The sequence below is a fragment of the Rhodococcus sp. 11-3 genome, assembly GCF_023704055.1.
Classification (GTDB): domain Bacteria; phylum Actinomycetota; class Actinomycetes; order Mycobacteriales; family Mycobacteriaceae; genus Rhodococcus; species Rhodococcus aetherivorans.
Genome location: NZ_CP080406.1, coordinates 3,525,533 through 3,583,203 on the forward strand (window position 1 = coordinate 3,525,533; position 57,671 = coordinate 3,583,203).

General features: G+C 72.8%; 53 protein-coding genes and 1 riboswitch (2 of these 54 running past the window's edge). Of the genes, 12 read left to right on the plus strand and 41 right to left on the minus strand.

The window, feature by feature from the left end; translation table 11 throughout:
- The 3 genes in view from KZJ41_RS16465 to lspA are tightly spaced (at most 14 nt apart) and all read right to left on the minus strand, a layout consistent with a single transcriptional unit that may run on beyond the window.
- Positions 1 to 621, minus strand: partial view of a hypothetical protein gene (locus KZJ41_RS16465; protein WP_081705100.1) — the 5' portion only. 9 nt of this gene lie to the left of the window's left edge; 621 of the gene's 630 nt are visible here — the first part of the coding sequence; its start codon is at positions 619 to 621; the stop codon falls past the left edge of the window.
- Between the two features lie 11 nt (positions 622 to 632).
- Positions 633 to 1,541, minus strand: coding sequence for an RluA family pseudouridine synthase (locus tag KZJ41_RS16470; RefSeq protein WP_174824791.1), 909 nt, complete (start codon positions 1,539 to 1,541; stop codon positions 633 to 635).
- 14 nt (positions 1,542 to 1,555) lie between these two features.
- Positions 1,556 to 2,191, minus strand: coding sequence for a signal peptidase II (gene lspA, locus KZJ41_RS16475; protein WP_373566436.1), 636 nt, complete (start codon positions 2,189 to 2,191; stop codon positions 1,556 to 1,558).
- 48 nt (positions 2,192 to 2,239) lie between these two features.
- Here lspA and KZJ41_RS16480 point away from each other — a divergent pair, with 48 nt between their 5' ends.
- Complete coding sequence (locus tag KZJ41_RS16480; protein WP_373566437.1) at positions 2,240 to 3,184, plus strand: hypothetical protein; 945 nt, start codon at positions 2,240 to 2,242, stop codon at positions 3,182 to 3,184.
- A 64-nt stretch (positions 3,185 to 3,248) separates the two neighbouring features.
- Here KZJ41_RS16480 and KZJ41_RS16485 read toward each other — a convergent pair whose 3' ends face one another.
- From KZJ41_RS16485 to KZJ41_RS16600, 24 genes are all read right to left on the minus strand, one after another.
- Complete coding sequence (locus KZJ41_RS16485; RefSeq protein WP_029544171.1) at positions 3,249 to 3,746, minus strand: hypothetical protein; 498 nt, start codon at positions 3,744 to 3,746, stop codon at positions 3,249 to 3,251.
- A gap of 144 nt (positions 3,747 to 3,890) precedes the next feature.
- Entirely contained in the window at positions 3,891 to 5,234 is a 1,344-nt protein-coding gene (locus KZJ41_RS16490; protein ID WP_006933423.1) for a DNA polymerase IV, read from the minus strand.
- Between the two features lie 90 nt (positions 5,235 to 5,324).
- On the minus strand, positions 5,325 to 8,486 hold the full coding sequence (ileS, locus tag KZJ41_RS16495) for an isoleucine--tRNA ligase (RefSeq protein WP_006933421.1): 3,162 nt from the start codon (positions 8,484 to 8,486) through the stop codon (positions 5,325 to 5,327).
- Between the two features lie 288 nt (positions 8,487 to 8,774).
- Positions 8,775 to 8,996, minus strand: coding sequence for a hypothetical protein (locus KZJ41_RS16500; protein ID WP_006933419.1), 222 nt, complete (start codon positions 8,994 to 8,996; stop codon positions 8,775 to 8,777).
- A gap of 43 nt (positions 8,997 to 9,039) precedes the next feature.
- On the minus strand, positions 9,040 to 9,900 hold the full coding sequence (locus KZJ41_RS16505) for a DivIVA domain-containing protein (RefSeq protein ID WP_006933417.1): 861 nt from the start codon (positions 9,898 to 9,900) through the stop codon (positions 9,040 to 9,042).
- Positions 9,901 to 10,048: 148 nt separating this feature from the next.
- Positions 10,049 to 10,339 (minus strand): YggT family protein, encoded by a 291-nt coding sequence (locus KZJ41_RS16510; protein ID WP_003938221.1) that lies wholly within the window; start codon positions 10,337 to 10,339, stop codon positions 10,049 to 10,051.
- Positions 10,340 to 10,453: 114 nt separating this feature from the next.
- On the minus strand, positions 10,454 to 11,119 hold the full coding sequence (locus KZJ41_RS16515; RefSeq protein WP_251549305.1) for a cell division protein SepF: 666 nt from the start codon (positions 11,117 to 11,119) through the stop codon (positions 10,454 to 10,456).
- A 31-nt stretch (positions 11,120 to 11,150) separates the two neighbouring features.
- Positions 11,151 to 11,888, minus strand: coding sequence for a YggS family pyridoxal phosphate-dependent enzyme (locus KZJ41_RS16520; protein ID WP_043801958.1), 738 nt, complete (start codon positions 11,886 to 11,888; stop codon positions 11,151 to 11,153).
- The gene (gene pgeF, locus KZJ41_RS16525; RefSeq protein WP_251549307.1) at positions 11,885 to 12,640 is read right to left on the minus strand and encodes a peptidoglycan editing factor PgeF; all 756 of its coding nucleotides are present in this window, start codon (positions 12,638 to 12,640) and stop codon (positions 11,885 to 11,887) included. Before pgeF ends, KZJ41_RS16520 begins: the two co-directional genes overlap by 4 nt.
- Entirely contained in the window at positions 12,637 to 13,833 is a 1,197-nt protein-coding gene (gene ftsZ, locus KZJ41_RS16530; protein WP_006933411.1) for a cell division protein FtsZ, read from the minus strand. The genes pgeF and ftsZ overlap by 4 nt, the downstream gene beginning before the upstream one ends.
- Before the next feature lie 202 nt (positions 13,834 to 14,035).
- Positions 14,036 to 14,770, minus strand: coding sequence for a cell division protein FtsQ/DivIB (locus KZJ41_RS16535; RefSeq protein WP_251549308.1), 735 nt, complete (start codon positions 14,768 to 14,770; stop codon positions 14,036 to 14,038).
- Positions 14,767 to 16,299, minus strand: a complete 1,533-nt coding sequence (gene murC, locus KZJ41_RS16540; RefSeq protein ID WP_029544177.1) for a UDP-N-acetylmuramate--L-alanine ligase — start codon at positions 16,297 to 16,299, stop codon at positions 14,767 to 14,769. The genes KZJ41_RS16535 and murC overlap by 4 nt, the downstream gene beginning before the upstream one ends.
- Complete coding sequence (gene murG, locus KZJ41_RS16545; RefSeq protein ID WP_006933407.1) at positions 16,296 to 17,450, minus strand: undecaprenyldiphospho-muramoylpentapeptide beta-N-acetylglucosaminyltransferase; 1,155 nt, start codon at positions 17,448 to 17,450, stop codon at positions 16,296 to 16,298. Before murG ends, murC begins: the two co-directional genes overlap by 4 nt.
- Positions 17,447 to 18,955, minus strand: coding sequence for a putative lipid II flippase FtsW (ftsW, locus tag KZJ41_RS16550; RefSeq protein ID WP_006933403.1), 1,509 nt, complete (start codon positions 18,953 to 18,955; stop codon positions 17,447 to 17,449). Before ftsW ends, murG begins: the two co-directional genes overlap by 4 nt.
- Complete coding sequence (gene murD / locus KZJ41_RS16555; RefSeq protein ID WP_256997109.1) at positions 18,952 to 20,457, minus strand: UDP-N-acetylmuramoyl-L-alanine--D-glutamate ligase; 1,506 nt, start codon at positions 20,455 to 20,457, stop codon at positions 18,952 to 18,954. Before murD ends, ftsW begins: the two co-directional genes overlap by 4 nt.
- Positions 20,458 to 20,461: 4 nt before the next feature.
- Positions 20,462 to 21,544 (minus strand): phospho-N-acetylmuramoyl-pentapeptide-transferase, encoded by a 1,083-nt coding sequence (gene mraY, locus KZJ41_RS16560; protein WP_003934158.1) that lies wholly within the window; start codon positions 21,542 to 21,544, stop codon positions 20,462 to 20,464.
- Complete coding sequence (gene murF / locus KZJ41_RS16565; protein ID WP_050035361.1) at positions 21,541 to 23,067, minus strand: UDP-N-acetylmuramoyl-tripeptide--D-alanyl-D-alanine ligase; 1,527 nt, start codon at positions 23,065 to 23,067, stop codon at positions 21,541 to 21,543. The genes mraY and murF overlap by 4 nt, the downstream gene beginning before the upstream one ends.
- A complete protein-coding gene (locus KZJ41_RS16570) occupies positions 23,064 to 24,707 on the minus strand; it encodes a UDP-N-acetylmuramoyl-L-alanyl-D-glutamate--2,6-diaminopimelate ligase (RefSeq protein WP_373566484.1) in 1,644 nt (547 codons plus the stop codon). The genes murF and KZJ41_RS16570 overlap by 4 nt, the downstream gene beginning before the upstream one ends.
- Positions 24,708 to 24,883: 176 nt before the next feature.
- Positions 24,884 to 26,797: a penicillin-binding protein 2 gene (locus tag KZJ41_RS16575; protein ID WP_161996734.1), complete on the minus strand. Its 1,914-nt coding sequence runs from the start codon at positions 26,795 to 26,797 to the stop codon at positions 24,884 to 24,886.
- On the minus strand, positions 26,794 to 27,495 hold the full coding sequence (locus tag KZJ41_RS16580; RefSeq protein ID WP_251549312.1) for a hypothetical protein: 702 nt from the start codon (positions 27,493 to 27,495) through the stop codon (positions 26,794 to 26,796). Before KZJ41_RS16580 ends, KZJ41_RS16575 begins: the two co-directional genes overlap by 4 nt.
- A gap of 165 nt (positions 27,496 to 27,660) precedes the next feature.
- Positions 27,661 to 28,671: a 16S rRNA (cytosine(1402)-N(4))-methyltransferase RsmH gene (rsmH, locus tag KZJ41_RS16585; protein WP_006933391.1), complete on the minus strand. Its 1,011-nt coding sequence runs from the start codon at positions 28,669 to 28,671 to the stop codon at positions 27,661 to 27,663.
- A 256-nt stretch (positions 28,672 to 28,927) separates the two neighbouring features.
- The gene (gene mraZ, locus KZJ41_RS16590; RefSeq protein WP_010594381.1) at positions 28,928 to 29,359 is read right to left on the minus strand and encodes a division/cell wall cluster transcriptional repressor MraZ; all 432 of its coding nucleotides are present in this window, start codon (positions 29,357 to 29,359) and stop codon (positions 28,928 to 28,930) included.
- 437 nt (positions 29,360 to 29,796) lie between these two features.
- Positions 29,797 to 30,213 (minus strand): DUF3040 domain-containing protein, encoded by a 417-nt coding sequence (locus KZJ41_RS16595; RefSeq protein WP_006933389.1) that lies wholly within the window; start codon positions 30,211 to 30,213, stop codon positions 29,797 to 29,799.
- A gap of 219 nt (positions 30,214 to 30,432) precedes the next feature.
- Positions 30,433 to 30,942 carry an SAV_6107 family HEPN domain-containing protein gene (locus KZJ41_RS16600; RefSeq protein ID WP_029544189.1) on the minus strand — a complete coding sequence of 170 codons (510 nt, stop codon included), beginning with the start codon at positions 30,940 to 30,942 and terminating at the stop codon, positions 30,433 to 30,435.
- Positions 30,943 to 31,120: 178 nt separating this feature from the next.
- Between KZJ41_RS16600 and KZJ41_RS16605 the strand changes: the two genes are divergently transcribed.
- From KZJ41_RS16605 to KZJ41_RS16625, 5 genes are read left to right on the plus strand one after another with little or no spacing between them, the layout of a single operon-like run.
- Positions 31,121 to 31,720, plus strand: a complete 600-nt coding sequence (locus tag KZJ41_RS16605; RefSeq protein WP_029544191.1) for an N-acetyltransferase — start codon at positions 31,121 to 31,123, stop codon at positions 31,718 to 31,720.
- Positions 31,721 to 31,730: 10 nt separating this feature from the next.
- Positions 31,731 to 33,320: an NAD(P)/FAD-dependent oxidoreductase gene (locus KZJ41_RS16610; RefSeq protein WP_065923448.1), complete on the plus strand. Its 1,590-nt coding sequence runs from the start codon at positions 31,731 to 31,733 to the stop codon at positions 33,318 to 33,320.
- On the plus strand, positions 33,317 to 34,120 hold the full coding sequence (locus KZJ41_RS16615; protein WP_006933385.1) for a carotenoid biosynthesis protein: 804 nt from the start codon (positions 33,317 to 33,319) through the stop codon (positions 34,118 to 34,120). Before KZJ41_RS16610 ends, KZJ41_RS16615 begins: the two co-directional genes overlap by 4 nt.
- Positions 34,121 to 34,151: 31 nt before the next feature.
- The gene (locus KZJ41_RS16620) at positions 34,152 to 34,853 is read left to right on the plus strand and encodes a DUF3153 domain-containing protein (RefSeq protein WP_006933384.1); all 702 of its coding nucleotides are present in this window, start codon (positions 34,152 to 34,154) and stop codon (positions 34,851 to 34,853) included.
- 4 nt (positions 34,854 to 34,857) lie between these two features.
- On the plus strand, positions 34,858 to 35,994 hold the full coding sequence (locus tag KZJ41_RS16625) for a glycosyltransferase family A protein (protein ID WP_006933383.1): 1,137 nt from the start codon (positions 34,858 to 34,860) through the stop codon (positions 35,992 to 35,994).
- A gap of 8 nt (positions 35,995 to 36,002) precedes the next feature.
- Here KZJ41_RS16625 and metF read toward each other — a convergent pair whose 3' ends face one another.
- Positions 36,003 to 36,971, minus strand: coding sequence for a methylenetetrahydrofolate reductase [NAD(P)H] (gene metF / locus KZJ41_RS16630; protein WP_006933382.1), 969 nt, complete (start codon positions 36,969 to 36,971; stop codon positions 36,003 to 36,005).
- A 181-nt stretch (positions 36,972 to 37,152) separates the two neighbouring features.
- Here metF and KZJ41_RS16635 point away from each other — a divergent pair, with 181 nt between their 5' ends.
- The 4 genes from KZJ41_RS16635 (at position 37,153) to KZJ41_RS16650 (ending at position 42,378) form a co-directional block, all read left to right on the plus strand.
- Positions 37,153 to 38,226, plus strand: coding sequence for a polyprenyl synthetase family protein (locus tag KZJ41_RS16635; RefSeq protein ID WP_232334180.1), 1,074 nt, complete (start codon positions 37,153 to 37,155; stop codon positions 38,224 to 38,226).
- Positions 38,226 to 39,758, plus strand: a complete 1,533-nt coding sequence (gene crtI, locus KZJ41_RS16640) for a phytoene desaturase family protein (RefSeq protein WP_029544201.1) — start codon at positions 38,226 to 38,228, stop codon at positions 39,756 to 39,758. Before KZJ41_RS16635 ends, crtI begins: the two co-directional genes overlap by 1 nt.
- Before the next feature lie 116 nt (positions 39,759 to 39,874).
- Positions 39,875 to 41,473, plus strand: a complete 1,599-nt coding sequence (locus KZJ41_RS16645) for an alpha-(1->6)-mannopyranosyltransferase A (protein ID WP_050035366.1) — start codon at positions 39,875 to 39,877, stop codon at positions 41,471 to 41,473.
- On the plus strand, positions 41,470 to 42,378 hold the full coding sequence (locus KZJ41_RS16650) for a phytoene/squalene synthase family protein (RefSeq protein ID WP_006933373.1): 909 nt from the start codon (positions 41,470 to 41,472) through the stop codon (positions 42,376 to 42,378). Before KZJ41_RS16645 ends, KZJ41_RS16650 begins: the two co-directional genes overlap by 4 nt.
- Before the next feature lie 10 nt (positions 42,379 to 42,388).
- On the opposite strand, the gene KZJ41_RS16655 is transcribed toward KZJ41_RS16650, so the two are convergent.
- Positions 42,389 to 42,760 carry an Rv2175c family DNA-binding protein gene (locus KZJ41_RS16655; RefSeq protein ID WP_240004017.1) on the minus strand — a complete coding sequence of 124 codons (372 nt, stop codon included), beginning with the start codon at positions 42,758 to 42,760 and terminating at the stop codon, positions 42,389 to 42,391.
- A 212-nt stretch (positions 42,761 to 42,972) separates the two neighbouring features.
- Here KZJ41_RS16655 and pknB point away from each other — a divergent pair, with 212 nt between their 5' ends.
- Positions 42,973 to 44,991: a Stk1 family PASTA domain-containing Ser/Thr kinase gene (gene pknB / locus KZJ41_RS16660; protein ID WP_251550979.1), complete on the plus strand. Its 2,019-nt coding sequence runs from the start codon at positions 42,973 to 42,975 to the stop codon at positions 44,989 to 44,991.
- A 49-nt stretch (positions 44,992 to 45,040) separates the two neighbouring features.
- On the opposite strand, the gene KZJ41_RS16665 is transcribed toward pknB, so the two are convergent.
- The 12 genes from KZJ41_RS16665 to KZJ41_RS16720 all read right to left on the minus strand — a co-directional run bounded on the left by KZJ41_RS16665 (position 45,041) and on the right by KZJ41_RS16720 (position 56,022).
- Positions 45,041 to 46,426 carry a class II 3-deoxy-7-phosphoheptulonate synthase gene (locus KZJ41_RS16665; protein ID WP_006933364.1) on the minus strand — a complete coding sequence of 462 codons (1,386 nt, stop codon included), beginning with the start codon at positions 46,424 to 46,426 and terminating at the stop codon, positions 45,041 to 45,043.
- A 102-nt stretch (positions 46,427 to 46,528) separates the two neighbouring features.
- Positions 46,529 to 47,020, minus strand: coding sequence for a polyadenylate-specific 3'-exoribonuclease AS (locus tag KZJ41_RS16670; protein WP_006933363.1), 492 nt, complete (start codon positions 47,018 to 47,020; stop codon positions 46,529 to 46,531).
- A 52-nt stretch (positions 47,021 to 47,072) separates the two neighbouring features.
- Positions 47,073 to 47,810, minus strand: a complete 738-nt coding sequence (locus KZJ41_RS16675) for a 1-acyl-sn-glycerol-3-phosphate acyltransferase (RefSeq protein WP_006933354.1) — start codon at positions 47,808 to 47,810, stop codon at positions 47,073 to 47,075.
- A gap of 131 nt (positions 47,811 to 47,941) precedes the next feature.
- Positions 47,942 to 48,922: an ROK family protein gene (locus KZJ41_RS16680; protein WP_203329203.1), complete on the minus strand. Its 981-nt coding sequence runs from the start codon at positions 48,920 to 48,922 to the stop codon at positions 47,942 to 47,944.
- 13 nt (positions 48,923 to 48,935) lie between these two features.
- Positions 48,936 to 49,343, minus strand: coding sequence for a hypothetical protein (locus KZJ41_RS16685; protein WP_210432759.1), 408 nt, complete (start codon positions 49,341 to 49,343; stop codon positions 48,936 to 48,938).
- Positions 49,340 to 50,560, minus strand: a complete 1,221-nt coding sequence (locus tag KZJ41_RS16690; protein ID WP_050035369.1) for an ArsA family ATPase — start codon at positions 50,558 to 50,560, stop codon at positions 49,340 to 49,342. Before KZJ41_RS16690 ends, KZJ41_RS16685 begins: the two co-directional genes overlap by 4 nt.
- 32 nt (positions 50,561 to 50,592) lie before the next feature.
- Positions 50,593 to 51,030 carry an SRPBCC family protein gene (locus KZJ41_RS16695; protein WP_006933347.1) on the minus strand — a complete coding sequence of 146 codons (438 nt, stop codon included), beginning with the start codon at positions 51,028 to 51,030 and terminating at the stop codon, positions 50,593 to 50,595.
- Positions 51,031 to 51,159: 129 nt separating this feature from the next.
- Positions 51,160 to 51,558, minus strand: a complete 399-nt coding sequence (locus KZJ41_RS16700; RefSeq protein WP_029544218.1) for a hypothetical protein — start codon at positions 51,556 to 51,558, stop codon at positions 51,160 to 51,162.
- Positions 51,559 to 51,635: 77 nt separating this feature from the next.
- Positions 51,636 to 52,763 (minus strand): glycosyltransferase family 4 protein, encoded by a 1,128-nt coding sequence (locus KZJ41_RS16705; RefSeq protein WP_006933343.1) that lies wholly within the window; start codon positions 52,761 to 52,763, stop codon positions 51,636 to 51,638.
- Positions 52,764 to 52,805: 42 nt separating this feature from the next.
- Positions 52,806 to 54,134: a hypothetical protein gene (locus tag KZJ41_RS16710; protein ID WP_251549314.1), complete on the minus strand. Its 1,329-nt coding sequence runs from the start codon at positions 54,132 to 54,134 to the stop codon at positions 52,806 to 52,808.
- Positions 54,135 to 54,192: 58 nt separating this feature from the next.
- Positions 54,193 to 55,239 carry an NlpC/P60 family protein gene (locus KZJ41_RS16715; protein ID WP_006933341.1) on the minus strand — a complete coding sequence of 349 codons (1,047 nt, stop codon included), beginning with the start codon at positions 55,237 to 55,239 and terminating at the stop codon, positions 54,193 to 54,195.
- Positions 55,240 to 55,440: 201 nt separating this feature from the next.
- Positions 55,441 to 56,022, minus strand: coding sequence for a C40 family peptidase (locus tag KZJ41_RS16720; RefSeq protein ID WP_006932087.1), 582 nt, complete (start codon positions 56,020 to 56,022; stop codon positions 55,441 to 55,443).
- Between the two features lie 14 nt (positions 56,023 to 56,036).
- A riboswitch (cyclic di-AMP (ydaO/yuaA leader) is annotated at positions 56,037 to 56,204 on the minus strand.
- A 452-nt stretch (positions 56,205 to 56,656) separates the two neighbouring features.
- On the opposite strand from KZJ41_RS16720, the gene KZJ41_RS16725 reads away from it, so the two are divergent.
- Positions 56,657 to 57,671, plus strand: the 5' portion of a protein-coding gene (locus KZJ41_RS16725; protein WP_082120249.1) for a DEDD exonuclease domain-containing protein. 767 nt of this gene lie beyond the right edge of the window; the window shows 1,015 of its 1,782 coding nt (coding positions 1-1,015); the start codon lies at positions 56,657 to 56,659; its stop codon lies off the right edge, out of view.

A 57,671-nucleotide genomic window follows, 5' to 3' on the forward strand; every position in this document is an offset into this window, starting at 1 on the left:
GCCGTCGTCCGGTCCCGGAGCGACGACGTCGACGTGCTCGGGCAGCAGCGGGTTCACCGAGAACGCGCCGGCGACCGCGTCCGCGGGCAGCAGTTCGACGGCGCGGACGCCGGGGGCCGCGGCGAGCTCCGACGCCACCGCCGGCGCGACGCGCACCACGACGCCGACGACGCAGGCGCACCCGTCCGCGAGACGATCGGCCGAGACCGCGGCGACGCGCGCGGCCCGGTCGGCGCCGCCCGCCTGCCGCAGCCGGCCCGCCGCGACGGCGGGCGCACGCAGCAGCGCCTCCCGATGGGCGGGCACGGCGACCGGGACCAGTGGGGTCTGCACCCGCTCGATCGGGACGCGGAACAGCACCTGCGCGATGCGAGGGTCTCCCGGCAGCGCCGCCGCCTGCTCGACCGTCACCGGCGTCGCGAAGGACACCAGGCCCCACCGCGGTTCGCCGGTGCCGGACTCGACGCTCGCCTGGGCGCGCGCGAGGTAGCCGGCGACCGCCTCGCCGTGGTCGGGGCCGAGGGTGTCGGTGCGCACCGTCGCCGTCCGGGCCGGCGTGAGCAGCCCGGCCGCGAGCACCGCCAGCAGCAGTGCCGCCGTCGCCGCCCACGGCAGGGACACGCGCCGCACGGTCAGGCGCTGCGCAGCACGGCGAGCGCGTGCTCGAGGTCGGCCGGGTACTTGCTGGTGATCTCGATCCAGCGCCCGTCGGCGGGATGCGCGAACCCGAGCGACCGGGCGTGCAGCCACTGCCGCTCGAGGCCGAGCCGCTCGGCCAGGCGCGGGTCGGCGCCGTAGGTCAGGTCACCGCAGCAGGGGTGCCGCAGCGCGGAGAAGTGCACGCGGATCTGATGGGTGCGGCCGGTCTCGAGGTGGATGTCGAGCAGGCTCGCGGCCTGGAACGCCTCGATCGTGTCGTAGTGGGTGATGCTGGGCTTGCCGTCGGCGGTGACGGCGAACTTCCAGTCGCTGCTGCGATGCCGGCCGATCGGCGCGTCGATCGTGCCGCTGCTCGGATCGGGGTGCCCCTGCACGAGGGCGTGGTAGCGCTTGTCGATGGTGCGCTGCTTGAAGGCCCGCTTGAGCACCGTGTAGGCGCGCTCGGACGTCGCGACGACCATGACCCCGGACGTGCCGACGTCGAGGCGGTGGACGATGCCCTGCCGCTCGTGGGCGCCGGAGGTGGAGATGCGGAATCCGGCGGCCGCCAGTCCGCCGATCACGGTCGGCCCGGTCCAGCCGACGCTCGCGTGCGCGGCGACGCCGACGGGCTTGTCGACGGCGACGATGTCGTCGTCCGCATAGAGGATCTCCATGCCCTCCACGGGCGTCGCCTCGATGGTGAGGGGCCGGGGCGGCTCGGGCAGTTCCACCTCGAGCCAGGAACCGGCGGACAGTCGATCGGACTTGCCCGCGGCGGCACCGTCGACCAGGACGGCTCCCTCCTCGGTCAGGGCGGCGATCGCCGTGCGCGACAGGCCGAGCAGCCGTGCCAGGCCCGCGTCGACCCGCATCCCGTCGAGCCCGTCGGGGACGGGCATCGCCCGGGTTTCTCTCACTTGTGTGCTTCCTTTCTGCTGTCGGAGGAGCCGGTCTTCCGCGAGCCGTCCGGTTCGACGCCGAAGACGGTCAGCGCCACGAGCAGGATCGCGCCGCAGACGATGGCGGAATCGGCGACGTTGAACACCGGCCACCAGCCGACCGACACGAAGTCGACGACGTGGCCCTGCAGCGGGCCCGGGGAACGGAAGATCCGGTCGACGAGATTACCCAGCGCGCCCCCGAGGACGAGCCCGAGTCCCAGCGCCCACCAGCCCGATCGCAGCGTGCGGCCGATCCTGACCACGCCCACCACGACGGCAACGGCGACCAGGGTCAGCAGCCACGTCATGCCGGTGGCCATCGAGAAGGCGGCGCCCGGGTTGCGCACCAACGTGAGCATCACGGTGTCCCCGACGATCGAGACGGGATCGGCCGGATCGATGTAGTGGACGGCCAGCACCTTGGTGAGCAGGTCGAACCCGAAGATCACCGCGGCGAGGGCGAGCAGCTCGCGCAGCCGCCGGGCCGGCGCGGGCGCGTCCTTCGCCGGGGTTCCGGCCGAGGACGACGCAACCGGGGGTTCCGCGACGGCGTCGGGGTGGGCATCGTGCTCGGTGGGGTCGTCGGTCACCCTGCCATCATCCCCCATCCGAGGAGCGCGACGGCCACCCCGCCCGCCGTGGCTACCCTGGGGTGCGTGCCTGTGCTGCCCAGATTCGCCCGCCCGAGGGCCCGCTCCCTCGGTGTGGCCCTGTCCCTGACCACCCTCCTCGCCGGGTGCGGCAACTCCGCCGACGGTGCCGCCCCCACGTCGACGGCGACCTCGACGGAGGTCACGGTGCCCGTCGCCGCGGTCACCGCGGTGGTCCTGGAGCCGGGGGCCGAGCCGCGCAGCCGGATCCGGCTCACCCCACCCGTCGACACGAGCCAGCAGGTGGCGCTGACGACCGCCTCGCAGGTCTTCCAGTCGATCGGCGATCAGCCGGCACAGGACTTCTCCACCCCCGAACTGACGTTGCCGCTCACCGCGCGGGTGAGCGACGCCGTGTCGGACGCCTCGCCGAGCAGCCTCGTGGACCTGCGGATCGACGACGCCACCTCGCCGGATGCGGCCCTCGCCGCGGCGCTCGGGCCCGCTCGGGGATCCGAGGCGGGACTGACGATGTCCCCGTCCGGCGCGGTGAGCGCGCTGCGGCTCGATCCCACGCCGGACTCCGCGGACATCGCCCGATCGGCCATCGAGCAGGCCTTCTACCAGGCCGTGTACCGGATGGTGTCGTTCCCCGAGGAGGAGATCGGCGTGGGTGGGGTGTGGGAGATCCACCAACAGGTGATGAGCGGGATGGCGCTCGATCAGGTCGCCACCGCGAGCCTGCTCGAGCGGGACGGCGACCTACTGACCGTGCACCTGCGCATCACCCAGACCCCGCGCGAGGCCACCTGGGCGCTGCCGAACGGGTCCGGTCGGCTGAACATCGACCGGTACGAGATGACCGGCGAAGGCACGATGACCATCGACCTCGGCCGGCCGCTCCCGATCGCCGGGGACCTCACGGTCGGCGGGGAGCAGGCGTACAGCGATCCCGCGGGCACCACCCGTCTGGCGCAGACCCTGGTGGACCGGGTGCGCTGGCAGTCCTGAGCGGACGGGCGGACGCGGCGGCGGCCGGGGCGGATCTCCGCCCCGGCCGCCGTGTCGGTCTACGTCAGGCGCAGGCCGGCGACTGCAGCTGAGCCGTCGCGACGATGGCGCAGGCGTTGTTCTTCGACAGCTTCCACACGCCGTTCTCCGCGACGAAGTCGACGGTGCCGACGGCGGGCTGCTGCGCACCGGCCAGCAGAGTCTCGATGCCGGCGGTGACCGTGCCGTTCTGGTTGTCGTTGACGTCCAGGACGGTGATCTGCGCGCCGGCCTGCTTGGCCGCGGCGGCGACCTGGTCGATCAGGGCGGGATCCTGCTCGGCACCCTGCACGAGGTTCACCTTCTCCTCGGCCGGGACGGTCTCGTCGAACGCCTTGGCCAGCATGGCGTTGAGGTCCTCGACGGTCGGCACCGGCGGGTACTGCGCGGCGGCGGTCGTGGTGCTGGTGGTGGTCTTCGCCGAGGTCGAGGTCGAGCTACCTCCGTCGTCCGAGCTGCAGGCGGACATCGTGAGGGCGGCGGCCAGAGCCACCGTGGCGACAGTGATCTTGCGAAGCTTCAACTTCTCGTCCTTCTCGTTCTCGATCGTGCACGGGTGTACCGTGCTCGGTTCATCCAGCAGCGGATGCTCCACCGGGACAGCGGATCGCCCGTAAGCGTACCCGGCGGTAGTAAGAAGACCGTGAGAGCGGCGGGGCCCGCGCGCTCACCCGAGGCCGGCGAGCGGATCGGCCTCGGAGAGGGCGGGATCGTTCTCGTCGAGGGTGCGGGCCGGCCCCGGCCCGGTCGAGCGCGTCTCGAAGCGGATCGTCACCACGCCGTGCCCGGCGCCCTGCACCCAGCCGTGTCCGAACTCCGGATGCCGCACGTCCGTGCCGGGACGCCACCGCCGTCCCGTCACCGTCGTGACGTGCTCCGGCCCGGCGTCCGGCGACGACTCCACCGGGTCCTCCGGGGGCTGCTCGAGCTCGGGAAACAGCGACTCCTGCCGGATGCTGGACAGGCCGGCGAGGCCGACGCCGACGAGGCGGATCGGGCCGATCTCGAGCGGGTCGAGCGCCAGCCGCTGCGCCGCCGCCGTGAGCGTCGCCACATCCTCGGTGGCGTACGGCAGCGTCGACGAGCGGGTGAGGATGCTCATGTCGGCCTTGCGCAGCTTGAGCACGACGGTCCGGGCGGCCCGGCCGTCGCGCCGCAACCGGCGATGCGCTGCGGCGGCGCTGCCGGTGACGGCACGTCGCAGCTCGGCGAGGGTGACGATGTCCGTCGGGAACGTCGTCTCGGCGCTGACCTGCTTGGCGTCGGCGCGTTCGACGACCGGTCGATCGTCGTGCCCGTTGGCGAGCCGGTGCAGCGCCGGGCCGACCGTGGCGCCCAGGATCGAGGCCGCCTCCGGGACCGGCAGCGCGGCGAGGTCACCGATCGTGTCGATGCCCAGACGCCGCAGGCGCTCCTCCGACACCGGTCCGATCCCCCACAGCTTGCGTACCGGCAGGCCGTGCAGCAGCGCCAGCTCCTCCTCGGGACGCACGACGAGCGCTCCGTCGGGCTTGGCGAGGCCGGAGGCGATCTTGGCGATCTGCTTGCCGGAGCCGGCGCCGACGGACGCGACGAGGCCGGTGCGGGCCCGCACCTCGTCGCGCAGCCGCGCACAGAACCGTTCCACGTCGTGGTGGGCGGCGCCGGCGAGCTCGGCGGGTTCGGCGAACGCCTCGTCGAGCGACAGCGTCTCGAGCACGGGGATGCGCTCGCGCAACACGTCGAACACGGTCTGGCTGAGCGCCTGGTACAGCACCCCGCGCGGCGGCAGCACCACCGCGGCGGGCCCCACCAGCCGGCGGGCCCGGCTCATCGGCATCGCCGACCGCGCCCCGAAGACGCGGGCTTCGTAGCTGGCCCCGGCGACGACGCCGCGCGCGCCGAGGCCGCCGACGAGCACCGGCCGACCCCGTAGGGTCGGCCGGGTCAGTTGTTCGGCGGAGGCGAAGAAGGCGTCCAGGTCCAGGTGCAGCACCCAGCGCCGACCGCTCGGATTCACCACGGGGGGCACCCGGGCATCCTCGCCCCTCGCACCGACATCACGCCCGCATCGGCGTCACCGCCGTCGTGGCCGCGCCGCGCACCCCGGTCACCGGGACGCTCATGCCTTGACGATGGCCGCGCGCACCCCTTCACCGAGGTCGAGCGCCCCGTCCCCGGCGGGCGCGAGTTCGAAGCTGGTGGCGAGCACCTCCGAGGCGATGAGCTCGCGGTGCCGCAGTGCCCAGTCGGCGCGGTCGGCCGGCACCTCGAACACGACGGAAATGCGGTCCGAGACGTCCAGGCCCAGGTTGCGGCGGGCGTCCTGCAGCTCGCGGATCCGGTCCTTCGCCCAGCCCTCGGCCTCGAGCTCCTCGGTGACCGTGGAGTCCAGCACCACCAGGCCGGCGCCGCCGGGCAGCGCGGCCGTCGACTCCGGCTCCGCCGCGACCAGGCGGGTGGTGTACTCCTCCGGCAGCAGCGCGATACCGGCGGCCGTGACGGTGCCGTCGGCCGCCTCGGACCAGTCCCCGGCCTTGACGGCCCTGATCACCGTCTGCACGTCCTTGCCGAGGCGCGGTCCCGCGGCCCGGGCGTTGACGACCAGCTCGAAGCGGCCGTGCGCATCGACGTCCTCGGTCAGCTCGACCGACTTGACGTTGACCTCGTCCTGGACGAGCTCGGCGAACGGCTGCAGCCGGTGCGCCTCGGGGGCGGCGACGGTGACCTGCGGGAGCGGCAGCCGCACGCGCAGCTTCTGGGCCTTGCGCAGCGACAGCACCGTCGAGCACACCGAGCGGACCTCGTCCATCGACTCGACCAGGGCCGGGTCGGCCGGCAGGTCCCCGGCGGCCGGCCAGTCCGCCAGATGCACGGAGCGGCCGCCGGTCAGGCCGCGCCAGATCACCTCGGTGACCAGCGGCAGCATGGGGGCGGCGAGGCGGCTGACGACCTCGAGCACCGTGTGCAGGGTGTCGATCGCGTCGGCGTCCTCGTCCCAGAACCGGCTGCGGGAGCGGCGCACGTACCAGTTGGTGAGGGCGTCGCTGAAGGTACGCAGCTCGTCGCATGCTCCGGCGATGTCGACCACCTCGAGCGCGTCGGTGATGGCGTCGCGGGTGGCGGCGAGCTTGGCCAGGATGTACCGGTCGAGCACGTGCGGCGAGTCGGTGCGCCACGTGCCGGGCTTGGACGCGTACAGCTGCAGGAAGCTCCACGCGTTCCACAGCGGCAGCAGCGCCTGCCGGACGCCCTCGCGGATGCCCTGCTCGGTGACGACGAGGTTGCCGCCGCGCAGGATGGGCGAGGACATCAGGAACCAGCGCATGGCGTCGGAGCCGTCGCGGGCGAACACCTCGTTGACGTCGGGGTAGTTGCCCTTGGACTTGCTCATCTTCAGCCCGTCGTCGCCCAGCACGATGCCGTGAGCCGCGACGGTCTTGAACGCGGGGCGGTCGAACAGCGCGGTGGCGAGCACGTGCAGGGTGTAGAACCAGCCGCGGGTCTGACCGTTGTACTCGACGATGAAGTCGCCGGGATAGTGCGAGTCGAACCATTCGGTGTTCTCGAACGGATAGTGCACCTGGGCGAACGGCATCGACCCCGACTCGAACCAGCAGTCGAGCACCTCGGGGACGCGGCGCATCGTCGACTTCCCGGTCGGGTCGTCCGGGTTGGGGCGGGTCAGCTCGTCGATCATCGGCCGGTGCAGGTCGCTCGGCCGCACCCCGAAGTCGCGTTCGAGCTCGTCGAGGGAGCCGTACACGTCGACGCGCGGGTAGGCCGGATCGTCCGAGACCCACACGGGGATGGGGCTGCCCCAGTAGCGGTTCCGGCTGATGTTCCAGTCGCGGGCACCCTCGAGCCACTTGCCGAACTGGCCGTCGCGGATGTGCTCGGGCACCCAGGTGATCTGCTGGTTCAGCTCCACCATGCGGTCCCGGAACCGGGTCACGGCGACGAACCACGACGGGACCGCCATGTAGATCAGCGGCCGGCCGGACCGCCACGAGTGCGGGTAGGAGTGCTCGATCGTCTCGTGCCGCAACAGTTTTCCGGCGGCCTTGAGGTCCTTGATGATCACCGGGTTGGCGTCGAAGACCTGCAGACCCTCGTAGGGCGGAACGAGGGCGGTGAACTTTCCGCCCGGATCGAGCGGCTGCACCAGCTCGATGCCGTTGCGCTGGCAGTACTCCATGTCCTCTTCACCGAAGGCCGGTGCCAGGTGGACGATTCCGGTGCCGGAGTCGGTGGTGACGTAGTCGGCCGCGATGATCCGGTGGGCGTTCTCCCGGCCCACGAAGAAGTCGAACGGCGGCTCGTAGGCCAGGCCGACGAGGTCCGCGCCGGTGTACCGGCCCAGCACCTCGGGTTCGTCGCCGAACTCGCGGGCGTAGTGACCGAGTCGGTCCTCCGCGAGCACATACGTCCTCGCGTCGTCACCCTCGCCCACGCGGACGGCGACGTAGGTGATGTCGGGGTGCACCGCGATCGCGAGGTTGGACGGCAGCGTCCACGGCGTGGTGGTCCAGATCAGGGCGTTGGCGCCGTCGAGTTCGCTGCCCGGTGCGCGCACCACCATGTCGACGGTGACGGCCGGGTCCTGACGCATCTTGTAGGCGTCGTCGAGCCGGGTCTCCTGGTTCGACAGCGGGGTCTGCTCGTACCACGAGTACGGCAGGACCCGGAAGCCCTGGTAGATCAGGCCCTTGTCGTAGAGCTGCTTGAAGGCCCACATGACCGACTCCATGAAGTCGAGGTCCAGGGTCTTGTAGTCGTTGTCGAAGTCCACCCAGCGGGCCTGCCGGGTGACGTAGTCGCGCCACTCCCCGGTGTACCGCAGCACCGACGTCTTGCAGTAGGCGTTGAACTCGGCCAGCCCCATCGTGTCGATCTCGGACTTGTCCTTGATCCCGAGCTGCTTCTCCGCCTCGAGCTCGGCGGGCAGGCCGTGACAGTCCCAGCCGAAGCGCCGTTCGACCTTCTTGCCGCGCATCGTCTGGAAGCGCGGGATGAGGTCCTTGACGTAGCCGGTGAGCAGGTGCCCGTAGTGGGGCAGGCCGTTCGCGAAGGGCGGGCCGTCGTAGAAGACGAACTCGTCGGCGCCGTCGCGATTCGCGACCGAGGCGCGGAAGGTGTCGTCCTTCGCCCACCCGTCGAGGACCTTCACCTCGAGCTCGGGGAAGTCGATGCCCGAGTCCTTGGCGACCCCGTAGTCGACGCGCGGGTATCCGCCGGTCGGTGCGTCGGGGGCCTGCGGGCGGTCGGGGGTGCTCTTCGTCACAGCGTGACTCCTCGTGCCTAGACGTGTCCGGCACGGGGACGATCGCCGCGCCCTGTGCGCCGGCAACCGCGGTACCACCCCGCTTGCACCGTCCCTCCGGGCTCTGCCGGCCGGACGGGCCTCTCGTTCGGGCTGTGACGGGCCCACCCGTTCGGTTCTACTGAGTCGTGCCGGTCGGCACGGCCGTTCTTCCGAAGGCTCCCCGGTGATGGCCGGATCGACGCCGTCCCCGGCGGCTGCCGGGGAAAGCACTGCAAACTGTTCTCGGACTATTCTATGCTGCCGCGCTCACTCGCTCGGATCGCGTCCCTCGCGGCGCCGTCTCGGCTCGGATCCCGTCGTCGTCGGGGGCGCGGTCCGCTTGCCACTCAATGCGCTGATCAGCAACAGGACCGCGCCCACCACACACACGACGATGCAACCCCAGGCCCACAGCACGGACCCCGTCATGAGGGCCACGACGAGCATGCCGAAGCCGACGGCTGCAAGGGCGAGAGTCACCACCAGCACGGCGCACCCTCATCGGAACCCGGCCATCGGACCGCCGCCTCGATCAGCTGTTGCCCTTGGCGAAGGACGTGGAACCGAACGAGGAGTTCGACTGGTTGAACGCCTCCTGGCCACCGTCGACCGGCACGGCGGAACCGCGCTGTTCGAGCTCCTCGAGCTGAGATTCGAGGTAGGACTTCAGGCGCACCCGGTACTCGCGCTCGAAGGTCTTGAGCTGCTCGATGCGGCCCTCGAGCACCGAGCGCTGCTGGTTGATCGTCGCCATGATCTCGGTGTGCTTCTTCTCGGCGTCCGCCTGCAGCGCGTCGGCCTTCTCCTTGGCCTGGCGCAGCTGCGTCTCGGAGCGGGTGCGGGCGTCGGCGAGCATCGCCTCGGACTTCTGCCGCGCGTCGGCGATCATCGCCTCGCTGCGGGTGCGCGCATCGGAGATGAGCTGCTCGGAATTGGTGCGGGCGTTGCGCAGCAGCTCCTCGGCCTCGGCCTTGGCGTCGCCGGTGAGGCGGTCCGCCATCTCCTGGGCCAGGCCCAGGACCTTGGCGGCCTGCATGCTCGCGTCTCCGGAGGCCGGTGCGGCCGCAACCGGTGCGGGCGCCGGTGCGGGCGCCGGCGCCGGCGCCGGAGCGGGTTCCGGCGGCTTCGGCGCCTCGACGACGCGAGCGGGCTCCGGTTTGGCCGGCTGGGCCGGTGCCGCCGCGCCGGGTCGGGCACCCTTCTTGGCCTCGGCGAGCTCCTGGTCGAGCTCGGCCACCCGCTGCCGCAGGTCGGCGTTCTCCTCGATCAGGTGGGTCAGTTCCTGCTCGACGAGATCCAGGAACGCGTCGACCTCGTCCTCGTTGTAGCCACGCTTTCCGATCGGCGGCTTGCTGAACGCGACATTGTGCACATCAGCTGGGGTCAGCGGCATGGAAGGATCCCTTCACGCGTCGTGTGAGCGGTCAAGCAAGCATTCAGTTATATCCACAGTGCGTCACGCGTATCAAACTCACTGTAACTGGCACCCCATTCTGGCACAGGGCGGCTTTCGCGCGGATCGTCCGAGCAGGTGTCGGCCCTCAGAGCGTCCCACCTCGGGGAATGAACGCCATCAGGAAGTAGACGATGAACAGCAGCACCATGATGGACAGATCCAGTCGCACTCCCCCGAGATTCAGCGGAGGAATGAGCCGGCGCAACAGTTTCACCGGCGGATCGGTGACCGTGAAGATTGCTTCGAGAACGACGACGACGAATCCCGTCGGCTTCCAGTCCCGCGCGAACGTCCGGATGAACTCGACAATGATCCGGCCGATCAGCAGCAGCCAGAAAATGAACAGCAGGAACCAGAGCACCTCGAATACGGCCACCCGCCCACTCTGCCCGACGACGGCGGATCGAGCCAAACCGAAACGCCCGGTGCCCGGTGTTGTACACCGGGCACCGGGCGTCGACCGTGCCGGAACCGCCGCTGCGGGTTCAGGTCACTGCTGGTTGTAGAACCCCGTCTCCGCGATCCGGCGGCGCTCTTCGGCGGAGACGTCGATGTCCGCCGGGGAGAGCAGGAACACCTTGGTGGCGACCTTGTCGAACGAGCCGCGCAGCGCGAAGGCCAGCCCGGCGGCGAAGTCGACGAGCCGTTTGGCGTCGGCGTTGCTCATCTCCACCAAATCCATGATCACCGGGGTGCCGTCGCGGAACCGCTCGCCGATGGTGCGGGCCTCGCCGTAGTCCCGGGGACGCAGCGTGGTGATCTTCGACAACGGGCCTCCCTCGTCGAACAGTGCGCCGCGACGGGCCTCGGACCGTTCGAGCCGGCCCTCGGAGCCGAGCGACGACCGCGCGGCGGCGCGGGCAGGCGGGGTCGGGCGCGGTGCGCGGGCCGTGATCGGCTCCACGCGGGCCGCCCGCACGGGGGGCTCGTAGCGATCGAAGCCGTCCGGCTCGAAGTCGCGGCCGGCGTCCTCCCGGCGCGCCGCCTTGTAATCGTCGCGGTGCGACGGGCCGTAACCACCGCCGGCGTACGGCGGCTCGTCGTACTCCCGGTCGCGCTCACGGCGGGCGCTCGCGGGGTCGTCGAGGTAGTCGTCCTCGTATTCCTCGAGCGGCACCATCCCGAAGTACGCCTTGAACTTGTGGAGTGAGCTCATGGATCAACCTTCCTCGCGCGGCGGTCGACACTCAGGCTAACGGCCGCGAGCCCAACACCGCGGTTCCGACACGCACGCATGTCGAACCCCATCGCACCGCCGCCTCGAGGTCGCCGGACATGCCGGCCGACAGTTCGGTGGCCTCGGGATGATCGGAGCGCAGCCCGCTGTGGAGCCCGGCGAGCCGTTCGAATGCGGCGTCCGGGTCCCATCCCAGTGGCGGCACCGCCATCAGGCCCCGCAACTCGAGTCCGCCGGCGGCGGCGACCTCGTCCGCGAGTGCGGGCAGGTCCGCGGCGCTCACCCCGCCCCGCTGCGGATCGTCGTCGAGGCTGACCTGCAGCAGCACCCGTACGGGCGTCTCGCGGTCGCCGGACTCCTGCGCGGCCTGCGCACCGGCGTCCAGTGCGTGCGCCAACCGGACGCTGTCGACCGAGTGCACGGTGTGGGCCCAGCGGGCGACGGCACGCGCCTTGTTGCGCTGCAGCCGGCCGATCATGTGCCATGCGACAGCGGGATCGGTTGTACGCGAACGGAATTCGGCAACCTTCGCGGCGGCCTCCTGTTCGCGGGATTCGCCGAAGGCCCGGCACCCGAGTCCGTAGAGGATCTCCACGTCGGAGACCGGGAAGAACTTCGTCACCGGCAGCAGGGCGATCTCCGCCGGGTCGCGGCCGGCGGCCCGGGCCGCGGCGTCGAGCCGCTCGCGTGCCCGCCGCAGCCCGTCCGCGATCTCGGCGCGCCGCGCGCCGGGATCCGCTGCGCTCACCGGCCACCTCCGGCACCGGTGGCCGATACGGCCTCGAGCCAGATCACCGCCGCCAACCGTCCGGTCGGCGCCTGACGGCGATGACTGAACAACGTCGGATCCTCGATGGTGCACCGGGGATCCTCCGCGACCGCCACGACGCCGTGCGCGCGCAGTTGCCGGCGCAGCCCCGCGCGCAGGTCCAGCCCGGGCGTGCCCCGCACGGTGCGGGTGGCGCTGCCGGGCAGGTGCGCCTCCACGTCGGCCTGCATCGAGGCGGGCACCTCGTACCGGCGTCCGCTCGCGGCGGGCCCGAGGAACGCGCCGATGCGCTCGCGGTGCGCACCGAGCTCGACCATCGTGTCCAGGACGCGGGGAACGATGCCCACGCGGGCGCCGATCCGGCCCGCGTGCACCGCGGCGATCACGCCCGCCTCCTCGTCCGAGAGCAGCACCGGCACACAGTCCGCGCTCAGGGTGACGAGCGCGAGGCCGGGCTCGCGCGTGACCAGGGCGTCGGTCGCGGGCACCGGGCCGTCGACCGGGCCGTCCACGACGGTGACGTTGCGGCTGTGGATCTGCTCCATCCACACCAGCCGCTCGTAGGGCTGCCCGATCGCCGCGGCGAGGCGGCGACGGTTCGCCTCGACCGCCGCCGGTTCGTCACCCACGTGGTCACCGAGATTGAACGAGTCGTAGGGCGGGGCGGAGACGCCGCCGGCGCGGGTGGTGACGACCCGCCGCGCCCGGAGAGCCGACTGTGCCACCGTCACCGGCGCATGAAGATCGGCACGTCGACGTCGTCGTCGCCGTCCTCGTCGACCTCCACCGGCCGTGCCGGCTGCGCAGACCCGATCGGCGGCAGCGAACTGCCCGCGACGGGCTGCTGCTCACGCGCCGGCATCTCCTCGGCCCGCTCCCGCTCCGGGCGGCCGACGTCGCCGGCACGTCCCGCGCCGATGGTGCCGCCGCGCGTTGCGGTGGTCGGCGGGGCCGATTCCACGGGACGCCGCGCCGGGGTGCCGCCGTCGAACCCGGCCGCGATGACGGTGACGCGCACCTCGTCGCCCAGGGAGTCGTCGATGACGGTGCCGAAGATGATGTTCGCGTCGATGTGGGCGGCCTCCTGCACCAGCGAAGCCGCCTCGTTGATCTCGAACAGGCCGAGGTCGGAGCCGCCGGCGATGGACAGCAGCACGCCGCGCGCGCCTTCCATCGACGCCTCGAGCAGCGGCGAGTTGATCGCCGCCTCGGCGGCCTTGATGGCCCGGCCCTCCCCGCGGGAGGAACCGATGCCCATCAGCGCGCTGCCGGCGCCGGACATCACGCCCTTGACGTCGGCGAAGTCGACGTTGATCAGGCCGGGGGTGGTGATGAGGTCGGTGATGCCCTGGACACCGTTGAGCAGCACCTCGTCGGCGGAGCGGAACGCGTCCATGAGGCTGACGGCGGCGTCGCCGAGCTGCAGCAGCCGGTCGTTGGGGATGACGATGAGGGTGTCGCAGGACTCGCGCAGGGTCTGGATGCCCGTGTCGGCCTGGCCGCCGCGGCGCTTGCCCTCGAACGAGAACGGCCGCGTGACGACGCCGACGGTCAGCGCACCGAGCTTGCGGGCGATGCTCGCGACCACGGGCGCGCCGCCGGTGCCGGTCCCGCCGCCCTCGCCGGCGGTGACGAAGACCATGTCGGCGCCCTTGAGCACCTCTTCGATCTCGTCCTTGTGGTCCTCGGCGGCCTTGCGGCCGACCTCGGGATCCGCGCCGGCGCCGAGCCCCCGGGTGAGTTCACGGCCCACGTCGAGCTTGACGTCGGCGTCGGACATGAGCAGGGCCTGGGCGTCGGTGTTCACCGCGATGAACTCGACTCCCTTGAGTCCCTGTTCGATCATGCGGTTGACCGCGTTCACGCCGCCACCGCCGATACCGACGACCTTGATTACGGCGAGGTAGTTGTGCGGGGGCGTCATGGGCTCTCGCCTTCCTGAGAAATCGGTCACGCTTCGATCATCATCGGGTGAGGTACGGACAAACCCTCAACCACAGGTCGATGGTTATGTCAAGTATCTCGACTGCTGCGAAACGCTATGGCACGGTGGCGGCGATCCGCCAGCAGGCGCGCCGACGGCGGTCACGATTTTCGTCGCCGTGCCTCGATCGCCGTCCGCGCCGTCATCGCACCGTCGGCAGGTCGGGGCCCGCCACGTCGTAGGTCCGGCCGGGCTGGGTGAGCAGCGGCAGCACCACCTGAGCCTTGCGCTCCGAGCGCTCCACCCCTCCCCACACCACGATCCGGCCGTCGTGCAGCGTGAGCGAGACCTCCGACGCCGACGGAGCGGCCACCTCGCCCACCTGGACGCGCAACTCGGGCGGCAGCGCCTCGAGCACCTCGATCGCCGCGGCCGTCGCCGGATCGCCGGGACCGGGGCCGGGGGTGACGAGGCGCGGGGTCAGCATGGGCGGCGGCTCGACCGCGAAGTCCACCCCGTCCGCGTCGAGCGAGTGGGTGCCGTCCGGCGCGTCGACGAAGAACACCGCCTCCCGCTCGGTCACCGTGACCCGCACGGTGGACGGGTACACGCGCTGTACCCGCACCGACGCGGCCCGCGGCAACGTGGCGACCCGCTGCGCCGCCGCCGCGGTGTCGACCTGCAGCAGCGGCGTGCCCTCCGCCAGCTCGAGGCGGGCCAGCACCTCGTCCTGCGGGATCGCCGTCGCGCCGACGACCTCCACGTTGCGCACCGACAGCAGCGGCGACAGCCAGGCGGCCGCGATCAGTCCGAGCACGGCCGCCACCACCGCCGCGCCGATCAGCACGGTCCGCACCCGCACGGACCGGCCCGACGGCCGTCGCGCGGGCCGCGCCGCCCGGCGGGGCCGGGTGCGGGTGGCGGCGGCGGGCGTCACGACCCTACCGGCCCCGGTCCGGCAGGAGCCCCCGGCCGCAGCCGGCCCGGCTTGCTGCGCAATGCGTCGAGGATCTGGCGCCCGAGCATGGTCACGTCGCCGGCGCCCATGGTGATCACGACGTCGCCGGGACGGCTCAGCCGCGCGACCTGCCGCGGCACGAGGGACAGATCCGGCTGGTAATGCACGGGCTTGGACACCGATCGCGCGACGAGGGCTCCGCTCACGCCCGGCCGGGGCTCCTCCCGCGCACCGTAGACGTCCAGCACCACGACCTCGTCGGCGAGGTCGAGGGCCGCACCGAACTCGGTGGCGAAGGTCTCGGTGCGCGAGTACAGGTGCGGCTGGAAGACGACGATCACGCGGGGTCGTTCGGTGCCGGTCTCGGTGTAGCGGACCGGTTCGCCGGCGACCAGTTCCGCGGCCGCGGCGAGGACGGCGCGGACCTCGGTGGGATGGTGGGCGTAGTCGTCGAACACCCGCACGCCGTGCTCGCGGCCGCTGTACTGGAATCGCCGGTGCACGCCCCCGAAGCCGGCCAGGCCCTCGACGGCCTCCTCGACCTGGGCGCCCGCCTCGAGGGAGGCGAGCAGTGCGGCGAGCGCGTTGAGGGCCATGTGCCGGCCGGGGACGGACAACCGCACCGTGCGCGGCGCCGCCTCGTCGGCGAGGTGGAACTCGGCGACTCCCCCGACGTCCTTGGCCTCCCAGTTGAGCAGCCGCACGCCGACCGGCACGCCGTCCACCTCGGCGCGGTCGCCCACCACTGCCGCCGTGCCGTATCCGGTGATCCGCAGGTCGTCGGCGCGACGGGCCGTCGCCCGCCGCGCCAGGGCGGCCGAGCCGGGGTCGTCGAGGCACGCCACGAGCAGCCCGCCGGGGGCGATGCGGTCGACGAACTCGTCGAACACCCGCACGTATGCCTCTTCCGTGCCGAAGAAGTCGAGGTGGTCCGCCTCGATGTTGGTCACGATCACCACGTCGGGGTCGTACTGCAGCAGCGAGCCGTCGCTCTCGTCGGCCTCGGCGACGAACACGTCGCCGCTGCCGTGGTGCGCGTTGGTGCCGGACTCGTTGAGCTCGCCGCCCACCGCGAAGGACGGGTCGAAGCCGCAGTGCTGCAGCGTCACCACCAGCATCGACGTCGTCGATGTCTTGCCGTGCGTGCCGGCGACCAGGAAGGTGCGGTGCCCGCGCATCAGGGCCGCCAGCACCGCCGGGCGCAGCAGGACGGGAACGCCGCGTTCCCGGGCGGCGACCAGCTCGGGGTTGTCCTGGGGGATCGCGGCGTGGGTCGTCACCACGGCGGTGGGGCCGCCCTCGAGCAGATCCAGCGCGCTCGCGTCGTGTCCGATGCGCACCGAGGCCCCCCGCGCGCGCAACGCCAGCACGCCGCGGCTCTCCTTGGCGTCCGATCCGGAGACCTTCCCGCCGCGAGCGAGCAGGATCCGGGCGATGCCGGACATCCCGGCCCCGCCGATACCCACCATGTGCACCCGCTCGAGCTGCGGGGGCAGCTGCTCGCTCATCGATCACTCCTGTTCGCTTCCACGCCTGCGACGTCCAGCACGATCCGCGCCACCTCGGCGGCGGCGCTGCGGTGGCCCGCCCCTGCCGCACGCCGTCCCATCTCGGTCAGGCGGGCTGCGTCGCGCAGCAGGGGGATCACCGCATCGGCCACGAACGCCGGCGTCAGTTCCTCGTCCGCCACGATCATTCCACCTCCCGCCGCCACCACCGGCCGGGCATTGAGTTCCTGCTCCCCGTTGCCGTGCGGCAGCGGCACGTACACCGCCGGCAGGCCGACCGCGGACACCTCGGCGACGGTCATCGCCCCGGAGCGGCAGATCACCGCGTCGGCGGCGGAGTACGCCAGGTCCATCCGGGTCAGGTAGGGCACGGCGACGTAGGGATACCGGTCGTGCTCGGGACGTGCGGGCACGTCGAGGGTGTTCTTCGGGCCGTGGGCGTGCAGCACGGCGATGCCCGCCGCGGCGAGCGGACCGGCGGCTCCCGAGACGGCCTCGTTGAGCGAACGGGCGCCCTGCGAGCCACCGAACACCAGCAGCACCGGCCCCTCCGGGGGGAGCCCGAAGTGCGCCCGCGCCTGCGCCCGCAGCGCCGCCCGGTCCAGCCCGGTGATCGACGACCGGACCGGGATGCCGACGATTTCGGCGTCGCCGCGGCGCACGATCCCCGAACCCGGGACGGCGGCCAGGACACGCTCGGCGCGCAGGGCCCCGATCTTGTTGGCGATGCCGGCGCGGGCATTGGCCTCGTGCACGACGACGGGGATGCGGCGCCGGCGGCGCAGCGGTCCGGCACCGGCGGCCAGGTAGGCGGGCAGCGCCACGTAGCCCCCGAATCCGACGACGACGTCGGCGTGGGTGTGGTCGAGCACCTCGCGGGTCCGGCGGACCGAGGCGAGGACCCGCGCCGGCAGCTTGGCCAGGTCGGCGGTGAGCTTGCGGGGCAGCGGCACCGGCGGGATCAGCTCGAGTGGATACCCGCGCTGCGGCACGAGGGTGGTCTCGAGCCCCCGCTCGGTGCCCAGCGCGGTGATCGTCGCCGTCGGCACCAGCCGGCGGATCGCGTCGGCGACCGCGAGGGCCGGCTCGATGTGCCCGGCGGTGCCACCCCCGGCCACCACCACGGACAGGGCAGACTGCTCGCCGCTCACCTACGGTTTCCTCGCTCTCCGGTTCGTCCGTCTCTGCTGTTCGTCGTGGTGCCCGCGCGGCGCCGCGGCTGCCGTGGGGGTTGGTCCCGCGGGGCGGCGGGCTGCGCCGCGCGGCCCTGACCGCGGGCGCGTTCCTGCGGCGTGCGGCCCCGTGGGGTCTGCCGCTCCCGGGTCGCCGTGCCGCCGCCCCGGTCGGCGGTGCCGGCCCGGCGTGCCTCGATCCGGCCGGGGTCGGCACGCCGGGAGGCGTCGAGCCGCACGGGTTCACCGCGCGACGGCGTGTACTGCTCCGGCTTGGGCAGCCGCAGCAGCCGCCCGAAGCGGCCGTCCTGCCCGGCGTGCAGGGCGGCGACGGCCTCGGGTTCGTGCCGCGCCGCGTTGGCGATCAGGCCGAACATCAGCAGCGTCGTCGCGGTGGAGGTTCCGCCGGCCGAGACGAGCGGAAGCTGCAGGCCGGTGACGGGCAGCAACCCGACGACATAGCCGATGTTGATGAAGGCCTGCCCGATGATCCAGGTGGTGGCGGTGGCGGTGAGCAGCCGCAGGAACGGATCCACCGATCGCAGCGAGATCCGCAGGCCGGCGTAGGCGAACAGACCGAACAGGCCGATCACCGCCAGGCCGCCGAGGAAGCCGAGCTCCTCGCCGATGATGGCGAAGATGAAGTCGTTGTGTGCGTTGGGCAGGTAGCTCCACTTGGCGCGGCTCTGCCCGAGCCCCCGGCCCCAGAACCCGCCGTCGGCCAGGGAGAACTTCGCCTGACGCGCCTGATAGCCGATGCCTTGCGGGTCCGCGCCGGGGTTGAAGAAGGCCCGCACCCGCGCGGACCGGTACCCGGCGGTCAGCGCGAGGAGCACCGCCAGGCCGGCGGCGGTACCGACGATCGTCAGGAACACCCGCAGCCGCAGACCCGCGAACCAGAGCAGCGCGAGGACGATGATGGCGAGCGAGACGGTGGTGCCCAGGTCGGGCTGGAGGATGATCAGCAGGGTCACCACCAGGGTCGCCGGGACCAGCGGAACCATCATCTCGCGGGCGCTGGAGCGGTCGCCGCGGCGCGACGCCAGCAGGTGCGCGCCCCACACGGCGATGGCGATCTTGGCCAGCTCCGACGGCTGCAGCGACACGCCGGCGATGACGAACCACCCCCGGGTGCCCTGGGACAGCGTGCCGATGCCGGGGATGAGCACCAGCACCAGCAGCACGACGGTGACCGCGAACGCCGGGAACGAGAACCGGCGCAGCACCCGCACCGGAACGATCAGGGCGAAATAGAAGATGACCAGGCCGAGAGCGGCGAAGATCGCCTGCGAGGTGAACAGGCCGTAGGCCGAGCCGTTGGTGGCGACGGCCTCGACGCTCGACGACGACAGGACCATCACCAGGCCCAGCACGGTGAGCAGCACCGCGATCGTGACGATCAGGTGGAACGAGGCCAGCGGCCGGGCCAGCCACAGCCCGACCCGGTTCCGCGCCGTCCCGTCGGCGGGCTGCGGGGCGTTCACTGCCCCGTCCCGCCCCCGCGCAGCTCCTCGACCGCGGCGGCGAACGCGCGACCACGCTGCGCGTAGTCGGCGAACATGTCCAGCGACGCGGCGGCCGGCGCCAGCAGCACGGTGTCGCCCGCCGTCGCCAGCGACGCCGCCTCACGCACCGCGACCCGCATGGCCGCGGGTCCGTCCGCCCCCGGCAGCGCCACCCGGCGCGCCGCAGCCGGGGCCGTCCTCGGTTCGCTCGTGCTCATCTGCCCATCGTCGCGCGTGTCGAGGAGGACCATGGGGACCTCGGGGGCGTGTCGCGCCAGCGCGTCGGCGATGCGGTCGGCGTCGCGGCCGAGCAGCACCACCCCGGCGAGGCGGGGTGCGACCTCCGCCACCAGGTCGTCGACGTGGGCGCCCTTGAGCAGGCCCCCGGCCACCCACACCACCCGGTCGTGGGCGAGCAGCGACGTGCGGGCCGCGTGCGGATTGGTGGCCTTCGAATCGTCGACGTACTCCACGCCGCCGACGGTGCCGACCGGGGCGGCGCGGTGCGGACCGACCCGGTGCCGGCGCAGACCGTCGTGCACCGCGGAGGCGGGGACGTCGATCGCGCGGGCCAGCGCGGCGGCGGCGAGCGCATCCGACAGGCCGGCCGGCCCGGCAGGGGTCACGTCGACGACCGAGGCGAGCACCGCCGAGTCGGCGAAGGCCCGGTCGACCAGAACGTCGCCACTGATGCCGAGCTCACCGGGCTGCGGGTAGCCGAGCGTGAAGCCGACGGTGACGACGGCACGGGACCGGTCGCGCAGGCCCCCGGCGATCGGATCGTCGAGGCCGAGCACCCCCACGGTGCCGGACAGCGCCCGTGCCTTGGCGTCGATGTAGCCCGCCATCCCGCCGTGCCAGTCCAGGTGGTCCTCGGCGATGTTGAGGATCACGCCGGCCTCGGGCCGCACGGACGGCGCCCAGTGCAGCTGGAACGACGACAGTTCCACGGCGAGGACGTCGGCGCGGGGGTCCGCGCGGCGCAGCGCGTCGAGGACCGGCAGGCCGATGTTGCCGCACGCCACGGACGCGAGCCCGGCGGCCTCGAGGATCGACTGCAGCATCGTCGTCGTCGTGGTCTTGCCGTTGGTGCCGGTGACGACGAGCCAGCGCCGCGGCGGGCCGTAGATCTCGGCGCGGTCGATGCGCCAGGACAGCTCGATGTCGCCCCAGATCGGCACGGCGGCGCCGGCGGCGTGCGAGAGCAGCGGCGCGTCGGGCGCGAAGCCGGGGCTCGTCACGACCAGCGCATACTCGTGCAGCGACGACGAGTCCGCGACGAGGTCGTCGAGATCGACGGTGTCGGCGCCGAGCTCACGGCAGCGCGCGAGGGCCTGCGGGTCGCGGTCGGTGACGGTCACCGTCGCGCCGAGGTCGCTGAGGGGGGCGAGGGTGGCACGACCGGACATCCCGCCGCCGGCGACGAGCACGCGGGCGCCGCGGAGCCGGTCCAGGTCTTGGCGGCGCAGTTCGTCTGTCACGGTGTCAGTCCCCGATCGCCGCTAGGTATTCGCTGTAGAACAGGGCCATGCCGATGGCCGACGCGATGGCGGCGAGCAACCAGAACCGGATGATCACCGTCGTCTCCGCCCAGCCGCCGAGCTCGAAGTGGTGATGGAACGGCGCCATCCGGAACACGCGACGCCGGCTGGACCGGAACACCGCCACCTGGATGACGACGGACGCCGCCTCGGCGACGAACAGGGCGCCGATGACCACCATGAGCAGCTCGGTGCGCGTGGTGACGGACAGGCCCGCGAGCATGCCGCCGAGGGCGAGCGAGCCGGTGTCGCCCATGAAGATCTTCGCGGGGGCGGCGTTCCACCACAGGAAGCCGATGCACGCGGCGGCGCCGGCGGCGCACAGCAGCGCCAGGTCGAGCGGGTCCCGCACGTCGTAGCAGCCCTTGCCGGGGTCGGCGACGCACGAGTTGCGGTACTGCCAGAACGTGATGATCACGTAGGCGCCGAGCACGAGGCTCATCGACCCGGCGGCGAGCCCGTCGAGGCCGTCGGTGAGGTTGACCGCGTTGGACCACGCGCTGACGAGCAGGTACACGAAGAGGATGAACACCACCGCGCCCATCGAGACGGTGGCGATGTCGCGCACGTAGGACAGGTGGGTGCTGCCCGGGGTGAGTCCGTCGCCGTTGCGGAACTGCAGGGCGAGGATGCCGAACGCGACCGCGGCGACGAGCTGGCCGACCAGTTTGGCGGTCTTGTTCAGGCCCAGATTGCGCTGCTTGCGGATCTTGATGAAGTCGTCGAGGAAGCCGACGCCGCCGAGGGCGGTGGTCAGGCCCAGCACGAGCAGACCCGAGGCCGACGGTCCCTCCGCACCCTCGTAGGCCAGGCCGATCGCGTGCGCACCGAAGTATCCGGCCCACAGGCCGGCGAGGATCGCGACGCCGCCCATGGTCGGTGTGCCGCGCTTGGACTGGTGGCTCTGCGGTCCTTCGACGCGGATCTCCTGACCGAATCCCTGCCGCGAGAATGCCTTGATCAGCACCGGCGTCAGCAGGATCGACACCGCCAGTGCGATTCCCGCGGCGAAGAGGATCTGTCTCACCGTGCGGCCTCCGTTTCCGTTCCTGCCGTACCCGCCGTTCCCGCGAGGATCGCCTCCGCCACCGTCCACAACCGGACGGACTGCGAGGCCTTGACCAGTACCAGGTCGCCGGGCCGCAGCTCGCGCTCGAGGAGCTCGATCGCGGCGGCGGCGTCGGGGACGTGGCTCGCCTCGTCGCCCCAGGATCCTTCCATCACCGCACCCTGGTAGAGACCGCGGACCGGGCGGGTCGCGCCGACCGCGACGATGCGGGTGACGTCCAGGCGCACCGCGAGCCGGCCGATGGCGTCGTGCTCGACGACGGACTCGTCACCGAGTTCGCCCATCTCCCCCAGCACCGCCCAGGTCCGGCGCGGGCTGTCGCCGGCGCGGGCCATGGTCACCAGCGCCTTGAGCGCCGCCCGCATCGAGTCCGGGTTGGCGTTGTACGCGTCGTCGACGACGGTGACGCCGTCGGCACGGGTGCGCACGTCCATACGGTGCGCCGACACCGCGCCGGCACCGCCGAGCGCGGTCGCGACCTGCTCGGGCGTGGCGCCGCACTCGAGCGCGACGGCCGCGGCCGCCAGGGCGTTGCCGATGTGGTGCTCGCCGTGCACCGCGAGGGTGACCGTGGTGCGGCGCTCGGTGCCGTCGTCGCGCACGACGAGGGTGAACGTGGGACGGGCGTGCTCGTCGAGGTGGACGTCGGTGGCCCGGACCTGCGCGGCCGGGTCGCTGCCGACGAGCACCACGCGGGCGCGGGTGCGCGGTGCCATCGCGGCGACCAGGGGGTCGTCCGCGTTGAGGATCGCCACGCCGCCCTCCTCGGCGGCCGGCAGGGCCTCGACGAGCTCCCCCTTCGTCCGGGCGATGACCTCCTGGGAACCGAATTCCCCCAGGTGGGCGGTGCCGACGTTGAGCACCACCCCGATGCGGGGCGGCGCGACGGTGGCGAGGGCGGCGATGTGCCCGGGTCCGCGGGCCGACATCTCCAGCACCAGGAATCGGGTGTCGGTGGTGGCGCGCAGCGCCGTCCACGGATGCCCGAGCTCGTTGTTGAAGGAGCCGGGAGGGGCGACGACCGGGCCGAGCGGCGCGAGCACCGCGGCAAGCAGGTCCTTCGTGGAGGTCTTGCCCGCGGATCCGGTGACGCCGACGACGGTCAGCCCGTCGGCGGTGAGCTCGTCGACCACGGCGCGGGCGAGGGCACCCAGCGCGGCGAGGACGGCGGCACCCGAGCCGTCGGGGTCGTGTTCGAAGGCCAGCGAGTTGGTCTCGACCGGCGGCACCGGCGGCACCACGACGGCGGGCACACCCACCGGTCGGGCGGCGAGCACCGCGGCGGCGCCGGCGGCGATGGCGTCGGCGGCGTGATCGTGCCCGTCGGAGCGGGCCCCCGGCAGCGCCAGGAACAGCCCGCGCGGGGTGACCTTGCGGGAGTCGAACTCGACGGTGCCCGTCACCTCGACGGCCGGGTCGTCGACGTCGTGCAGTGTCCCGCCGACCACCTCCGCGATGCGGGCGAGTGTCATCGGGATCATTCGGTGCCTCCGTACTGCTCGCTACCTGCGCCGGCGAACCGGTCGATGGCCGCGGCGAGCACTTCGCGGTCGTCGAAGGGGTGCTTGACCCCGTGGATCTCCTGGCCGGTCTCGTGGCCCTTGCCTGCCACGAGGACGATGTCGCCCGGGCGTGCCCAGCGCACGGCCGCCTCGACGGCGGCGGCCCGGTCACCGATCTCGCGGATCTCCCCCCGCTGCTGTTCGGGGACGGCGCGGGCACCGGCGAGCAGCGCGGCGCGGATGACCGCCGGATCCTCGGTGCGGGGGTTGTCGTCGGTGACGACGAGCAGGTCCGCCCCACGGGCTCCGACGTCGCCCATGAGCGGACGCTTGCCGTGGTCGCGGTCGCCGCCCGCACCGACGACGACGGCGAGCCGGCCGCCGGCCGCCCGTCCGCGCAACGTCGCGATGACGGCCTCGAGCGCGGCCGGCTTGTGCGCATAGTCGACGACGGCGAGGAAACCCTGCCCGCGGTCGACCCGCTCCACCCGTCCGGGTACGTCGACGTCGGCGATGCCGGCGGCCGCGGCGTCGACGTCGACCCCGACCGCCGCGCACACCGCGACGGCGAGGGCGGCGTTGGCGACGTTGTAGTGGCCGGGCAGGCGCACCGCGACGCGCCGTGCGGTGCCGTCGGGCCCGGCGAGGGTGAACACCTGGGAGCCGGACGGCTCGGTGCGGACCGCCGTCGCCGTCCAGTCGGCGGTTCCGGTGGTGGCGACGGTGCGCACCGCCTCGGGCTCCGCAGGGTGGGCGGCGCGGGCGATCCCGGCCATCCGCACGCCCCACTCGTCGTCGATGCACACGACGGCACGGCGGGCCCGCACGGGCGAGTCCGCCGCGAACAGCCGGGCCTTCGCCCCGAAGTAGTCGTCGAGGTCGCGATGGAAGTCGAGGTGGTCCTGGGACAGGTTCGTGAAGGCACCGACCGCGAAGCGGACCCCGGCGACCCGCCCCAGGGACAGGGCGTGGCTCGAGACCTCCATCACCACGGTGTCGATGCCCTGCTCGCGCATGGCCGCGAACAGGGCGTGCAGCTGCGGGGCCTCGGGGGTGGTGAGCGCGCTGGGGACCCGCCGGCCCGCGAGGCGGGTCTCGATGGTGCCGACCAGGCCCGTGACCCGCCCGGCGGCGGCGAGCCCCGCCTCGACCAGATAGGCGCTGGTGGTCTTGCCGGAAGTGCCGGTGATGCCGACGACCTGCATGTGCTGCGACGGGTCGCCGTAGATGGCGGCGGAGACGACGCCGAGGACCGACCGCGGATCCGGGTGGACCAGCACCGGCACGGGGCGGGTGACGACGGCGGCGAGGTGCTCGCATCCGGCGGCGTCGGTGAGGACGGCGACAGCACCCCGTTCCAGGGCCTCCGCGGCGTATTCGGCGCCGTGCGCGCGGGCGCCCGGGAGTGCGGCGAACAGGTCGCCGGGCTGCACCCCCTGGGCCCGCAGGTCGACGCCGGTCACGAACACCGGGATGCCCGCGGCGGAGGTCGTGGCGCCCGGTGCGACGGTGCCGACGGTGGCGCCCACGGCGGCAGCGAGGTCGCGGAGCTGCGTCACCGGTGGATGCTCGGGTCTCAGGCCGCCTCCCGGCGGGGACGGGTCCGGACTCGACGGCACAGGCACCAGGCTCCTCTCGCTCCGCGGCAGTGTCTCCTGCCGTTCCTCTACTCCCGCGGCCGCGCTGTTCCCGAGCACCGGGGCTCGACCGCGGTGTCACGGTACCGACGTGTCAGGTTACCGACGGGCGGCGGTGCCGCCGACACGTGCTCGGCGATCGACCGCACCCGCGCGGCTCAGTCCACCTGCAGGATCAGCTTGCTGCCCGGGTCCGCCGACAGCGGCACGCCCTCGCGCTGCAGCAACCACGAGGCGATCGTGTGGAACAGCGGTGCGGCGGACTGCCCGCCGCTGCCGTCGGCGCTGCGGGTGGGCGCGTCGAGCATGATGCCGATCACGTAGCGGGGGCGGTCGGCGGGCGCGATCCCCGCGAAGGTGATCCAGTAGTTCGAGTTCGAGTAGCACTTGCATGCGGGGTCGACCTGCTGGGCGGTGCCGGTCTTGCCGGAGACCTGGTAGCCCTCGATCGCCGCCGGGGTGCCGGTGCCGCGCTGGTTCCCGGTGTCGTCCTGCACCACGGCGCGGAACATGTCGCGCACGGTGGCGGCGGTCTGCGGGCTGACCACCCGCACCGGGTCCGGCCGGGGTGTCTCGGTGCGGGTGCCGTCGGGTGCGACGACCGCCCGGACGACGCGCGGCGGGATTCGCTCGCCGTCGTTGGCGATGGCCTGGTAGATCCCTGCCATCTGGAGCAGCGTCATCGACAGGCCCTGCCCGATCGGCAGGTTGGCGAAGGTGCCGCCGGACCACTGCTCGCGACTCGGCACGCTGCCGGCGGACTCGCCCGGCAGGCCCACGTCGGTGCGCTGCCCGAGGCCGAACAGGCCGAGCATCTGCGCGAACCGGTCCTCACCGACCCGTTCCGCGAGCATCAGGGTCCCCACGTTGGAGGACTTCCCGAACACACCGGTGGCGGTGTAGGGCACGACGCCGTGGTCCCACGCGTCCTTGACGGTGACGCCGGCCATGCGGATCGTGCCGGGCACCTGCAGCACCTCGTCGGGGGTGGTGAGGCCGTCCTCGATCGCGGCGGCCGCGGTGACGATCTTGTTCACCGACCCCGGCTCGAAGGGGGTGCTGACGGCGGGATTCCCGAGTTCGGCGTCCTTCGGGTTGTTGCCGACCCCGATCGACGGGTCGAACGTGCCGTCGTTGGCCATGGCGACGACCTCGCCGGTCCGGGCGTCGAGCACGACGGCGGACGCGTTCTTCGCCCCGGACAGGTCCTTGGCGCGCTGCACCTGCTGCTGCACGTAGTACTGGACGTCGGAGTCGATGGTCAGTTCCACCGCGGAACCGTCGACGGCAGGTTGCTGATCGCGCCAGCTGCCGGGGATCACCGCGCCGTCGGAGCCCCGATCGTACGTCGAGGAGCCGTCGGTGCCGGCGAGCACGGAGTCCATGGAATCCTCGAGACCGAGGAGGCCGTGCCCGTCCCAGCCCGTCGCGCCGACGAGGTTGGCGGCGAGCGAGCCGCCGGGATACAGCCGGATGTCCTGACGCTCGAGACCGACCTTGTCGTACTCGTCGACGAGCGAGGTCGCCACGGCCGGATCGACGCCGCGCGCCAGATAGACGAAGGTCTCGTCGCTGCGCAGCTTGTCGAGGATCTCGTCCTCGGGGGCGGCCGCTCCGAGCGCCTCGTGGATCGCCTTCGCGAGACCCTCCAGATACGCGTCGGTCTCCGGCTGCGTCGGGTCCTCGGCGCGCGCCTCGTCCAGCTCTCGCCGGACGCGGACGGGCTGGAAGGTGAGCGCCTTCGCCTCCATCGTGTAGGCCAGCGGACTGCCGTTCCGGTCGGCGATGGTGCCGCGGGTGGCAGGCTCGACGAGCCGCGTCGTGCGCTGGCTGGCCGACTCGGCGGTCAGCTGCGGCGCCTGGACGACCTGAACCCACAGCAGTTGCACGGCCGCGACCCCGAGGGCCAGGAACATGACTGCGCGCCCGTACCGGTAGCGGAACCGGAACCCGGTGGTGTCCGCTCCGCCGGAGGCCTTGCGCGGGCGGGTGCGCCGGGCGGGCGCCGGCCGGCGGGAAGCAGCAGGGCGGCCGCGGACCGGCCGGGAAGACGGTGGGGTCCCTCGCCTCACCGGCGCCCGTCCTCGGCGTGCGTCGCAGGGGTCACGGGCACCAATTGTTCCGGCTGACCGGGCGCGGCCCCGGCATTGCCGGGCGACGGCGTGGCGTCCGGGGATGCCGGGGCAGGCTCCCCGGCCGGTACCGCCGCAGTAGCCCCGGCCGGCACCGCCGCAGTACCCCCGGGCGGCACCGCCGCCGCAGCCCCGGGCGGCACCGCCGCCGCAGCGGACGGCGCGGCGCCCGGGGTCGTCGCGGTGGGGGCCTCACCCGCGGCGCCGGCCGACGGCGCGGCGGCCCGGTCGGTGCCGGCGGACGGGGTCAGCGGCCGCGGGTTCTCGCTCCCCGCGCTACCCGCGAGCGGCGGAAGCTGGGCCCGGGTCCGGTCATCGGCCGCCGGGGGGTTCAGCGGCGCGGCCGGTGCCCCCTCGGCGGGGGCCGGGGTTCCCACCACGCGCACACCGCCGTCGTCGCCGACGACCAGGCGCGCGACCTCGCCGGTGGGGATCATGCCGAGCTTTGCAGCCTGCATCGCCAGCACCGGCGCCGAGTTGCCGGTTTCGACGTCGCGCTGCAGCACGGCGCGCTCCTGGATCAGGCGCTGGTTGTAGTCGCGTGCGGCGCTGAGCTGGTAGGAGTCCTCCGCGGCGCGCGTGGTCAGCAGCAGGGTTACGGCCATGCCGATGCCGAGGAGACCGATAATGGTGGCCACGAACGGAATTCGCGCCGCCACACTACCGCCGCGGCGAGCCGGTGCGGGAGTCGCCGTGTCCGGGGTCAGGTGCGCCGTGCGACGGCTGCGCCGCTGATACGCCCGCTGCGCAGCCGTGGATCGAGCCGGACGGCGAGCAGGTGCTGCCACCTGTACGGTCATCGGTTACCTCCTGGCGATTCGTTCCGCGGCACGCAGGCGCACGGGCGCCGAACGCGGATTGGCCTCGATCTCCTGCTCCGTCGCCCGTTCCGCCCCGCGGGTGAGCATCCGCAATTCGGGCCCGGTACCCGGAAGTTCCACCGGGAGCCCCTCCGGGCTCTTCGACTTCGTCAGCGGGGTGAGAATCTGCTTGACCACGCGGTCCTCGAGGGACTGGTACGACATGAACACCACCCGTCCCCCGACGGCGAGAGCGTCCAGGGCGTCCGGGATCGCGGCGCGCAGCGAGTCGAGTTCCCCGTTGACCTCGACCCGCAGCGCCTGGAACGTGCGCTTGGCGGGATGGCCGCCGGTGCGGCGGGACGCGGCCGGAATCGCCCGGTACAGCAGCTCCACCAGCTCCCCGCTCGTGCGCAGCGGCGTCTTCGCCCGCTGCCGCACGATCTCCGAGGCGATCTTCCCGGCGAACCGCTCCTCCCCGTAGGTGCTGAGTATGCGGGCGAGGTCGCCGTGGCTGTAGGTGTTGAGCACGTCGGCCGCGGTGACGCCCGTGGTGGGGTCCATGCGCATGTCCAGGGGTGCGTCGCGGGAGTAGGCGAAGCCGCGCTCGGCCTCGTCGAGCTGCATCGAGGACACGCCGAGGTCGAACAGGATCGCATGCACGGAGCCGACCCGATCCAGCCCGCACGAGGCGAGGGCGTCGGCGATGCCGTCGTAGCGGGTGTGCACGAACTGCGTGCGGTCGGCGAACGGCGCGAGCCGCCGGCGGGCGACGGCGAGGGCCTCGGGGTCGCGATCGAGCCCGATCAGGCGCACACCCGGATAGGTCCGCAGGAAGTGCTCGGAGTGTCCGCCGAGACCGAGGGTGGCGTCCACATAGATCGCGCCCGGGCCGGCGGCATCGATGGCGGGGCCGAGCAGTTCGTCGGCGCGGCCGAGCAGGACGGGGATGTGACCGAAGCTCTCCGGACTCCCGGCCTCCGGAACTGCCGCCGCGTCCTGACCCTCCGCCATTCTTCCTCCGGTTGTCCTGCTCGGTTCGTGGGCGATCGGATCGTGGCTTCGGTCGGGGGGTTCGCAGTCACGCCTCCGGATACGACCGCGGCGAATGCATCGAGGTCTCTGTCCGAACTGGAAACCTGGCGTTGGGGAAGTACGTCAGGGTTCCGTTTCACGAACCTGGCACTGGGGAAGTGTGTCAGGGTCGCTGTCGGGCAGAGGCCTCGCGGCACTCGCCGCGGTGGCACTGCGGTCGCTGCTGCGGTTCCGGTCACAGAATGTCGTGCAGGGCCTCGTCTCTCGCTTCCGAAAACTCTTCCTCGTGCTCGGCGAGGTATTGCTCCCACGCCGCCGCGTCCCAGATCTCCAGGTGTTTGACGGCACCGATCACGACGCAGTCCTTCGTGAGCCCCGCGTACTTGCGGTGGGCGGCGGACAGGGTGATCCGGCCCTGCGCATCGGGACGCTGCTCGTCGGTTCCCGCCGCCAGGCTCCGGAGGAACGCCCGGGCCTGCGGATTGCTCCGCGAGGCCGCGGCGGCGCGCTCGGCCAGGGCGGCGAACTCGTCGCGCGGAAAGACGGAAAGGCTGTGGTCCTGACCCTTCGTGATCATCAACCCTCCCGCCAGTTCGTCTCGGTACTTCGCGGGCAGCGTGAGCCGCCCCTTGTCGTCCAGCTTGGGTGTGTGGGTACCGAGGAACACTCGACACCCCCCGCCACGCCCCGGCCGGACCCTGCCTACTACCCGACGGAGGAACCCCTCCGCCGCGACCCACACTACCCCACTTTCCCCCACGTTCAACCGCTTACGCGCCCGCGCGCGGCGCCGTTTTTCGACTGTGCGCAGTTCACGGCGGGTGGGGCGGAGTGGGCGACGACGCACGGCGCGGGCAGCGTCGCGACGCGCGGACCGAGACGCGGGCGCGGGACAGCGAACCCGGACGCGGGAAACACGCTGGTCGGCTCCGTCGCCTCCGCTGCGCGCCGGTCCCGGGAGCCGGAGTGGGCGGAAGTGGGGTACGAACGTGGGGGACGGTGGGGCGCCCGGCGCCGCGGCCGCCGCTCGTCCGGGAACGACGAACGGCGCGTCCCGTGGCGGGACGCGCCGTTCGTGAGAACTCGCGTGGAAGTACTGTCGCGCTACTCCTGCTCGAAACGCCGGCGGAAGCGGTCCTCCATCCTCTTGCTGAACCCTCCACCGGACTTGCGGCCGCCGCGGGACCTACCATCCCCGGCACCGCGGCTTGCCCCGCGGGGACCGTCACCGACGCCTGGACCGCGCTTGCCTCCGAGGAGGAGCAGGACCCCCGCGCCGAACATGACGATGAATCCGACGAGACTGATGATCGGGAACCCACCCGGCTTCACCGGGAGGGCGACGCCCGCGATCAACAACGCCAAACCCAGTGCGAACAACGCGCCGGCCTGGAGCCGACGCCGACTGGACGCCATCCCCATCCGGCTTCCCCGGACGGTAGAGGCGAACTTGGGATCCTCAGCATAGAGCGCGCTCTCGATCTGTTCGAGCATGCGCTGCTCGTGCTCGGAGAGTGGCACGGTACCTCCCCCGGCACTAAAACGGTGGCCGCCGGATCTGCGGTCCAGATCGACGGGGGGCCGACTTTGACGGCCGCCTGGCTCAATAATACGAGTACATCCCGGCGGGGACCACCAACTGGGGATTCGAGTTCGATCACGGTTCCGAAGGTCCTGCGTATGACGGACCGACGACCCTGGCCCGGGCCGTCGAACGACCCGGGCTGCCCCCTGCACCGATCATGCGCTGCGCCGGTCGTCCCCCGACCTCGAATTCCCGGACGCCGACGGGTCGTCCGCGCCCGTCAGGTAGTCCTCCACCTCGTGGAGAAAGCGGCCCACCTCGTCGTAGAAGCGGCTCGCCTCGTCGGCGGGCACGGAACGCGTGACCCCCGCCTCGATCGCCGCGCGGGTGTCCGAACGATCGGCGAAGAAGTCCGCCCAGGCGGCGAACTCCGGCTCCGCGCGGGCCATGAGCACCCAGGCGTTGCGGGTGCGGGGACGCCGCGCCGGCCGCACCGCCCGCAACTCGGCGCCCGCGAGCACGGCGCCGGCACCGCGCAGGGCGGCGAGATAGGCCAGGTGGAATCGCTCGGACGGTTCCGGAGTGCCGGCGGCCGCCGAGAGCAGCTCGTCGGCACGGTCGAGCAATGTCGCGGCGCGCGACGACACCGGGCGGGCGGCGCAGTCCGATCGGCCGACGGCCCGCGGGCCGGTCGCACCCGACTGTGCGGTTCGTGACGTGACCATCACTCCGAACACCTCCTGCACCCCGCCGGGGCACCGGCCGGGTCACGGCCCCGGCGATCCGGCGATGTTCGCTTCCCTCGAACATCGCCGGATCCCCGGTATCGAACATCCGTTCGACGTATTCAATATAGCTGCACCTACCGACACGTCGTCAAGGGAAGGCGGTCCAGTCCCCGTCATGAGTACGGATGCGACCCCGCGGGGCGCGGCGCCGATCCTCGTCGATCTGTCCGCTGCCGAGTTCCGCGCGCGACTGCCCGAGGTGCTGCCCATCTACGTGGCCGCCATGCGATACCCGCGCGGCACCGAGTACCACCGCGCGCCCATGTGGTCCGAGCACTCCGCCCGGCCGGGATGGAAAGCTGTCGCGGCGGCACTGCCGGACGAACCGTCGAGGCTCGTCGCGATCGCCTACGGCTATCGCGGGTCGCCGCACCAGTGGTGGAATCAGCAGGTGCGGACCGGGATGCGCCACGCCGGCTACCCCCCGGAGACGATCGACGCCGTCCTCGGCGACTACTTCGAGCTGACCGAACTGCACGTGCGGCCGGACGCCCAGGGTCACCGCATCGGGGAGGCGCTCCTGCGCCGGTTGCTGAGCGACCGCCCCGAGCGCACGGTCCTGCTGTCCACTCCCGAGATCGCCGGCGAGGACAACCGGGCCTGGCGGCTGTACCGGCGATTCGGGTTCCGCGACGTCGTCCGGCAGTTCCGGTTCACCGGGGACGCCCGCCCCTTCGCCGTCCTGGGACGGGACCTTCCGCTCGAAGGTCCGTAGCGTGGGCGGGGTGATCGATGCCGTCGTCGTGGGTTCCGGGCACAACGCCCTGGTGAGCGCGTGCTATCTGGCCCGTGCCGGCTGGTCGGTGGAGGTGCTCGAGAAGGACACCGTGCTCGGCGGCGCCGTGTCGACCGTGGAACGCTTCCCGGGCCACGCCGTCGACCGCGGCTCGTCGGCCCACGTCATGATCCGGCACACCGGCATCGTCGAGGAACTCGAGCTCGCCGCCCACGGCCTGCGCTACGTCGACTGCGACCCGTGGGCGTTCGCGCCCGCCCCCGTGGGCAGCGACCGTCCGGGCATCGTCTTCCATCGTGATCTCGACCGCACCTGCCGATCCGTCGAGGCCGCATGCGGAGCGCGCGAGGCCGACGCCTACCGCCGCTTCGTGACGGTGTGGGGTCCGCGCAGCGCCCGGGTGATGCGCTCGTTCTCGGTGCCGCCGACCGGCCGGCACCTGCTGTCGTCCTTCTGGGGCCTCGACACCGGCAGTGGCGGCAGCGACCTCTCCCGGCAGTTCCTCACCACCGGCGACGCCCTGCTCGACGAGTACTTCGACGACGAGCCGCTCAAGGCCGCCCTCGCCTGGTTCGGTGCCCAGTCCGGCCCCCCGATGTCCGAACCCGGCACCGCCCCCATGGTCGGCTTCGCCGCGCTGATGCACACGCTGCCGCCCGGCCGCGCCGTCGGCGGAAGCGGCGCGCTGACCCGGGCCCTGGCCGCCCGCCTCGCGGTCGACGGCGGCGTCGTCACCCTCGGCGATGCCGCCGCCGAGATCCGCCGGGCCGGGGACGGCTGGGCGGTACGTACCGACTCGGGACGCACCGTCACCGCGCGCACCGTGATCGCCGGCTGCCACGTGCTGACCACGTTCGATCTGCTCGAACGCGGCGGATTCGACCGCGCCCGCCTGAACGCATGGCGGCGCCGGATCCGCGTCGGCCCCGGCATCGGCATGGTGCTGCGCCTGGCGACCGACGCGCTGCCGCGGTACCCCAGCGGTCCCGCCGACGAGTCCGACGCCGTGCGGGGCCTGCAACTGCTCGTCGAGGACCGCGCCCGGCTCCGGCTCGCGCACGGCGCGGCACTGGCGGGGGAACTACCGCCGCGGCCGGCCGTGCTGGCCATGAGTTTCACGGCGATCGATCCGTCGATCGCACCGCCCGGCGAACACCAGGTGACCCTGTGGTCGCAGTGGCACCCGTACCGGCTCTCCGGTGGCCGGCGGTGGCCCGCACTGGCCGAGTCGGAGGCGGATCGGATCGTCGCCGAGATAGAGCGCTTCGCCCCCGGCTTCGCCGGTTCCGTCCGGCACCGGCACATCCAGACCCCGCACGAGATCGAACGCGAACTGGGCCTGATCGGCGGCAACGTCATGCATGTGGAGATGTCGCTGGACCAGATGTTCATGTGGCGGCCGCTGCCGGAGCTGTCCGGGCACCGGGTGCCGGGTGCCGACGGGCTCTATCTGACCGGCGCGTCCACCCATCCCGGGGGCGGGGTCTCCGGCGCGAGCGGGCGCAACGCCGCGCAGCGCGCGCTCGCCGACGCCGGGGGTGGCCCCCTGCGCCGGGTGCTGGGGCGGTGGCGGCGATGAATCGCCTGCCCGCCGTTCTCGCCGGCGGCGCGATCGCCGCGCAGATCGCCTATCCGCTGACCACCGGCCAGGCCCGCGACGTCGTCACCGTCGCGGTGGTCACCCTCCTCGCGGCCGCCGGGCTCGCGCACGCTGCGGCGCGGCGCGGCCTCGCCTGGACCGCCGGGTTCTTCGTGATCACGGCGGGTGTCGGCTTCGCCTCCGAGGTCGTGGGGACCGCCACCGGATACCCGTACGGCTGCTACGCGTACGCCACCGACCGGCTGGGTCCCGCCCTGTTCGACGTGCCCCTCGTGGTGCCGCTCGCCTGGACCGCGGGGATGTACCCGGTCTGGTACGTGGCCTCGCTGCTCGCCCGCGGCGGGATGCCGTGGCCGGGCGGGAACCGCGAGCGGGTGACCCGTATCGCGCTCACCACGGTGGGGATGGTCGGCTGGGACCTGTACCTCGACCCGCAGATGGTGTCCGACGGACAGTGGAGCTGGTGCAACGGCGGCGGCCTGCCGGGCATCGAGCAGATCCCACTCACCAATTATCTCGGCTGGGTCCTCGTCGCCACGCTGATGGCGGTGGGGCTGGACCTGCTCGACCGGACCGGCCGGGTACACCCGGGCAACGACACCGTGCCGCTGGTGCTGTTCCTGTGGACGTGGCTCGGGTCTGCGCTCGCCCACGGCGTGCTCCTGAGCGCCCCGGAGCTGCGGTACTCGGCCGTCTACGGCTTCGCGGTCATGAGCGTGCTCGGCGTCCCGCTGCTGTGGTCGCTGCGGCGACGCGCCGGGGCAGGGGCTCGCGTCTGACACGTCCCCGCGCTCCTGGCACGATGGCGCTGTGCGCCTGCCCACCTCGCCCCGCTCCCGCCGACGGACCCTCTCGGCGGCGCTCCTGCTCCTGCTCGTCCCCGTGCTCGCCGGCTGCCTGCGGGTGCAGGCGACGATGGGGGTCTCGGCCGACGACCGCGTCTCCGGCCAGATCGTCGCCGCGACCATTCCCGCCGACGAGAACGACAAGGGACCGCAGCTGGTGGCCCCGGACTCGCTCGCCGACCGGGTCCGCGTGCAGGAGTACGACCAGGACGGGTACGTCGGCAGCCAGGTGTTCTTCAGCGATCTGAGCTTCGGCGACGTCCAACAGCTCGGGTCGATGTCCGACCAGACCTCGGGCACCTTCCAGCTCGCGCTGCAGCGCGCCGGAGACCTGGTGAGCGTCAACGGCAAGGTCGATCTCGAGTCGGTGCCCGTGCAGGGCACCGACGTCCAGATCACGATCGCGTTCCCGGCGCGGGTGGCCACGACCAACGGCACCCGTGAATCCGACTCGATCGTCACGTGGAAGCTGCCGGCCGGTGAGGTGAGCACGTTGCGCGCCGAGGTCCGCTACGCCGACCCGAACACCCGGGGATTCGCCGGCTGGGCGGGAATCGTCGCCGGCGTCACGACAGGCGTCGCCGCGATCATCGGGGTCCTCGCCTGGATGAACCGCAACCCCGCTCCCCCGCGGCAGCGCACACGCGGCGACGCGACGGCGTCCTAGGGCGATGCGGGCGCTGGTCGGGGTCGTCCGCGCCGGGGCGGCCGCCGCGACGCTGGGAGCTGCCGTCGCCGTCGTCAATCGCCTCACCCTGCCCCGGCTCGTCCCGGGTGGTGTGGTCGAGGAAGCGGTGACCGTGATCGTTCCGGCCCGCAACGAGGCCCGGCGCCTGCCGGATCTCGTCGCGGATCTGCGGGCCCAGCGGGGTCTGCGCCGGCTACGGGTGGTGATCTTCGACGACGACTCGGCCGACGGCACCGCCGAGGCGGCCCGGCTGGCGGCCGGGGACGATCCCCACGTCACGGTGATCCGCTCGACCGCGCCGCCGCCGCCCGGCTGGACGGGCAAGGCCGCGGCGTGCGCCCGCGCGTACGCGGCCACCGATCCGTCCGGCGTGGTCGTCTTCGTCGACGCGGACGTGCGGTTGGAGCCGGGCGCGGTGGCGGCAGCGGTGACGCTGCTGCGGGACCGGCGGGCCGACCTGCTCACCCCGTGGCCCTTCCAGCGGGCCGGCTCCGCCGCCGAACAGCTCGTGCAGCCGCTGCTGTTCTGGTCCTGGTTCGCGACGCTGCCGGTCGCGGTGTCCCACCGCTCGCGCCGGCCGTCGACCGCGGTCTCGTGCGGCCAGTTCCTGGTGTTCGACGCGCCGGCGTATGCCGCTGTCGGCGGGCACGTCGCGGTCGCGTCCAGTCCCACCGAGGACCTCGACCTCGCCCGGGCACTGCGCCGGGCCGGCCGGCGCACGATGGTGGCTGCGGCCGGCGACGTCGCGTCCTGCCGGATGTACGAGGGCGCTGCGCCGCTGCGGGCCGGGTACACGCGCTGGCTGTGGTCGGCGTTCGGCCCGCCCGCCGGATCCGCTGCGGTGCTCGTCGCCGCGGCGGCGACCTACGTGCTGCCTCCCGCGGCGGCTCTCCTCGGCCGCGGACCGGTCCGCGGCTGGGGGGTGGTCGGCACCGCCGCGGCGGTCGTCTCCCGGACCCTGGCCCGTGCGACCGAACGCGGCGGTGAGCCCGGCCCGTCCGACGTGGCGGCCGCACTCACCCACCCGTTCGCGGTGTGCGGGTTCGCGGCGCTGACGATCGACTCGCTCCGCGCGCGCCGCGCCGGCCGGCTCGGCTGGAAGGACAGGCCGCTGCCCTGACCGCTCGATCAGACCGCCGTCGGCACCGCGATGCCCAGGCGGGCCAGCACCTCGCGGGTGGCCCGGGCGAAATTCAGGGTGATGAAGTGCAGGCAGGGCGCACCCTCGGCGATGAGCCGCTCGGCCATCTCGGTGGCGACGTCGATGCCCACCTCGCGCACGGCGGCGCGATCCTCCTCCGGGCCGTTCCCGGCGGCCCGGACGAGGCGCTCCTCGAGCGCGGCCGGCAGCCTCGACCCGGAGAGTTCGAGGCTGCGCCGCGCGGTACGCAGCGACGTGATCGGCATGATCTCCGGAATGATCGGCTTGGCGCCCTGCTCCGGGTCGTAGGCCACGACCCGGTCCCGCAGCCGCAGATAGTCCTCGACGTCGAAGAACATCTGGGTGATCGAGTACTCGGCGCCGGCGCGCAGCTTGTGGACCAGGTACCGCGTGTCGTGCTCGAGGTCCGGGGAGCGGTGGTGCCCCTCGGGGAACGACGCCACCCCGACGTGGAAGTCACCGAGGTCGCGGACCAGCCGAACGAGTTCCTCGGCGTACTCGAGGCCCTCCGGATGCCTGGTCCATTCTCCCAGCGGGTTGCCCGGCGGGTCGCCGCGCAACGCCAGGATGTTGGTGATGCCGCGATCGGCGTATGCGCCGACCATGGCGCGCAGTTCGTCGATGCTGTGCCCGACGGCGGTCAGGTGCGCCACCGGCAGGAGCGTGGTTTCCTGCGCCAGCTGACCGGTGACCCGGACGGTGCGGTCGCGGGTGGAACCGCCCGCTCCGTACGTCATCGACACGAAGGCCGGGCCGAGGCGCTCGAACTCGCGCACGGCGCGCCACAGGCGCGCCTCCGCGTCGGCGTCGCGCGGCGGGGAGAACTCCACCGAGAACGGGATCCGTGCGCCTCGGGGCGCACGGAATCGGTCCACCACCGACGGCGTACGGGATTCTCCGCCGCCGTCCGGCCCGCTGTCGGAATCGAAAGTCACCCGACCAGCATAGGGGCACGTCGGAGCGGGCCGAACCGGGGCAAGCCCCTCGACCGCCGGATAGGGTGGGCTCGGGTGTGCCCAGCGCCTTTCGGGCTCGATCCGTGGCCGCACCCACCGTCGCCCGACGGGCCCGTCCACACACGACCAGGAGGACGCCCTGTTCACCGGATCCGAACCCGTGCCCGCCGCCTTGTTCCCCGATCTCGTCGAGGGCGCCCTGCGCGACTTCTTCGTCTCCCGGATCGAACTCGTGGAGCCGATCGGCGGCGGCTACCCCGAGGCCGTCACGGCACTCGAATCGTTCGTGCTGCGAGGCGGCAAGCGGGTACGCCCGGCGTTCGCGTGGAACGGCTGGCTCGGGGCCGGCGGCGACCCGTCGGGGCTCGACGCGCCCGCGGTGCTGCGGGTCTGCTCCGCACTCGAACTGGTACAGGCCTGCGCCCTGGTGCACGACGACATCATCGACGCGTCCACCACCCGGCGCGGCTTCCCGACCGTGCACGTCGAGTTCGCCGACCGGCACCGCGCGTCGGGCTGGCGCGGCCGGCCCGAGCAGTTCGGTGCCGCCGTGGCCATCCTCCTCGGCGATCTCGCTCTGGCCTGGGCCGACGACATGGTCCGGGAGGCGGGACTGGAGCCGGCCGCGACCGCGCGGATCGCACCGGTGTGGTCGGCGATGCGCACGGAGGTCCTCGGCGGGCAGTTCCTCGACATCGCCGGAGAGGTGTCGGCCGACGAGTCCGTCCCCGCGGCGATGCGGGTCAACCGGTACAAGACCGCCGCGTACACGATCGAACGGCCGCTGCACCTCGGCGCGGCCCTCGCCGGGGCCGACGACGCGCTGATCACCGCCTACCGGGAATTCGGCACCGACATCGGGCTCGCCTTCCAGCTTCGCGACGATCTGCTCGGGGTGTTCGGGGATCCGGAGGTCACCGGCAAGCCGTCCGGCGACGACCTGCGCTCGGGCAAGCGAACGGTGCTGTATGCGCTGGCCCTGGAATCCGCCGACGCCCGTGACCCCGGCGCCGCGCGGTTGCTGCGCGAGAGTATCGGCTCGGACCTGTCCGACGCGGACGTGGAGAGGCTGCGGACGGTCATCATCGAGCTCGGGGCCGTGGAGCGGGTGGAACGCCGCATCGCCGCGCTCACCGACACCGCGCTGGCGACCCTCGACGCCTCGGGCGCGACGGACGAAGGCAAAGCCCGCCTGCGGGCGGCGGCGCTCCACGCGACGCGGCGGGCCGCGTGATGCGCACCGTGACCGGCGCGGAGCGGGTCGTCGTCGTCGGGGCCGGACTGGCCGGGCTCTCGACCGCGCTGTACCTGCTCGGTGCGGGCCGCAAGGTGACCGTCCTCGAGCGCGAGGCGACCGTCGGCGGGCGGGTGGGTGTGCACGCCGGGCCCGGATACGAGATCGACAACGGGGCCACGGTGCTCACCATGCCGGAGCTCATCGCGGACGCCCTGGCGGCGGTCGGCGCGGACTTCGAGTCCGTCACCCCGGCGGTGCGGCTGCGACGGCTCGCCCCCGCGTACCACGCCCGGTTCGCCGACGGCACGACCCTGGACGTGCACACCGATCCGGACGCGATGGTCGCCGAGGTCACCCGGGTGTGCGGCGCCGAGGAAGCGCAGCGCTACCTGCGGCTGCGCTCCTGGCTCGCCGAGATCTTCGACGCCGAATTCGACCGGTTCATGGCCGCGAACTTCGACTCCCCCCTCGACCTGGTCGCCTCCCCCGCGGCGGCGCGCGACCTGGCGACGTTGCTCCGCCTGGGCGGGTTCGGCCGGCTCGGGGCGCAGGTGAACCGCCGGATCACCGACCCGCGGCTGCGCCGGGTGTTCACCTTCCAGGCGCTGTACGCGGGCGTCGCGCCCGCGCGGGCCCTGGCGGTGTACGGCGCCATCGCCCACATGGACACCTCCCTCGGTGTGTACGCGGTGGAGGGCGGCATGCGGGTGCTGGCCCGCGCCATGGCCGACGCGATCGTCGCCGCCGGCGGCGACCTGCGCCTCGGCACCGAGGTCACGGGCCTCGACTTCGACGGCCGGACGGCCACCGCCGTCCGCACCGCCTCGGGCGAACGCGTCCCGTGCGACGCCGTGGTGCTGAGCCCGGATCTTCCCGTCGTGGACACGCTGCTGCCCCCACGCCGGCGACGACGCGTGCTCGCGTCGCCGTCGGCCGTGGTGCTGCACGGAAGCGTGCCGTCCGCCGTCGCCGCGCAGTGGCCCGCCACGCACCACCACACCATCGACTTCGGTGCGTCGTGGGAGGAGACGTTCGCCGAGATCAGCGCGGGCCGGGGCCGCGGCCGGCTGATGAGCGACCCCTCGCTGCTGATCACCCGGCCGGCGCTGAGCGACCCGGGTCAGAGGTTCCTCCGCGACGGCGTGTCGCACGAGCCGCTGTCGGTGCTCGCGCCCTGCCCCAATCTGGACAGCGCCCCGTACGACTGGTCCGCTCTGGCCGACCCCTACGCGGCAGAGCTCCTCACCGTCCTCGGCCGGCGTGGATACGGCGCCGTCGCCGACGAGTTCCGCATCGACCACATCGACACCCCGGCCACTTGGCAGGCCAGGGGCATGCTTGCGGGCAGCCCGTTCTCCGGGGCACACGTCTTCCGGCAGACCGGACCCTTCCGGCGACGGAACCTGGATCCGCGCCACCCCAACGTCGTGCTCGCGGGATCCGGAACCGTGCCGGGCGTGGGCGTGCCGACGGTCGTGCTGTCGGGCCGGCTCGCCGCCGAGCGGCTCGGCGTCCGCGCCGCGCGGTGAGCGGTGGACCGCCGGCGGCCGCGGCTGAACTAAACTGTCACCTCGTTCACCTGTCCGCCCGCGCCGCGCCCGGGCCCCGCACCGTCCACGACTTCCCGGGGGAGGAACTCGCAACCATGTCGTCCCCTGCCCCTTCCGACGCTGCACCACAGCATCCGTCGAAACCGCAGCCTCCGTCGGAATCGCAGCCGCCCGCCTCGCCGCCCGTGCGGAGCAGACCCGGCGACTTCCTGCGAAGCCCGGCCGGCAACGCCGGCCTGCTGGGTGCGCTCGGCGCCGCATTCGTCACGTTCGGTGGCTTCGGTGCGGGCAGCGTCCGGCGGGAGGACCCGCTGCTCGAGGACCTGTACCTGTCCTGGTTGCGGTTCGGGCACGGCCTGCTGCTCTCGACGATCCTGATCTGGGCCGGCGTCCTGTTGATGATCGCCGCCTGGGTGCGGCTGGGCCGGAGCACCCTCGCCGGGCACGTGACGCTGCGCGAGCTGTGGACGGTGCTGCCCATGTGGGTGGCGCCGCTGCTGGTGGCCTCGCCGATGTTCAGCCGCGACGCCTACTCCTATCTCGCCCAGGGGGCGATGCTCCGCGACGGCTTCGACCCCTACCTCGACGGTCCGGTCGTCAACCCGGGCGTCCTGCTGGACAACGTGAGCAACGTGTGGAAGACGACCACCACCCCGTACGGTCCGGTGCATCTGCTGCTCGGTGCCGGCATCACGTCGCTGACGGGGGACGACGTCGTCACCGGCACCTGGTTGCTGCGACTGACGATGCTGCCGGGACTGGTGCTCACCGCGTGGGCGGTGCCGAAGCTGGCGCGCCGGCTCGGCGGCAACCCCCGCATCGCCCTCTGGCTGGCAGTGCTCAACCCGCTGATCCTGATTCATCTCATCGGCGGTGTCCACAACGAGATGCTGATGGTCGGTTTCATGATCGCCGGCATCGTGCTCGTGCTGGAGGGCCGGCACGTCGGCGGCATCGCACTCGTGTCCGTCGGTGCGGCCGTCAAGGCGTCGGCGGGCATCGCCCTGCCGTTCCTGGTGTGGATCTGGATTCTGCACGAACGTGACCGCGCCCGGGCGCAGGGCCGCGAACCGGCCGCTCCGATCGTGCTGTTCGTGAAGACCGCAGGCGCGGGGCTGCTGGTGTTCGCGGCCGTGTTCGGAGCGGCTTCGGCGCTCGCAGGCGTCGGTATCGGCTGGCTGACGGCCCTGTCCGGCTCCTCGAAGATCATCAACTGGCTGTCGCTGCCGACGATCATGGCGCACGCGGTCACGTGGTTCACGCCCTGGCAGCTGGGGTCCATCCTCGACGTCACCCGCATGCTCTGCGCCGTGGCCCTGGGGGTGATCATGGTGGTGACGTGGTGGCGGTTCCGGCACACCGAGCGCGACGCCGTGCTCGGGATCGTGATCACGCTGACCGCGATCACGGTGCTCTCGCCGGCCGCCCTGCCGTGGTACTACTCGTGGCCGCTCGCGGTGGCCGCGGGCTTCGCCCTGTCGACGACCACGTTGGCAGTGCTCGTAGGCCTGTCCAGCTGGCTGATGTTGATCTTCAATCCCGACGGCTCGATCGGCATGTACAACCTTGCCCACGTGATCCTGGCGATCGTCATCTCGGTGATCGCCGCCGTGTCGCTTCGCACCGTCGACCCGCTGCGGCTGCGCGCGCGGCGCGAGCCGCCGATCACCGCCGTCTCCCTGGATCCGAGGTGACCGTGACCGAGACCGACGCGGGATTCCGCTACTGCGAGGAGCTGGCGGCCACGCACGGCCGGACGTACTACCTCGCCACCCGCCTCCTGCCCCGCCCGCGACGGTCGGCGGTCCACGCCCTCTACGGGTTCGCCCGCCTCGTCGACGACATCGTCGACGTGACCGCGGTCGACGACCCGGCCGGCGCGGCGCTGCAGGTGACCGCGACGGAGCGCCGGCTGCACGCCGCGCTCGCCGGTGATCCCGGACCGGCGGACGCCACCGGGTTGGTGGTCGGGGCGCTGGCCGAGACGATCCGGCGCTACGACCTGCCGCTGGACTACTTCGAGGCGTTCGTCCGGTCGATGCGCATGGACATTCCCGGCACGCCCGAGTTCCGGGCCCGCTACGACGACATGCCGCAACTGCGGGAGTACATGTACGGCTCCGCGGCGGTCATCGGGCTGCAGTTGCTGCCGGTGTTCGACGTGGCCGACATCGACGCCGCCGCACCCTACGCCGCGGCGCTCGGGGAAGCCTTCCAGCTCACGAACTTCATCCGCGACGTGGGTGAGGACCTCGATCGGGGGCGCACCTACCTGCCGGCCGACACCTGGGCCGCGTTCGGGGTGGACGTCGCACTGCTCGAGCACGGCCGACGCACCGGCGGGAGCCCGGATCCGCGGGTGCGCCGGGCCCTGGCCCACTTCGTGGCGCTGACGCGCGCGGAGTACCGCCGCGCCGAGCCCGGTCTGGCGCTGCTGCCGGACCGGATCCGGCCCGGCATCCGCACCGCCTTCGAGCTGTACGGAGGAATCCTCGACGAGGTCGAGCGCAGCGGGTACCGCGTCCTCGACGTGCGCGCCGTGGTCCCCACGCGGCGCCGTGCGCGGGTCGCGCTGACACAGCTGGCCCGCCTGCGCTGAGCCGCCGGAGTCAGAAACCGAGCGCCTGCGCCCGGCGCATGACCTCCCGCCTCGCGTGGGTGTGCATCGCCGCCGCCGGGGAGCCGCCCGCGAGCGTGTCGTCCTCCCGGAACATCCAGTTCAGGATCTCGTCGTCCCGGAATCCCCCGTCGTGCAGCACCGCGATGAGACCGGGGATGCCCGTGAGGATCCGACCGTCGTCGTCGAAGAACGCCGCCGGCACGGCCAGCACGCCGTCCCGCTTGATCGCCAGCAGCTGGCGGTCGCGCAGCAGCTGGTGGACCCGGGTGATCACCAGGCCGAGCTGCTTCGCCACGTCGACCAGTTGCAGCACGGGTACGGAGCGGTCGAGGACGTCTTCGCTGTAAGGGATAGCACTCACGCCGCTAACGTTATCGGGTTCGCGGCGGCTGCCACGACGGGCCGTCGGGTGATCACCGCGGCGAGCCGCGCAGTGTCACCGCGGCGAGCCGCGCACGTGTAACCGGGTGGTTCGTGCGCTGGCTACGATCGACAGAGGCGAACCCGGCGGCCCGACCCGTCGCACGCCGCACCTACGCAGGAATCGACGGCATGAACACGGGGGTACACCGGGTGAGCTCTGGAGGCGACCGCCTGATCGGCACGGTGCTCGAACGGCGCTACCGCATCGAGGCACCGATCGCCCGTGGCGGCATGTCCACCGTGTACCGCGGCACGGACCTGCGGCTCGACCGTCCGGTAGCCGTGAAGGTCATGGATCCGCAGTTCGCGGCCGATCCTCAGTTCCTTGCGCGGTTCGAGTTCGAGGCGCGGTCGGTGGCCCGGTTGACCCATCCGGGTCTGGTGGCGGTGTACGACCAGGGGCAGGACGGGGACCATGTCTTCCTGGTGATGGAACTCGTCGAGGGCGGCACGCTGCGCGAACTGCTGCGCGAACGGGGCCCGATGCCACCACACGCGGCGGCCGCCGTCGCGGCGCCGGTGCTGGGGGCGCTGGCGGTGGCGCACCGCGCCGGCCTGGTGCACCGCGACGTCAAGCCGGAGAATGTGCTGATCTCCGACGCCGGGGAGGTGAAGATCGCCGACTTCGGGCTCGTGCGCGCCGTCGCCGCGGCGACGACGACGTCGCGCAGCGTCATCCTGGGTACCGCCGCCTATCTGTCGCCGGAGCAGGTGACCACGGGCACCGCCGACGCGCGCAGCGACGTGTACGCGACCGGGATCCTGCTGTTCGAGATGCTCACCGGGCGCACCCCGTTCACCGGCGACACGTCGCTCTCGGTGGCCTATCAGCGGGTCGACAGGGATGTCCCGGACCCCGGTTCCCTCATCGACGGGGTCCCGGAGCAGTTCGACGAACTGGTCCGGCACGCCACCGAGCGGGAGCCGGGTGAGCGGTTCCCGGACGCCGCGGCGATGGCCGCTGCGCTGAGCGAGGTCTGCGATGTCCTGGCGCTGCCCCGCTACCGGGTGCCCGCACCGCGACGGTCCGCGCAGCATCTTTCGGCCGTCGCGGAACCGGCGACGGCCGCGGTGGATCCTGCGCCGCCGACGGTGGCGGTGCGCGCCGCGGCCCCACCCTCGCGGCCGCTGCCCCCGCCCGCGATGCCGCCCGGACCGGCGGCCCAGCTCGCCCCCGTGGGCCCGCAGCACACGAAGGTCGTGACCCAGCAGCACCCGCGTGCCGAGTTGTCGGGGCCGCAGGCCGAGCCTGCCCGGGTCCCGGTCGCCGATTTCGCCGCCGAGCGCCGACGTAACCGGCGGACGACGCTGCTGTGGCTGCTGGCGATCCTGGTGCTGGCCCTGGCCGTCGGTTTCGGCGGATGGTGGCTCGGGTCCGGACGGATGACCACCGTGCCCAGCGTGCTCGGAGCCGATCGGGACACCGCGCTCGCGGCGCTGCAGGCGGCCGAGGTGACTCCCGAGGTGCAGGGCGAGTACTCCGACGACGCCTCGGTCGACACCGTGCTCGGTACCGACCCGGAGGCGGGCAGCCGGGTCGCCCGGGGTGACGAGGTGGTGCTGCTCGTCTCGCTGGGCCGGCCGACCGTGCCCACCATCGTCGGGGGCGGCGACCGCGACGTGGTGGAGCAGGAACTGCGCAACCGGACCCTCGTCCCCGTGGACGGCGGCACCGCCTACAGCACGGCCGTCGAGGAGGGCGGGGTCGCGGCCCTCGATCCGGCGCCCGGCACGGTCCTGCCGGTGGGAGCGGAAGTCAAGGTGATCGTCAGCAAGGGATCACCGCCGGTGGATGTGCCCGACGTCGCGGGCCGCACGGTCGACGAGGCCCGGCGGGCCCTGGACACGGTCGGCCTCACGGTGCGCGAGACGCGGGAGGTGTTCGACGCGGAGGTCGACGCGGGACGGGTGGCGGGCACCGACCCGGCGGTCGGGAACCGGATCAACGCCGGCGGCAGCGTCACGCTGCTGGTGTCGAACGCGGTGAAGGTGCCCTCGCTGCTGGGCCGCACGGTCGCCGCGGCACGCGACGAGCTCGGCCGGCTGGGGCTGGACGTGGAGGTGCGCCAGTTCGCGGGCTCCGACCGTTCGGTGGTGATCGGTCAGAGCCCGGGCGCGGGCGACCGGGTCGAGCCGGGCGGCACGGTGACTCTCACCGCACTGCCCTGAGGCCCCTGACGACCCGGAAGGCCCCGGGACCCGGCCGCTCCGCGGAGGGTCAGCCGCGGAGCATCTCCGCGACCAGGAACGCCAGCTCGAGCGACTGCTGGGTGTTCAGGCGCGGGTCGCACGCGGTCTCGTAACGGCCGTGCAGGTCGATGTCGGAGATGTCCTGTGCGCCGCCGAGGCATTCCGTGACGTTCTCACCGGTGAGTTCGATGTGGATGCCGCCGGGATGGGTGCCCAGGGCGTTGTGCACCTCGAAGAAGCCCTGCACCTCGTCGACGATCCGGTCGAAGTGCCGGGTCTTGTACCCCGTGGACGCCTCGTGGGTATTGCCGTGCATCGGGTCGCACTGCCAGATGACCTGGTGACCGGTCGCCTGCACCTTGGCGATGATCGGGGGCAGCAGATCGCGCACCTTCGCGTGCCCCATCCGGGAGATGAGGGTCAGCCGGCCCGGCTTGTTGGTGGGATCGAGCCGCTCGACGTACTCGGCCGCCATCTCGGGTGTGGTGCTGGGGCCGATCTTCAGGCCGATCGGGTTGGCCAGCAGCTCGGCGAAGGCGATGTGGGCGCCGTCGAGCTGGCGGGTGCGGTCACCGATCCACAGGAAGTGCGCCGACAGGTCGTAGAGCCGGGGGTGCCCGTCGGTGTTGTCGAGCCGGAGCATGGCCCGCTCGTAGTCGAGGACCAGCGCCTCGTGGCTGGCGTAGATGGTGGCGGCCTTCAGGTTGGGATCGACGACGCCGCACGCGTCCATGAAGCGCAGGCCGCGGTCGATCTCGGAGGCGAGGGCCTCGTACCGCGCGCCGGCCGGGGAGGATGCGACGAACTCCCGGTTCCAGTCGTGCACCCGGTGCAGGTCCGCCTCGCCGGCGGCGGTGATGGCCCGGACCAGGTTCATCGCGGCGCTGGCGTTGGCGTAGGCGCGGATCAGCCGGGACGGGTCGTGCGCACGCACGGCGGAATCGGCGACCAGCGAGTTGATCATGTCGCCCCGGTACGACTGCAGCCCGAGCGCGTCGATGTCCGACGACCGCGGCTTGGCGTACTGTCCGGCAATCCGCGCGACCTTCACGACCGGCAGCGACGCGCCGTAGGTCAGCACGACGGCCATCTGCAGCAGCGTGCGGATGTTGGCCTTGATGTGCGGCTCGGTGTTGTCGGCGAAGGTCTCGGCGCAGTCACCGCCCTGGAGCAGGAAGGCCTCACCCCGCGCGACCGCGGCGAGGTGGTTCTGTAGGTCCTCGACCTCGCGGGCCACGGTGATCGGCGGCACGCTCTCGAGCACGGTACGCATCGCCGACGCCTGGTCCTCGGGCCAGCTCGGCTGCTGCAGGGCGGGCTTGGCCAGGGCCGCGTCCAGCCTTTCGCGCAGCTCGGCGGGGAGCGGCGGAAGGGTCGGCAAGCGGTCGATCGGCACATCGACAGTCCAGTTCACACCACCAGGATATGGCCCCGGCGCGACGAGGGACACGCACCCCCGGGTGGGTCGATGCCACACCCCGTCCCGCCGGCCCGCCCGGCGGCCGCGGCACCCGGTTCAGCGGTACAGCCGCGCGGCCTCGATCGCCTCGAACTTGGCGAGGTTGTGGCGGGCATCGGCGAGGGCGTCGTGGTTGTCGTCCGGCACCGGCGGCAGGGGGGGCTTGCCGTGCTGCTCCCAGTGCTGGCGCAGCTCGCGGGTGAATTTGGGCAGCGCGTCGGGCAGTTCCGGCATGGTTCCCCAGAGCTGGACGAGCGCGACGTGGTCGTAGGCCCCGAGCCAGGCCCACAGCTCGGGCTGGATGCCCGGCCGCGGGATCAGGAAGGACATCAGGTCGTCGCGGATGCGGGTCCGGGACTTCCAGGCGGGATGCGCCGGGGGCGGCAGCTTCGGCAGTACGTGCCGCCGCACCCAGGGCCCGGCCCGCTCGGGGTCGAACTCCGTCGACACCGCATAGAATTCGCGCCCGTCCTCGCAGGCGACACCGATCGACACGAGCTCGATGGTGCGACCATCCTCGATGAACTCGCAGTCGTAGAAGTAACGCACGTGCGCACATTATGCCCGGCCGCGGCCGGGCGGGTGTCGCCGGTATCCGGCGTCAGCCGGCCTGCGTGTCGGGCAGGCGATCGGCGTCGGCGGCCGTGGCGGCCGCATCCTGTTCGGCGGGCCGGTTCTTCAGGGAGGCCGCGTAGATGTCGACGTATTGCTGGCCCGACAGGCGCATCAGCGCGTACATCACCTCGTCGGTGACGGTGCGCTCGACGAAACGGTTGCCGCCCATGCCCTCGAAGCGGGAGAAGTCGATCGGTTCCCCGATCCGGACCGTCACCTTGGCCGGCTTCCACATCTTCGACCCGATGGGGTTCATCTCGTCGGTGCCGATCATCGCCACCGGGATGACCTTCACGCCGGTCTGCAGGGCCAGCCGGGCGATACCGGTCTTGCCCTTGTAGAGGCGGCCGTCCGGCGACCGGGTGCCCTCCGGGTAGATGCCGAGCAGCTTGCCCTGGGAGAGGACGCGGACGCCGGCGTTGAGGGCGTCCTGCGCGGCGTCGGCGCCGGTGCGGTCGATCGGGACCTGCCCGACCGCGGAGAAGAACCAGCGCTGGAACCGGCCCTTGAGCCCGGGGCCGGTGAAGTACTCGCTCTTGGCGAGGAAGGTGATGCGCCGCGGTACCACCAGGGGAAGGAAGAAGGAGTCGAGGACGGCTTTGTGATTACTGGCGAGGATCGCGGGGCCGTCGGTCGGGATGTGCTCCGCCCCTTCGATTTTCGGCCGCCCCATGAGCCAGAGCAGCGGCCCCAGCAGGACGTACTTGAAAAGCCAATACCACATGGCGTCCTTCCCCGTCTCCGAAACGCGCAGGCAGATCGTGCCTGCCGGTCGACTCTACGACGGCGGGGTGTCGCCGTGCACACCGTGGCACGCCGCGGTCCCGCCTCACAGCGATGGACGTGACGATCATCTCAGCCGCCTGGTCCGTTTCGTCCGGACCGGGACGATTCGCGGGCGAGGTCGGCCGCGCCCACCAGGCCGGCGGCGTCGCCGAGGTGCGCGGCGCGGACCCCGGCGAGCGGCCGGTGACCACGCCCGGTCAGGGCCGCCGCGTAGTGACCGCGGGCGTCGTCGAGGAACAGAGACGCCGACCCCGACACCCCACCCGCGATGACGACCAGGTCCGGGTCGTAGAGGTCGGCGACCATCGCCAGGCCCAGCCCGAGCCAACGGGCGAACTCGGCCATCGCCGCGACGGCGAGCGGGTCGCCGTCCTGCGCGGCCCCGGCGATCCGTCGTCCGGTCAGCGCCCCGGGATCCGCCGCGACGTCACGGGTGAGCGGGGAGGACCGGTCCGGGTCTGCCGCGAGCAATTCGATCGCCGTGTCGACCAGCGCGGTGCCGCTGCAGTACCGCTCCCAGCAGCCCCGCTTCCCGCACGCGCAGGGCCGCCCGTCGGGAACCACCTGCAGGTGCCCGAGTTCGGGGGCGATGCCGTGCGCGCCCCGGAACGGCACACCGTCCAGGAGCAGGGCGGCGCCGATGCCGGTGCCGACGGCCACCAGCACGGTCGTGCGGACACCGGCGGCCGCACCGAACCGGTACTCGGCCCACGCCGCGGCGTTGGCGTCGTGCTCGAGGATCACCGGCAGGCCGATCCGCGCGCTCATCCGCTCGGCCACGGGCACGTCCGCCCACGGCAGGTGCGGGGCGAAACGGACGACGCGACGGTCGGCGGTGAGGAATCCGGCGACGGCGAGCCCGACGGCGGTGACCTCGTTGCGTCCCGCCAGGCGGGCGACGGTGCGGTCGAGGGCATCCTCGAGGGCGCGGCCCGAGTGCGGGGTCGGCGACCGGACGGTGTCGACGACGGAACCGGTGCCGTCGACGACGGCCGCGCGAATGCTGGTGCCGCCCACGTCGATTCCGATCGTGAGTCGATCCGTGCTCACGGTGTGGACCCGATCAGCGCCGGATCGTGACCGAGATCGGCACGAACGCACCGCTGCGGCCGGGAGCCGGGGGCGGGGTCTGCGGATCCGGCCCGTCGGGGCCGGCCCCTGGGGGCGGAAGGTACCGGGCGAGCAGGTCCCGCAGCAGGGCGATCAGGGCCGCGATCTGGGTGGCGAGGCGGGTGAGGAGCTCATGTGGCTCGCCCCGCACCGCGGCCGCGACGGCGCACAGCGGGCACCAGCTGCATCCGCTCGGCGCCGAGGCGGGCGCGGCGGCCGCGTCCCCGGTCGTCGCGCCGGGCGCGGGCCGGGCGGGCGGTGCGGGTTCGGCGAATCGCTGCACCGTCTGCTCGAGCCGGTCGAGAACGGCGTCGGCCAGCGCCCGCAGTTCGGCGACGAGGACGTCGTGATCGGCGCTCACTGCGGCCACACCGCGGGATCGGGACGGAACCGCACCAGCAGGTCGGATCCCTCGAACTCGGCGCCGGAGACGGTGCAGCGCCGCAGACCGGACGCGAGCCGCACCCGGCGACGCATCCCGTCGGCGCCGATCACCAGGTCGTCGTCCACCCGGCCGAGTGTCAGCGATGCCGCGTCCGCCAGCGGCAGATGCATCCGCATCGTGTACACCGCATCCACCCCTGTCCCCGATTCGCGCTGTACCCGCACCGGCTCCACGCCGGAATCCTCCGGCGTATGCGGCGCCACGCCGTCCGGGTACAGCGACTCCGCAAGCGCCGCCAGAGAGGCCAACCCTACCGGTTCGGTACATCGCTGCTCGCACTCGACCACGGCGACGGCGCCGAGAATCGTCTCGATCTCCGCCACGATCCGGCGCTGCCCCCCGCGCTGCTCGGCGAGCCAGGTCGCGGCGGGCCCGGCCTCGTCCGCCGGGAAGTCCGGGACGGTCCGATTGACGAGCACGCGCGCCAGCCGCAGACCGGACAGGGCCGTCCAGGACCGCAGCCGCCGCGCCTCGGCGACGCCGAGTCGATCGGCGGTGGCGACGAGGTGGACCGAGGTGCGGGAGTGGTCGGCGAGCAGGTCCCGCACGGTCGCGGTGTGGTCGACGACGCGGTCGACGAGCGCCACGACCAGGGCCAGACGCGGGTCGGCACCCGTCGCCGCGACGATGCGGCTGTGCCGGGGCCAGATCCGCTCGATGTACTCCGACACCGTCGCCGGCGCGGCGAGCGTGCGGAAGGCGTCCGCGGACGCGGGGAGGTCGACGATCACCGCGTCCCAGCGTCCCGTGTCGGCCAGGCGGGCCACCTCGCCGAGGGCGAGGATCTCCTGCACGCCGGGCAGCCCGGTGACTTCCTCGGGTGCCGGGATGCCGAACCGGTCGCCGTGCTCGTGGGCGCCGCCGGCGGCGGCGAGCGCGGCCAGGAGCGCGAAGCGCTGCTCGAGCAGGGCGAGCGAATCGATCTCCAGCGTGTCGAGGCCGCCGGTGACCGGGACGATGCGCGCATCGACGGATCCCGGCGTCGCCGGGTCGACGGCGAACACATCCGTCAGCGAGTGCGCCTGATCGAGGGAGACCACGAGGGTGCGAACCCCGGAACGAGCCGCCGCGAGGGCGGTCGCCGCCGCGAGGGTCGTCTTGCCGGTGCCCCCCTTGCCGACGAAGAGCTGCACGGCGGCGGGGCCGGGCCGCCCGGCGTGCCCGCTCAGCCTTCCACCCGCTTCTTGAGTTCCTTCAGCGCGGTGTCGGTGATCACCTTCTCGGCCTTTCGTTTGAACAGGCCGATCATCGGGATGGTCAGGTCCACCGTCAGCTCGTAGTACACGGTGGTGCCGCCCTCCGGCGCTTCGGTCAGGATGTAGGAGCCGAACTGGGCCTTCTGGATCTCGCCCGCGACGAGCTCCCAGCTGACCGATCGGCCGTCCGGGGCCCACTGGTAGACCAGCTCGTAGGTGTCGCGCACCACCCCTGCGTCGAGCACGAACCGGACCCGCTCCGCGCGTCCCCCGGACTCGACGGCGAGCACTTCCACGGACTTCGCCGCCGAAACCCAGGCGGGGTACGCGTCGAAGTCGGCGATCACGGCCATCACCCGATCGGACGGAGCATCGATGGTGATCGACCTCTTGGTCTTCTCGGCCATGCGACCAACGCTTCCTTTCCCTCTGTCCCCGCCGTCCGTCCCACCGGTCGGCACACGCGGGAACCGTTGTCTATCACACCGTAGTAGTTCCGGGGAGGGCTCGTCGCCTGCAGGTGCTCGGCCGTCGGATCAGGGATTTCCGTCCCGGGGCGGTTCGCCGGCGGCGCGGCCCGCGTCCAGTCGCCGTTTGACGTCGAAGGTCATGGCCTTGCCGGCGACGCGACGCCGGTGGTTCATCGTGGCGAGGTCGAGTTCGCCCACCCGCTCCGGCGGCACCCCGGTCGGTTCGCAGTGCAGGAAGTAGTGCACGATCGCGCCATCGAGCATCGGCTCGAGCCAGACCTCCATCGTGCCGTTCAGCGCGCCGGCGACCGACCACCGGATGCCCTTGTCGGCCCGGTCCTCGCGGACCGTCAGAGCCAGGTCGGGCCACCACGCACGCCAGCGGCGGGGCTCGGCGATCTCGGCCGCGATCCGCCGCGGCGACGCGGCGACGAAGGTCTGATCGGCCACCTGAATGCTGCTCACGGGGAAAGCTTCACACACCGCCGGTTCCGGCTCGTCCAGGGGGCCGGGTCGGTCGGGCGCGCGGGCCGGTCGGGGCGTCAGGCCAGCAGGCGCCGCAGTTTCGCACCGAGCACGTCCCACCGCCATTCGGCGCCGACCCAGGCGCGGCCCGCCGCGCCCATCGCCGCCGCCCGGTCGCGGTCGGCGAGGACGTCGGCGACGGCGCCCGCGACCGCCGCGACCGACGTGCCGTCGACGACGACCCCGGTCTCCCCTGCGCGTACGGTCTCCGGCGCACCGCCGGACCGGCCCGCCACCACGGGCACCCCGGTGGCGGACGCCTCGAGGTAGACGATCCCGAGACCCTCGACGTCGAGGCCGGCGCCGCGCGTACGGCACGGCATCGCGAACACGTCCGCGATGGTGTGGTGGGCGGGGAGTTCGGCAGCCGGCACCCCGCCGGTGATCACGACGTGGTCGTCGACCCCGACCGCGCGGACCAAGTCCCGGAGGCGGTCCTGGTACGGGCCGCCGCCGACGATCACGAGCACCGCCCCGTCGATGCGACGGCGGACCTCCGGCAGCGCACGGATGAGCATGTCCTGGCCCTTGCGGGGCACGAGCCGGGACAGGCACAGCACGGTGGGCCGGTCGCCCAGCCCGTACCGGGCGCGCAGTTCCGCGCGAGCGGCGGGGTCCGGCCGGAACACCTCGGTGTCCACGCCGGAGGGCAGATGCTCGAGCCCCGCGCCGGGCCCGAACGCCGAGGCGAATCGACCGCGGGTGTACCGGCTGACGTACGTGACGGCGTCGGTGTGGTCACCGATGCGGCGCAGCGCCTGCCGTCCGGCGGGCACCATCGACCAGCCCACCTCGTGCCCGTGGGTGCTGGCCAGGACCCGGCGGGCACCGGCGCGGCGCAGCACGGGCGCGAGCAGGGCGAGCGGCGCCGCGGCGCCGAACCACACGTTCTCGCAGGCCCGGTCGCTCATCAGCCGGGTGGCCCGCCGTGCCACTGCGGGGGTCGGCAGCATCAGGGTGGTGGGGTGGCGGACAACCTCGAAGGGTTGCCGGGCGTCGAACTTCACGTGGCTGTCACCGCGCCATCGCGGGGCGTACACGACGAGTTCGTCCGGGGGCAACTGGGACGCGAACGCCTGCAGGTAGGACTGGATCCCCCCGGGCCGGGGCGGAAAGTCGTTGGTGACCAGCAGCGTTCGGGGCATGCGCTCACCGTAGGCGGTGCCGTGGCGGGCGCGGACGCCGGGTCAGCCGACCCGGGCCGGCACCTGCGCCTCGAGCCAGGTCTGCCATCGGGCGACGAATTGCTCCGCATCCGCACCGAGCACGTCGCCGAGCGCGGCGTCGAGTTCCGCGGCGTCGACGGGCCCGGTGGCCAGCCGCCGGTACAGGGCGGTGAGACGATCGCCGCCGAACTCCCCGGCGACGAACGTCGCGATCGACCACGCGCTCTCGTACGCCAGACGCGCACCGTCGCCGGCGAAGTCGGCGTCTGCAGGCAGCGCGGTGGGCGCCCCACGCTCGGCGACGGCGGCGGCGAGGGTGGGCGCGATGACGCCGAGGGCACCGTCGGCGTTGCGGTAGCCCACGTAGTCGGCGTAGCCCTCGAGGATCCACAGCGGCGACCCGTCGACCGTGTCGGTGCGGGCCGCGACGTGGGTGAGTTCGTGGCGCAGGATCGCCCGCAGGCCCGCCGCGTCCAGCCGCTGCCCGGCGGCGGGGCTGAAGACGATGCGCTGGCCGGTGGTCTCTCCGCGCTCGTGGTCGACAGCGTCGGACACGGCGACGGCGGCGATCTCCGCGCCGTTGTAGCGGCTGCCGACCTGGGCGGTGAACTCGTCGTGCGAGGCGGTGACGAGCACGAGGGCGCGGCGGGGCCACTCGGTTCCCCACGCGGCGTCCACGGCCTCCACCGCGGCCTCGAGTTCGCCGGCGATGTCCGAGACGAGGGACGAGTGCTCGGGGTGCCCGACGACGAGGGACCGCCCCCCGGCCCCGGTGTCCACGGCCCGGACCAGCAGCGGTCCGTAGTCCCACGGCCCCCGCCAGGTGGTGGTCTCCGCACCCGGCAGCGGGCGGTCGTCGACGAGGCGCCACTGCTCACCCCGGCGGGCGAGGAGCAGCGTGACGGGCTTGCGCGTCGGTTCGTCGTCGATGCCCTCGACGGCGTAGCGCAGCAGGACGGTGTGGGCGCGGGCCTCGTCGGCGCCGAGGCGGGCCCCGACGTCGTCGGTCACGTCGGTCCCGGGGTCCTGGCCGAGCTCGTAACCGAAGTCCGCCAGCGGCAACGCGGCGAGGGCCTCGGCGCGCCGCACCTCCGCGTCGAGCAACCACGGGCGGGCCTGCGGGTCCACGAGGGCCGCCAACGCCGCCCGGTCGGCGGAGCGCACGGCCCGGGACCAGGTGTCGAGCAGCCCCTGCACGGCCGTGCGCGACGCCGGTTCGGCCGGCTCGTCGTCGGGCGTGAACGCGAGCGTGAGGCCGACGGCCACGACCGCGACGATCAGCCCGGCCACGCCGAGTCGCTCCCACCGGCGGCTGCCGGGGGGACGGCGGGACGAATCGGGCGCGGGCACGGCGGCCAGTGTAGGTCGCGCTCACACCGGCGCCGTGGGGGTGGCGGCACGACGGGCGTCAGTACCGGCGGGCGTTGTGGAACGGCATCCTGTCCATCGGGGCGACCTTGACGGGCACGCCGTACGTGGAGGCGTGCAGGACGTTGCCGTTGCCCGCGTACAGCCCCACGTGCGAGGCGTCGTCGTAGAAGGTCACGACGTCGCCGGGCTGGAGCTGGTCGCGCGGGACGGGGGTGCCGCCCTGGGCCTGGGCCTGGCTCGAGCGCGGCAGGCTCTTGCCGATCTGCTTGTAGGCCCACACCACGAGGCCGGAGCAGTCGAACGCGGAGGGGCCGGTGGCGCCCCAGCTGTACGGGCTGCCGATCCTGGTCATGCCGGCCTGCAGGGCACCGCTGCCGCTACCGGGGGCGAGGCCCGACAGGATCTTCTCGGCGTCGAATCCCGGCGGGAACGGCGCGCCGGCCAGCGTGGCCTTCTCCTCGGCGCTCAGCTCGGCGAAGGCGGCGAGCACCTCGTCGATCTGGGCCTCGAGCTCGCTCTGCTGCCGCTGCAGATCGTCGCGCACGGCTTGCGCCTGCTCGGCGGCGGCACGCGCCTCGTCGACCGAGCGCTGGGACGCCAGCGCCGCCTCCGCGGCGGCCGACGACGCGGTGCGGAATCCCGCGACCTGGTCGGCGGTCTCCTGGGCGATGACGTCGAGTGCCGACATCTGGTCGAGCAGCTGCTGGGGTGAGTCGCTGACCATCAGGGCGAACAGCCGGTTGGTGCGGGCACCGCGGTAATTGGCGACGGCGAGCTTGTCCACGGTCGGGCGGAAGACCGCGAGTTCTGCTTCCGCGGCGGCCAGCGCCTCGCGGTCGCGGGCCAGCTCCGCGTCGGCGGCGCGCTGGGCGTCGACCTTCGCGTCGAGATCGATTCCGGCATTGTGCAGCGCCTCGGTGGTCTGCTCGGACTTGCGCGACAGCTCGGCGAGCCGCTCCAGGGCGACGGTGGGGCTCTCCCCCACCGGGTCGGCTCCGGCCGGGGCGGCCGCGAACGCCACCGTCAGCAGCACTCCGATTGCCACCAGCGCCCGAAGCGACCGTTTCGTCCTGTCCACCACCACGGGACCAGGTCCTTTCGTTCGACGTTGCGCACCCGTTACCCGAAAAATCTCGATCAGGTTACGGAAGGGCATTGGTTCGTGTCTACCCACCGGTAGGTCACGCAGCGCCGGGTAGGCGAATCCCGGAAAACCGGCGGGGGGGACCGGCATCGACCGGTCCGCCCCCGCTGCGCCACTGCGTGGCAGTCGTCGAGTCGTCGCTCAGTAGCGACGGGCCCCGTCGACCGGCATCGAGTTCACCGGGGCGACCTTCACGGGCTGGCCCGAGGTCGACGCGTGGATGACGTTGCCGTTGCCGATGTAGATGCCGGAGTGGCTGCCGCCGTAGAAGGACACGACGTCGCCGGGCTGCAGCGCCGAAACGTCCACGGCGCGACCGGCGGAGGCCTGCTCGTAGCTGGTGCGCGGCAGGTTCAGGCCGGCCTGCTTGTAGGCCCACTGCACCAGGCCGGAGCAGTCGAAGGCGTCCGGGCCGGCGGCGCCGTAGACGTACGGGGCGCCGAGCTTGGTGTGAGCGGCGTCCACGGCGCGCTGTGCGACCGAGGTGACCGGCGCGCTGAAGGGCGCGGCCGGCGCCGGCGCGGCACCCTGCGGGGCCGGCGGGACGAGGTTGGTGACCTCCGGCGGGAGGGTCACACCCGCCGGCAGCTCGAACGAGCCGACGCCGGGAATGGTGATCGGTTCCGCGAGGGCGGGACCCGCCGAAACAGTGACCGCGCCGAGAGCGAGGGCACCGGCGACGACGGCGCGCCGCACGGTGCGCTTGGAAATCTGAGACGCCACGAGGGGGTTGCTCCATTTCTTCCGTTCGTCCGCCGACCGAGTTAGCTGACGGGTTCGGGCTGGGAAGATCAGCCCTACCCCTCGTCCCGCTGGCGCGGTCGGAGGGGATTCACCCCAGAGGACAACGTGGGTCCCCGGCTCGGGCACCCGCTGCGGGTGCGCCGATTAGGCGGTGACCGAGCGGCGTCTCCCCTCTGGTGGTTCGACATCCTCACCGCTTGGTCTCGAAAAGATTACGAAATCGCATCGGAGGATGTCGACCGTCCGCGCCGGAGACGCCGCGGATTGACGGGTATGTCCGATTCGGGTCCGACGGCCCGGCCCGTTCGATCACGGAAACATAACGGTCGGTTCGGGACGCGGCAGGCCCGCGGCCGCTCCGGGCGCCTCCGGCGGCCTGCGCCCGGAACCCGTCGCGTTGTCGCAGGTCGAACCGGCGATCACGAGCGCATCGACGAAGCGAGAAGCCGCCGACCGAGGCGGCGCCTGCCCTCCGGTCGCGGTATCGATACCCTCTCGCGCCGCCGCCCACACCCACACGGCCGACCGAAGGTGTGATCCTCGTCTCTCCGGACCGTTCCGGGTGTCTCCGCCCCGTCCCCGGGGTGTCGGACCCGCCCCCTACCCTGGCGTCGTGACCGTGCCCCACCGAACCGAGCCCGCCGTCGGGGTGCAGCTCGGTTTCGACGAATTGGACACGCCGCTGCGGGAGACCACCTTCGTCGTCGTCGATCTCGAGACCACCGGCGGCAGCTCCACGGACGACGCGATCACGGAGATCGGGGCGGTCAAGATCCGCGGCGGCGAGGTGCTCGGCGAGTTCGCCACGCTCGTCGACCCGGGCCGGTCGATCCCCCCGAACATCGTGCAGCTCACCGGCATCACGACCGCCATGGTCCGTGCCGCGCCCCGGATCGAGCAGGTCCTGCCCTCGTTCCTCGAGTTCGCCGCCGGATCCGTGCTCGTCGCGCACAACGCGGGCTTCGACGTGGGATTCCTGCGGGCCGCGGCGTCCCGGTCCGAGGTCGCGTGGCCCCGCTTGCAGGTACTGTGCACGGTCAAGCTCGCGCGCCGCGTCCTCGGCCGGGACGAGGCACCGTCCGTGCGGCTGTCCGCGCTCGCCGAGCTGTTCCGGGTGTCCACCACGCCCACGCACCGCGCCCTCGACGACGCCCGGGCAACCGTCGACGTCCTGCACGCGCTCATCGACCGCGTCGGCAACCAAGGGGTACACAGCCTCACCGAACTGCGGGACTATCTGCCGGCCGTCACCGCCGAGCAACGCGCCAAACGGTCCCTCGCGGCGCACCTGCCGCGGCGGCCCGGCGTGTACCTGTTCCGCGGGCCCTCGGACGAGGTGCTGTACATCGGGACCGCGGTCGACCTGCGCCGCCGCGTGCGCAACTACTTCACCGGATCCGAGACCCGGCCCCGCCTGAAGGAGATGGTGGCACTCACCACCCGGATCGATCACGTCGAGTGCGCCCATGCCCTCGAGGCCGGGGTGCGGGAGCTGCGGCTGCTCGCCGCGCACGCCCCGCCCTACAACCGTCGCTCCAAGTTCCCCACCCGGGGCTGGTGGATCACCCTCACGGACGAGGCGTTCCCCCGGCTGTCCGTCGTCCGCACACCGACCACGGCGCCCCCGG

What these genes read in the sequence shown, in the direction of transcription:
- murC (WP_029544177.1), bottom strand. Translation starts at nt 16,299, where the DNA reads ATGAGCGAGCAGCTGCCCCCGCAGCTCGAGCGGGTGCACATGGTGGGT.
- KZJ41_RS16615 (WP_006933385.1), top strand. Translation starts at nt 33,317, where the DNA reads ATGAATCGCCTGCCCGCCGTTCTCGCCGGCGGCGCGATCGCCGCGCAG.
- lspA (WP_373566436.1), bottom strand. Translation starts at nt 2,191, where the DNA reads ATGGGGGATGATGGCAGGGTGACCGACGACCCCACCGAGCACGATGCC.
- crtI (WP_029544201.1), top strand. Translation starts at nt 38,226, where the DNA reads ATGCGCACCGTGACCGGCGCGGAGCGGGTCGTCGTCGTCGGGGCCGGA.
- KZJ41_RS16705 (WP_006933343.1), bottom strand. Translation starts at nt 52,763, where the DNA reads ATGCCCCGAACGCTGCTGGTCACCAACGACTTTCCGCCCCGGCCCGGG.
- ftsZ (WP_006933411.1), bottom strand. Translation starts at nt 13,833, where the DNA reads ATGACGCCCCCGCACAACTACCTCGCCGTAATCAAGGTCGTCGGTATC.
- murF (WP_050035361.1), bottom strand. Translation starts at nt 23,067, where the DNA reads ATGATCCCGATGACACTCGCCCGCATCGCGGAGGTGGTCGGCGGGACA.
- rsmH (WP_006933391.1), bottom strand. Translation starts at nt 28,671, where the DNA reads ATGGCGGAGGGTCAGGACGCGGCGGCAGTTCCGGAGGCCGGGAGTCCG.
- KZJ41_RS16505 (WP_006933417.1), bottom strand. Translation starts at nt 9,900, where the DNA reads ATGCCGCTGACCCCAGCTGATGTGCACAATGTCGCGTTCAGCAAGCCG.
- KZJ41_RS16605 (WP_029544191.1), top strand. Translation starts at nt 31,121, where the DNA reads ATGAGTACGGATGCGACCCCGCGGGGCGCGGCGCCGATCCTCGTCGAT.
- KZJ41_RS16645 (WP_050035366.1), top strand. Translation starts at nt 39,875, where the DNA reads ATGTCGTCCCCTGCCCCTTCCGACGCTGCACCACAGCATCCGTCGAAA.
- KZJ41_RS16470 (WP_174824791.1), bottom strand. Translation starts at nt 1,541, where the DNA reads ATGCCCGTCCCCGACGGGCTCGACGGGATGCGGGTCGACGCGGGCCTG.
- KZJ41_RS16515 (WP_251549305.1), bottom strand. Translation starts at nt 11,119, where the DNA reads ATGAGCTCACTCCACAAGTTCAAGGCGTACTTCGGGATGGTGCCGCTC.
- KZJ41_RS16675 (WP_006933354.1), bottom strand. Translation starts at nt 47,810, where the DNA reads ATGTGGTATTGGCTTTTCAAGTACGTCCTGCTGGGGCCGCTGCTCTGG.
- KZJ41_RS16695 (WP_006933347.1), bottom strand. Translation starts at nt 51,030, where the DNA reads ATGGCCGAGAAGACCAAGAGGTCGATCACCATCGATGCTCCGTCCGAT.
- KZJ41_RS16600 (WP_029544189.1), bottom strand. Translation starts at nt 30,942, where the DNA reads ATGGTCACGTCACGAACCGCACAGTCGGGTGCGACCGGCCCGCGGGCC.
- KZJ41_RS16625 (WP_006933383.1), top strand. Translation starts at nt 34,858, where the DNA reads ATGCGGGCGCTGGTCGGGGTCGTCCGCGCCGGGGCGGCCGCCGCGACG.